The organism is Saccharopolyspora sp. ID03-671, from assembly GCF_045278815.1.
Lineage (GTDB): Bacteria > Actinomycetota > Actinomycetes > Mycobacteriales > Pseudonocardiaceae > Saccharopolyspora > Saccharopolyspora ipomoeae.
The window spans coordinates 1884804-1942474 of the sequence record NZ_CP134054.1 but is presented as its reverse complement, the minus strand read 5'-3'; the positions used below and the strand labels follow the sequence as shown (position 1 = coordinate 1942474).

The following is a 57671-nucleotide window of genomic DNA, read 5'->3' as shown; positions in this document are numbered from 1 at the left end:
CGCGCGATGATCGCCGGAAAGAGGGCGTGCGGGGCGACCGCGGGGGTTTGGGCACAATTGCATTCCTCGTCGCGTGCGGCGGGATTTCCATTCTCCGGTGCGCGATCGTCGCGATTGTTCACCTCGCGGTGAAAGAGCGGGTTCGGACGGCCGATCACGTCAGGCCGTCCCGAGCGGCCGCACCTCTCGTCGGCGCGGTCGCGGCGGTCCGGACGGCAGGCCTCGTCGAGCGGGACGAACCGGGCTCGCATCCCGGCGCGCTCGTGGTGGAGCCGCGGAGCACCACCCGGATCCGGCTCCGGGCTTCAGCGGCGGGTCGACGGGCGGTTGCGGGCTGAATTGATCGAGCGGGTTCAATTCGTTACCGCGATGGAATGAACCGTTTGGCCGCTGCGCGCAATCGCGAATATAAGGATCCCTGCTCGTCGCTCGGTAAAATGGGAATTCTGTGAAGTCTGGGATTTACACGCGCTCAGATGAGCGCGAATGGCTACGCGGCTCATTTGAGCAATTGCTCTGAGTGTTCGGTCTTGTCCGGCTCAGAACGGCGGGATCTCGGTGACTAAATACTCTCCCCGGGTGCCAGTGGCGCGGATCACGCGTGTATGGATGCGCTGTTCTCAGCATGATGAGATTGACCCGAACGGTTCAACGTGAGGAGCCCGTTCGGGCCGCACCACTCCGATCGTCGCAGGTCGTGGGCGGTTCAAATTTTTTTCTGAGAGAGGCGCACGAACTGCTGGTGTCGGCAACCACAACATTAGGGAGCGGACTCTCCGCCGCGTTGACCTCATAAGAGCGCGCTTCATACGATCGGAGGTGTCTCCGTGCGGAGACAAACAGATCTTCCCGGCAGTCGGGATTCCTCAGGATTCGAGAGAGGTACACCGTCAATGCCCCCTGTTGCCGCCGATTCTCGCCTCTTCGACAACGCGTGTGGCGATGAATTGAGAAATGATATCGCCGACGCGGACGTGTTCCAGTCGCTGCTCGAGCGATCAGGGCTCCACTTGGCGAGTTTGGATCTGCAGATGCGGATCACCCAAGCCAACGACGCCTTTGTCGATCAATTCGGTCGCTCGCGCGAGTCGGTCGTGGGACGGAACTTCTGCGAGCTGCTGCACCCCGGCGTGCGGGAGCCGATCAGCCGGAACTTCGAGCGCCTGCTCGACGGCCGCAGCCAGCGGTTCTCCGAGTACTTCGTGGGCGTCGGCGCTGATCAGACCGCCTTCACCGGCGACATCACCGGGGTCGCCGTGCGCGGTGCCGCCTCCGGTGAGCTGACCCAGTTCGTGGTGCTGCTGTCCCCGGAGAAGCTGAACAAGGCCAACGTGGTCGTCGCCGACCGCAAGAGGGTCCTGTCCGAGCTCAACGCCCGCATCCTCGAAGGCATCGCCACCGGGGAGTCGACCGTGCGACTGGCCTCCCGACTGTTCCTGAGCCGGCAGGGTGTTGAGTACCACGTGGGTGCGATGCTCAAGAAGCTCAAAGCGCCCAACCGAGCCGCGCTGGTGTCCCGTGCCTACAGCCTCGGGTTGCTCAGCGTCGGAAGCTGGCCTCCCCGGGTTCCGCGCGACTACGTGAAGTAGGGGAGTTCCCGGTCACTTCTCGGTAGCGGAGTGCGGCGGGAACGGCTGCGACGGTCCGATGTGGACGGGCGGCCCGGTCCGCGGACCACGATCTCCGCTACCGCAGGGAAACCAGGGATTCGGCTGGTTTCCGAAAATGATCAATGGTTGCGCTCCCAGGCGGGCCGGTGGTGGACTGCGCAGGGTCTACCGGCGGACGAACCCCGCGAGCGCGGCTGGGAAATCCCTGGTCGGAACGTGTAAGTCGGGGTGAGTTGGGTTGCGGGGTGACCAACAGCGCATCGCCGAGCCGATCCAGCCCTGGGTTGGTCGCTCTCGTGAGTGCGCCGTGCTCGCGGAGGCGTTCGCGGACGCCCGGGCGAGTCGTGCGCGCTGCGTCGTCGTCCGGGGGCCGAGCGGAGTCGGCAAGAGCCGTCTGCTGAGAGAATTCCGGCGGCGCGAGCAGCTGAGGGCCTGCGCCGTCCTGCAGGTGCGCTGCCCGGACACACCCCGTCCACCGCGCTACGACGGGGTGCGGCGGATCTTCGAACCACTGGAGCTCGGCGCCGACGACGTCGCCGACTCCGCGGTACCCGCGCTGTTCCCCGACCTGCCGGTGGCCCGCAACTCCAGCGACTACGCCACGCTGTCCGCCCTGCACACCCTGGCCGCGAACCTGATGGCCACCCGTCCGCTGGTGCTCATCGTTGACGACGCCCACCACTGCGACGCCGCGTCGCTGCGCTGGCTGGACTTCCTGCTGCGCCGCGCCGCCGACCTGCCGCTGCTGGTCGTGCTCGGCTACCGGTGCGACGAGCTCGTCGGCCCCGCCCGGGCCACCATGTCCGATCTCGTCGCCCAGCGGGCCACCACCGTGATCGAACCGGCCCCGCTGAGTCGCGACGACGTCGCCGAGGTCGTGACGGCGACGCTGCCCGTCGCACCGGAAAGCGATTTCGTCGACACCTGCGCCCGCACCTCCGGTGGGAACCCCGCGCTGCTGCACCGGCTGATCGACGCCCTGGTCAAGGCCGGGGTCCGGCCCGACGAGACGGGTGAGCTCTCGGCCGAGCAGATCGGGCGGGGCGTGCTGGCGGCCTCCGTGCGGAGCCGGTTGGCCGGGCTGCCCCGGCGCATCGCCCGGGTCGCCGCGGCCGTGGCCGTGCTCGGGCACGGGGCGGGCGTGGAAACCGTCGCGGCGATGGCGGAGGTGACCCGCTGGCAGGTCACCGAGGCGCTCGAGGTGCTGCGGAGGCGCGATGTCGTGGCCGAGTCCGGTGTGGACCTCGCCCACGACGGGATGCGGGCCGCGGTGCTCGACGTCGTCCCGGTGTCCGAAGAGGACAGGCTGCGCGCCGCCCGCATCCTCAACGACACCGGTCGGCCCGCCATCGAGGTCGCCGAGCACCTGGTGCAGCTGGCCGAGCTGAACCAGCCGTGGATGGCGGGCGTGCTGCGCGACGCCGCCGCGCTCACCGAGCAGCAGGGCGCTCCTGAGATCGCCGTGCGGTACCTGCGGCGGGTGCTCGACGTCGAGACCTCCGAGCCGCAGCGAATCCGGGTGCGCGCCGACCTCGGCCGGGTGCTCGCGCAGCTCGACCCGTACGCGGCGCTGCCGATTCTGCGGAAACTGCTCGACCAGGTCACCGACCCCACGGTCTACGTGTCGTTCGTGCTGAACTTCGCGATGACCGCCGTGACCGCCCAGCGCCACCCCGAGGCGGTCCGGGCACTGGGCGAGGTGCTGGCGATGCTGACCCGCAAGGCCCGCCACGACGCCTCGGCCGCGTTGCGCGAGCTGTGCCTGTCGGTCGAATCGATGCTGCTGATCATCGGCAGCGGTGAGAAGTCGACCTTCGGACTCGTGCAGGACCGCATCGCCGAGCGCCCGCTGCTCTCCGGCGGTACCCCGGCCGAGCGCCGCATGCTCGCCGCGACCGCGTTCGTGCAGTCGTTGCGCGGGGAACCGTCGGCGCAGGTCGTGCAGCACGCGCGCACCGCCCTGAACTTCCAGGCCAGCGACGCCGACCCGTGGACCGAGCGGTGCGCGCTGTTCGCCCTGCACCTGGCCGACGCCACCGAGGACCTGCTGCCCGCGGCGCAGCGCGCGGTGGAGCTGGTCGAGAGCATGGGGGCGCGCTGGGACTACTCCTACTCGCTGTCCTGCTACGCCCGGGTGCTGCTGCACTTCGGCGACGTGCGAGGTGCGGCGGAGGAGGCGCGAACCGCGGCCGACATCTGCGCGCAGACCGTGTGCGCCGACTCGACCGCCGCGCAGTACACGGCCTGGGCCAGCGCGCTGGTGGAGCTCGGCGACGTCGATCAGGCCGACGAGGTGCTCGGACGCATCGAGCGGGACTGGTTCGACGAGGCCACCCTCGAATGGCACTACTTCCTGCACGCCCGGGCGCGCGTGCACTGGATTCGGGGGGAGTTCACGGCGGCCGCGGAAGTGCTGCTGGGCTGCGGCCGGAGCATGACCGGTGCGGGCATCACCAACCCGGTGTTCGTGCCGTGGCGCACCGATGCGGCCATCCTGCTGGCCGGTCTCGGACGTCGCTCGGAAGCCGCGGACCTGCTCGATCAGGACGAGGAGGCGGCCCAGCGCTGGGGCACCGCGCGGGCGCTCGGTCGGCACCTGATGACCTGCGGTGTGGTCGTCGAGGATCCGGTGCGCGCGGTGAACTCGCTGACCGAGGCCGTGGAGGTGCTCTCCGGCTCGCCGGCCTGGCTGGACGAGGCCCGCGCCCACTTCCGGCTCGGCGAGGTGCTGCTGCGCACCGAGGACGAGCGGGGCGCCCGCAAGCACCTGCGGCGCTGCATCGACCTGGCCACCCTGTGCGGGGCCAAGCCCATCGCCGACCACGCCCGCACGCTGGTGGTGACCGCGGGCGGCCGGGTCGGGCAGCCGCTGCGCTCGCCGGTTGACCTGCTCACCGGCAGCGAACGCCGGGTGGCGACGATGGCGGCCGCCGGTGCCAGCAACCGGGCGATTGCCGAGGCGCTGTTCGTCACGCTGCGCACGGTGGAAACCCACCTCACCAACGCCTACCGCAAGCTGCGGGTGTCCAAGCGCGCGGACTTGGCCGCGGCGCTCGGCGGCGCGCGGACCCGACGCCGGCACCGCGACGACGAGGTCGAAGCGGAACCGCTCGCCGGAAGACCATGACGACGATCGAGGGGGCGATGCAGATGACCGGAACGCGCGGTGCGGCACCGGACCTGGACCGGTCGGCGTCGAGCGCAGGGGCGACCGCGAGCGCAGCGGGGGAGCCGTGGGCGCTGTGGGAGCGCCAGCACGAGCTCGACACCGTCGACGCGGCGCTGGCCGCCACCCGGGCGGGAAGCGGATCGTTGCTGGTCATCAGCGGCCCGCTGGGCATCGGGAAGTCGGAGCTGCTCAGCGCCTGCGCGCCCCGGGCCCGTCGCAGCGGGCTGCGCGTGCTGCGGGCCTCGTGCGCGCCGCAGGAGAGGGACTTCGAGCTAGGCGTGGTGCGCCAGCTGCTGGACCCGGCTGCTGTTGATCCGGTACCGGCAGCGGTGCCGTCGCACATCGCGGGGTTGAGCGCCGATAGCCCGCTGCTGATCCTGGTCGACGACCTGCACGCCGCCGACAGCGCCTCGCTGACCTGCCTGGACGAGCTCAGCGGACGGGTCGCGAGCATGCCGGTCACGCTCGCGGTGACCGTGCTCGACGGTGATCCCGGGGCCGAGCTACCGCAGGTCCGGCGGATCAGCGACGCCGCCACCCAGGTCCTGAGACCCGGGCTGCTGTCGGCGGCCGCGGTGCGCGCGCTGGTGCGCGGCGAGCTCGGGGAGCGCGTCGGCGAGGACCTGGTGACCGCGTGCCGGGACGGCTCGGCCGGCAACCCGCTGTTCCTCATGTCGATGCTCTCGGAGGCCAGGACCGCCGGTCTGCCCGCGATCGAGGCCGCGCCGCGTCCCGCCGGTCTGCGGGAGCGGCTCGTGTCGTGCCTGCGCGAGCAGCCCCCGGCGGTGCACCGGCTGCTCCAGACCGCGGCGGTGCTCGGCGAGAGCGCCGACACCGAGCTCGTGGGCCGCGTCGCCGGTCTCTCGGAGTGCCAGCACGTCGACGCCGTGCGGGTGGTGCGCCAGCTGGGCCTGCTCAACTCCGAGTCGTGCCTCGGGACCGCGAGGCAGGTCGTGCGCGCGGCCGTCGAGGAGCTCGCGGCGGGCGAGGGGCGCGAAGAAGTCCACCTGCGCGCCGCGAGGTGGTTGCACCACCAGGGGCACTCGCCGCGCGAAGTGGCCCGCTACCTCGTCGAGGTCGCCGGACCGGTCGACGAATGGGCGCTGCGGGTGCTGCGCGACGCTGCTGAAGACGAACTGGACTGCGGCGCACCGGAGACCGCGGCGGCCTACCTGCGCCGGGCGCTGCTCGACAGCGCGCCCGACGGGGAGCAGCGCGCCGGCCTGCTCGTCGAACTTGCCACCGCGGAGCGGGCTTTCGACCCGTCGGCATCGGTGCGGCACGTGTCGCAGTCGGTGTCGATGCTCGACTCCAGCCACGAGCGCGCCGCAGCGCTCTCGCGCCTGTCGCCGATGATGCTGGCCACCTCGCCCGCGCCGATCACCGAGATGATCCGCGAGGTCGTCCAGGACTTCGGGGAGGAGCAGGACCTGTCGTCGTTGGACCGGGTGCTGCGCATGGAGGCGCGTCGGCGCTACCTCATGATCGAGGACCCGCTGGGCCTGGCCGACAACGTGCGCCGGTTGCGCTCGCTCGGCGCGAACCCGCCGCTGGACAGCGCGGCGCAGCGCGAACTCCTGGCGGTGCTGCTCTACGCGGCCACCGTCGCCTCCGAGATCGGTGCGTCCGAGGTGGCCCGGCTGGCCAACCGCGTCCTGGAGCGCGAACCGGCCCACACCACCCACGTCCACACCGGACTGCCGCTGCTGGCGAACGCGCTCGTCGCCGCCGACGCCCCGGGCAAGCTCTCGGCGTGGCTGGACCGGGCTCGCGAGCGGCAGCAGCGCAACGGCGACCTCGTCGCACGCACGCTGCTGTGCACCGAGAGGGGCTTGGTGCTGATGTCCACCGGTCGGCTCGACCAGGCGCTGTCGGTGACCCGGGAGGCCATCGAGCTCGGCGGGTTGGGCTGGGAGCACGGCAATTCCGCAACCCTGCTCACCGTGGCGTTCCTGGCGCTGGAGACCGCCGACCACGACCTGGCGGGTCGCGTGCTGGAAGGCGGTGCGGCGTCGAAGAACAACGTGTGCGTCACCGCGGCGCTGCGGCTGCTCAAGGGCTCGGTGGCCACCGAGCGCGGCGAGGTCGGTCCGGAGCTGCAGAGCATCCTGGACCTGGGGCAGCAGCTCGACCACTGGGGCATGCGCAATCCGGCGCTGTGCCCGTGGCGCGGGATGGCCGCGATGATGCACCACCGGCTCGGCAACGTCGACGAGGCGAACGAGCTCGTGGAGCAGGAGTACGAGCTGGCGCAGCAGTGGGGCGCCCCGGTCGCCATTGGGCGGGCGCTGCGCACCCACGCCGTGCTCAGCGACGGCGGCAAGGAGCTCCGGCTGCTGCGGGAGGCGATCTCGGTGCTCGGCCGGTCCGCCAACCGCGTGGAGCTCGCCCGCGCGCACCTGCTGTACGGGCGGCGGCTGCGCGCCACCGGCCGCTCGGGCGCCGAGAAGCACTTCGAGGAGGCGCGCAGCCTCGCCATCGAGTGCGGGGTGCAGCGGATGATCGACCGCACCAACGCCGAACTGGGCGGGCAGGCCGCTGCGATGCCGGCCAGGGCTCCGCTGCTGACGCCGTCGGAGCACCAGGTGGCGATGCTGGCGCGCACCGGCCGCACCAACGACGAGATCGCCCGCGAGGCCCGCATCACCTCGCGCACGGTGGAGAAGCACCTGACCAAGATCTACCGGAAGCTGGGCGTCGCGGGCCGCGCGGAACTGGCGGACGTGCTCCCGGCGGGGTCGGTCGGGTGACTCCCGCCGGTCTCAGCGCCCGAGCAGCGCGCGGACGCTGGACCAGCGGCGCCAGGCGACCAGGGCGAGCAGCGCGCCCAGCACGACCGTCACCACCGCGATCGGCGGCGCGGTCAGCAGGTTCGTCACCGTCGCCCCGATCATGACGCCGACCAGACCCAGCGCGGCCGGGCCGGTGAACCGCGGCACGAGCAGCCCGATCGCACCGGCGATCTCCACGACCCCGGTGACGTAGCGCAGCCACTGGCCGACGCCGACGGCCTCGAATGTGGCCACCATCGTCGGGTCGCCGAGGAACTTCGGCACCGCGGCCATCACGAACACCACCGCGAGCAGCGCCTGCAGCACCCACAGCACGATGGTGCCGGCAGTGCCGATGCTGCCCCGGTTTCCGGGATTCTCGGTTCGGGTCTCAGCCATGTTCGCCAGCCCTCCGCGCCGCGGCGAGCTCGGTCTCGATCTCGCGGTTGACCTCGGCCTGGTGCTCGGTGAGGAAGAAGTGCCCGCCGGTGAACTCGCGGAGCCGGAACGCGCCTTCGGTGTGCTTCTCCCAGGCCTCGGCCTCGGCGCGGGTGGTCTTCGGGTCCTGGTCGCCGGTGAGCACGACGATCGGCGCGCGCAGCGCCTTGCTCTCCTCGCAGCGGTAGGACTCGATGGCGCGGTAGTCGTTGCGGATCGCCGGCAGCGCCATCCGCAGCAGCTCCTCGTCGCCGAAGATCGCCATGTCGGTCCCGTTGAGCTTCTTCAGCTCGGCGATGACGCCCTCGTCGTCGCGCTTGTGCACCTCCTCGTCGCGCACCGTCGCCGGACCCCGGCGGCCGGAGGCGATCACGGAGCGCGGTGCGCGGGTGCCGCGCTGTTCCAGCCGGTGCGCGGTCTCGAAGGCCAGCGCCGCGCCCATGCTGTGCCCGAAGAAGACGGTGGGCTTGTCGCTGAGCGCGGCGATCTCGTCGGCCAGGAGGTCGGCGAGGGACTCGATGTCCTCGACGAACGGCTCCTTCCGCCGGTCCTGGCGCCCCGGGTACTGCAGCGACACCACGTCGGTGTCGGGGGCGAAGCGCGGTGCCAGCGGGTGGAAGAAGCTCGCCGATCCGCCCGCGTGCGGGAAGCACACGAGCCGCGCCGTGCTCGCCGCCGACGGCCGGTACCGCCGGATCCACGCGGTGGTGACGTCGTCCTCGATGGTGTTCGCCTGGTTCGACTGATTCGCCTGGTTCAACTCGGTCGCCGATCCTTCCGGTCGTGGCCTCGTCCACCCGCCATCCAACCCGACCCGGTACTCGCGAATCCCTAGTTTCCCAGGGAGATCAGGACACCGGGCTCAGGCCGTGTACAGCCGGGCGTAGTGGCCACCGGCCTCGAGGAGCTCGTGGTGGGTGCCGCGCTCGACGACCCGGCCGGAGTCCATGACCAGGATCAGGTCGGCGTGGCGGATGGTCGACAGCCGGTGGGCGATGACGAAGCTGGTGCGCCCGGCGCGCAGCGAGGCCATCGCCTGCTGGATGAGGACCTCGGTGCGGGAGTCAACGGAGCTGGTGGCCTCGTCGAGCAGCAGGATCGACGGACCGGCGAGGAACGCCCGGGCCAGCGTGATGAGCTGGCGCTCACCCGCGCTGACGGCCGACGACTCGTCGTCGAGGACGGTGTCGTAGCCGTCGGGCAGCGAGCGCACGAAGCGGTCGACGCACATCGCCCGGGCCGCGTCGACGACCTCCTGGCGGGTCGCGCCGGGCCGTCCGTAGGCGATGTTGTCGGCGATGGTGCCGGAGAACAGCCAGGAGTCCTGCGAGACCAGGCCGATCTGGGACCGCAGGTCCTCGCGGGTCATGGTGGCGACGTCGACGTCGTCGAGCAGGATCTTGCCCTCGTCGACCTCGTAGAACCGCAGCAGGAGGTTGCCCAGGGTCGACTTGCCCGCCCCGGTCGGGCCGACGATCGCGATGAGCTGCCCCGGCACGGCGGTCAGCGTCAGGTCCTCGATCAGCGGCGCGTGCGCCTCGTAGCGGAAGTCGACCCGCTGGAACTCCACCCGCCCGCGCACCCGGCCCGGCCGCACCGGTCGGGGTGGCGCGGGCCGCTGCTCGGGTTCGTCGAGGACCTCGAAGATCCGCCGGGCGGAGGCCATGCCGGACTGGAGCTGGGCGGAGAAGTTCGCCATGTCGATGATGGGCTGGGTGAACATGCTGGAGTACTGCATGAACGACTGCACGCTGCCGATCGACATCGAGCCGCCGGCCACCTGCAGGGCCCCGACCACGGCGACCATCACGTAGTTGAGGTCGGTGACGAACCGGGTGACCGGCCCGATCATCCCGGACAGCGTCTGCGCTTTCGACGATGCGTCGGAGAGGCCGTCGTTGTGCACGTCGAAGACGCGCTCGACGAACTCGCGGCGGCCGAAGGCCAGCACGGTCGAGTGCCCGGTGTAGATCTCCTCGACGTAGCCGTTGAGGTGCCGGTGCGCTGCCACCGCTCGGCGAAGCGCGGTCGCGCCCGCCTGCTGATCCGCAGCGCCACGGCGGCGGCGACGAGCACGCTCACCAGCACCAGGCCCGCGAGCATCGGCGAGAGCCACACCATCACCGTCATCACGCCGACCACCGCGAACACCGAGTTGACCATGTGCCCGAGAGTCTGCTGCAGCGTGCGCTGGAGGTTGTCGACGTCGTTGGTGACCCGGCTGAGGACCTCGCCCCGCGAGTGGCGGTCGAAGTAGCCCAGCGGCAGCCGGGTCAGCTTCGCGCTCACCCGGTCCCGCAGCGCGAACATGGTGCGCTGCGCGATGAACGCGACGAGACGCCCCTGCCCGAGCATGCACAGCCCGCTGGCCACGTAGAGCGCGAGGATGACCAGCAGCAGCTGGAACAGCGCTTGGAAGTCCACGCCGTGGCCGGGGACGATGTCGGCGGTGCTGAGGACGTTCGCCAGCGTGTCCTCACCGCGGGCGCGCATCCCGGCGATCACGTCCTCCTTGGACGCTCCCAGCGGGAGCCCCCGGCTGACCACGCCCGCGAAGGCCATGTCGGTGGCGTTGCCGACGAGCTTCGGCCCGGCGAGGTTGAACGCCGTCGCCGCGGTGCCCAGCACCGCCACCAGCACCAGGCGGAACCGGTGCGGCCGCAGCAGGCCGAGCAGCCGCGCCACGTTCGACGACGGCCCGCTAGCCGCGCTGACCATGCAGGACTCCTCGGATGACTCGGCCGTCGCGGGGCGGGACCTCCTGCGGGAGCGCCTGGGAGTGCGCGATCTCCTGGTAGGTCCGGTTGCGGTGCAGCAGTTCGGCGTGCGTGCCGGTGCCCACCACGCGGCCCTGGTCGAGGACGACGATGCGGTCGGCGTTCTGCACGGCGCTGATCCGCTGCGCGACGACGATCATGGTCGCGTTCGGGACGCCGCGCCCCAGCGCTTCGCGCAGCCGCGCCTCGGTGGTGCGGTCCAGTGCGGAGAAGCTGTCGTCGAGCAGGTAGATCTCGGGGCGCAGCACCAGGGCTCGGGCGATCGCGAGGCGTTGTCGCTGTCCGCCGGAGAGGTTCGAGCCGCCTTGGGTGACGCGTGCGCTGAGCATGCCGGGCAGCCGCTCCACGAAGTCCCGCGCCTGGGCGATCTCGAGGGCGTGCCACAGCTCGCGGTCGCGGGCGATGGGTCTGCCGTAGCAGAGGTTCGAGGCGATGGTGCCGCTGAACATCTGCGGTTCCTGCGGCACGATGCCGATCACCGAGTGCAGCGCTTCCGGGTCGTACTCGCGCACGTCGATGCCGTTGACGTGGACGCTGCCGCTGGTGGTGTCGTAGAGCCGCAGCGCGAGGTTGAGCAGCGTCGTCTTGCCGCTGCCGGTGCTGCCGACGATCGCCACGGTCTGGCCGGGTTCGGCGACGAGCTCGACGTCGTGGAGCACGGGTGCCGACGCGCCGGGGTACCGGAACCCGGCGGCCCGGATCCGCAGCTGCCCGTGCAGCCGGGAACCGCGGACCGGGTGCACGGGCACTGGCACGCTAGTCCCGGTGTCGAGGACCTCCTGGACGCGGCGCACCGACACCGCGGCGCGCGGCAGGTCGGCGAACACGACGGTGGCCATGATGATCGCGGTGATGATCAGCGTCACGTAGCCCAGCAGCGCCGAGATCGACCCCAGCTGGGCCTGGCCCGCGTCGATGCGCTGGGTGGCGAACCAGATGATCGGCAGCGTCGCGGTGTTCATCAGCATCATGACCACCACCGGGATCGTGGCCATCATGCGCCCGACCTTCATCCCGACGCCGAACAGCTCGGTGTTGGCCTCGCCGAACCGGGCGCGCTCGTGGTCGTCGCGGACGAAGGCGCGGATGATGCGGATGCCGGAGATCTGCTCGCGCAGCAACCGGTTGATGCTCTCCACGCCCCGCTGCATCCGCCCGTAGGTGGGGCTGATGCGCACCAGGATCACCGTCAGCCCGACCACCAGGACCACCACGAGCGCGACGATGATCAGCGACAGCGACACGTCCTGCACCAGCGCCATCACCACGCCGCCGACGCAGGTGATGGTCGCGGCGACGGCGATGTCGAGCAGGGTGACCACCAGCGCCTGGACCTGCTGGACGTCGTTGGTGGTGCGGGTGATCAGCGACGGGGCGCCGAACCGGGCGACCTCGCGGGCCGAGACGCCCATGACCCGGCGGAACACCCGCGAGCGCAGGTCGCGGCCGAGCGCGGCCGCCACCCGCGCGCCCAGCGCCGCCGCCCCGATCGCGGCGAGGATCTGCAGCAGCGCCACCCCGATCATCGCGGTGCCGAGCGTGCGGATGGCGTCGATGTCGCCGCGCACCACGCCGCGGTCGACGACCAGCGAGTAGAACGTCGGCTGCAGCAGCGTGGCCATCGTCTGAACGACCTGCAGCACCAGCAGGACCAGCAGAGCGCGCCGGTACGGCCGGAGATGGGTCTTCAAGAAGGAGATCAGCAATCGGCACTCTCCGATGGCGGTCAGCGGGCCTCGCGCCAGGAGACCTCACCCCGGTGCCGGGGAATCCCTAGATTTCGCGGCGCTCGCGCCGATCCCCGAGCAGCCAAGCGAGAACTAGGGGTTTCTGAGCCATTGCTGCACAACACTTCCCGGCGGGTCGATCCTCCTGCGTGATCGCGTCCTGGCCCGGTGGGCCGTGACAACGGGCGTCGTCGAGATGGGTTTGGTGGAGATGGACAACGAGCAGAAGCTCCGGGACTACCTGCGGCGGGCCAGCGCGGACCTCCAGCGGACCCGGCGGCGGTTGCGCGACGTGGAGGCCGCGGCGCAGGAACCCATCGCCGTCGTCGGTATCGGCTGCCGCTACCCGGGCGGGATCACCGGCCCGGAGGACCTGTGGCGCATGGTGTCCTCCGGCGAGCACGGCGTGGGGGAGTTCCCCGACGACCGCGGCTGGGACCCGGAACTGCTCGCGATGTCGTCCACCGACCAGGGCGGTTTCCTGCGCGGCGCAGGTGATTTCGACGCCGACTTCTTCGGCATCTCGCCGCGCGAGGCGCTGGGCATGAACCCGCAGCAGCGGGTGGTGCTCGAGGTGACCTGGGAGGCGCTGGAACGCGCCGGGATCGACCCGCACACCATCAAGGGCACCGAGACCGCGGTGTTCATCGGCGCGATGAACCAGGACTACCAGGTCGCGCCCGGCGAGGGCGCCGAGGGCGCGGCGCTGCTGGGCAGTTCGCAGAGCGTCATCTCCGGCCGCATCGCCTACGCGCTGGGTCTGGTCGGCCCGGCGGTCACGTTGGACACGGCGTGCTCGTCGTCGCTGGCGGCGATGCACATGGCCGCGCACGCGCTGCGCCACGGCGAGTGCTCGATGGCGCTGGCCGGTGGTGTGACGGTGATGTCGAACCCGGCGACGTTCATCGAGTTCAGCCGCCAGGGCGGGTTGTCCTCGGACGGCCGCTGCCGCTCGTTCGCCGACGCCGCGGACGGCACCGGCTGGGCCGAGGGCGCCGGCGTGCTGGTGCTGGAGCGGTTGTCCGACGCGCAGCGCAACGGCCACGAGGTCCTGGCGGTGATGCGGGGTTCGGCGGTGAACCAGGACGGCGCGTCCAACGGGCTCACCGCGCCCAACGGTCCGTCGCAGCAGCGGGTGATCCAGCAGGCGCTGGTCAACGCGCGGCTGACCGCCGACCAGATCGATGCCGTGGAGGCGCACGGCACGGGCACGACGCTGGGCGATCCGGTGGAGGCGCAGGCGCTGCTGGCCACCTACGGGCGCCAGCGCGACGCGGACCGGCCGCTGCTGCTGGGCTCGGTGAAGTCCAACATCAGCCACACGCAGGCCGCCGCCGGTGTGGCCGGCGTGATCAAGATGATCATGGCTATGCGGCACGGGATCGTGCCGAGCACGCTGGGCGTCGACGAGCCGTCGTCGCACGTGGACTGGTCCGCGGGCGCGGTGCGGCTGGTCACCGAGAACACGCCGTGGCCGGAGACCGGCGAGCCGCGTCGTGCGGCGGTGTCGTCGTTCGGGCTCAGCGGCACCAACGCGCACACCATCATCGAGCAGGCTCCCGAGCCCGAGGAGCAGGGCGGGAACGGGCCGGAAACCCCGTCGGTGCCGGACGTTCCGGTGGTCCCGGTTCTGGTGTCCGGCCGCAGCCCCGCTGCGCTCCAGGAGCAGGCCGCGCGACTGGACACTGTGGATGAAGATCTGCTGGACCTCGGATTCTCCACGGCGACGACCCGGTCCAGTTTCGAGCAGCGGGCGGTCGTACTCGTTGATAACACTGAGAGTTTCACCGCTGCGCTCGACGAGCTGGCTCGCGGCGAGGCCGGGTCCCGGGTGGTGCGGGGCGTCGCGCAGGGACGCGGCAAGCTGGCGCAGCTGTTCACCGGCCAGGGCGCGCAGCACCCGGGGATGGGCCGCGAGCTGCACGCCCGGTTCCCGGTGTTCGCCGAAGCCCTGGACGAGGTCCTCGACCAGCTCGACCCCGCCATCCGCGAGGTCATGTGGGGCACCGACGCCGACCGGCTGGCGCGCACCGAGTTCGCCCAGCCCGCGCTGTTCGCCGTCGAGGTCGCGCTGCACCGGCTAGTCGAATCCTGGGGGATCAAGCCCGATTTCGTCGCGGGCCACTCGATCGGCGAGATCGCCGCCGCGCACGTCGCGGGCGTGTTCTCGCTGGCCGACGCCGCGAAGCTCGTCACCGCGCGCGGCAGGCTCATCCAGGCGCTGCCCCCGGGCGGCGCGATGCTGGCCGTGACCGCGACCGAAGCCGAGATCCAGCCCCACCTGGACGCGGTCCCGGCCGACGCCGCGTCGATCGCCGCGATCAACAGCCCGCGCTCGCTGGTCGTGTCCGGCACCGAGGACGCCGTAGCCGCCGTCGAGGCCGCCTGCGCCGCCGAGAACCGCAAGACCAGCCGCCTGCACGTCTCGCACGCCTTCCACTCCCCGCTGGTCGAACCCGCGCTCGACGAGTTCCGCGCCGTCCTCGAAGGACTCTCGATCGAGGCGCCGAGCATCCCGCTGGTGTCCACGGTGACCGGTGAGCAGGTGCGGCTGGAGCAGGTCACCTCCGTCGACTACTGGGTGGACCAGGTCCGTCGTGCCGTGCGCTTCGCCGACGGCGTGGCCTGGATGCACGACCACGGCGTCACGACCTTCCTCGAACTGGGCCCCGACGGGGTCCTGTCGGCGATGGTGCAGGAGTGCGTGGACTCCGCCGCCGTGCCCGCGCTGCGCTCCGGCCGTCCCGAGGTCGAGACGATCACCGCCGCGCTGGCGTCCGCGCACGTGCGCGGCATCGCCGTGGACTGGGCCGCGTACTACGCCGGGACCGGCGCGCGTCGCGTCGACCTGCCCACCTACGCCTTCCAGCGCAAGCGGTTCTGGCCGAAGAGCGGCGGTTTCGGCTTCGCCGACCCGCGGCTGGCCGGGCTCGGCACCGCGCACCACCCGCTGCTGTCGGCGGCGGTGTCGCTGGCCGACTCCGATGGGGTGCTGCTCACCGGCAGGCTCTCGCGGCAATCGCACCCGTGGCTGGTGGACCACGTGGTCGACGGCGCGGTGCTGCTGCCGGGCACGGCGTTCGTCGAGCTGGCGATCCGCGCCGGTGACGAGGTCGGCTGCGATCGCGTCGACGAGCTCACGCTCACCGCGCCGCTGGTGCTGCCCGAGCGCGGGGCGGCGCAGGTGCAGCTGTGGATCGGCAAGCCCGACGCCGCCGGGCAGCGCTCGGTGACGATCTACTCGCGGCCGGAGTCCGAGGACGAGCAGCCGTGGACGCAGCACGCGAGCGGCACGCTCGCGGCGGGCGAGACTGGGGCGGGGGCGACTGGGACGGGGATGAGTGGGGCCTCGTTCGACGCCGAGACCTGGCCGCCCGCCGACGCCGCAGCGCTCGACGTCGACGGCTGCTACGAGCGCTTCGCCGAGCGCGGTTTCGCCTACGGCCCGGCGTTCCAGGGCTTGCGCGCCGCGTGGCGCGGAGCCGACGGCGAGGTGTTCGCCGAGGTCGAGCTGCCCGAGGACGTCGAGCTGTCGGAGTTCGGCCTGCACCCGGCGCTGCTGGACTCGGCGCTGCACGCCGCCCAGGTCGCGGGCCTCGGCGAGTCCGGTGTCCCGTTCTCCTGGGAAGGCGTGTCGCTGCACGCCTCCGGTGCCACGACGTTGCGCGTGCGCCTGACCCTGGGCGACGACGGCGCCCTGGCCATCGCGGCCGCCGACGGTGCGGGCGCGCTGGTCGCCACGGTGGGCTCCCTGATCATCCGCCCTGCCGCAGGCGCGCCTCCCGCGGGCGCGCAGGACCGCGACTCCCTGTTCAGGATCGACCTGGTCACGGTCGCGGACCGGTCCCCGGAGGCCGCAGGTGTCGCGGTGCTGGGTGAGGACGTCTTCGGGCTGAGCAAAGGATCTCCCGGCGGGGCCGACGTGGTCGTGGTGCCGGTCGTGGGCGGCGACGACGTCGCGGCCTCGGCGCACGAGGCCGCCGCGCGGGCGCTGGAGATCGTCCAGGAGCACCGGGCCGAGCGGGTCGTGTTCGTGGCGCGCACCGGAGACCTCGCGGCGTCCACCGTGCGAGGGCTGGTCGGCTCGGCGCAGGCCGAGCACCCCGGCGCTTTCGGGTTCGTGGAGCTCGACGGCACCGAGGAGTCGCGGGCAGTCCTGCCGCGAGTGCTGCTGTCCGAGGAACCGCAGCTGGTGCTGCGCGAGGGCGAGATCCGCGCGCCCCGGCTGGCGCGTGCCGAGTCGGTCCCGACCAGTGCTCCGACCAGTGCTCCGACCTGGCAAGGCACCGTTCTCATCACCGGTGGGACCGGGGGCCTGGGCGGGGTTCTCGCCCGGCACCTGGTCACCGAGCACGGGGTGCGGGACCTGCTGCTGGTGAGCCGTCGCGGCCTGGCCGGCGAGCTCGTCGACGAGCTCGCCGGGCTGGGCGCCCGGGTGCAGGTCGCCGCCTGCGACGTCGCTGACCGGGACGCGCTGGCCGCGCTGCTCGACCAGCACGAGATCGGCGCCGTGGTGCACGCCGCCGGCGTGCTCGACGACGGCGTCGTCGACGCGCTCACCCCCGAACGCCTGCACGCCGTGCTGCGGCCGAAGGTCGACGCCGCGTGGAACCTGCACGAGCTCACCCGCGACGAGGCGCTGTCGGCGTTCGTCCTGTTCTCCTCGGCCGCCGGTGCTTTCGGCAACGCCGGTCAGGGCAACTACGCCGCGGCCAACGTCTTCCTCGACGCGCTCGCCGAGCACCGCCACGCCCAGGGCCTGCCCGCCGTGTCGCTGGCGTGGGGCGCCTGGCAGCAGGACGGCATGCTCTCCGACGCCGAGGCCGAGCGCATGGCCCGCGTCGGCATGCCGCCGCTGCCCGTGGACGACGGCCTGCGGCTGTTCGACACCGCGATCGCCGGGGACCGGCCCGTGGTGGTCCCCGCCAAGCTGGACCTGGCCACGATGCGCGGCCGCGGCGAGGTTCCCGCGCTGCTGCGCGGCCTCGTGCGCACCCGCACCCGTCGTCGCGCCGCCGGATCGCAGACCGCCGACACGCTCGTCCAGCGGCTGTCCGGCATGTCCGAGGACGACCGCGGCAGCGCCGTGCTGGACCTCGTGCGCGGCCGCGTGGCTGCCGTGCTCGGGCACGCGAGCGCCGACGACGTCGATGCCGAGCGGCAGTTCCAGGACCTGGGTTTCGACTCGCTGACCGCCGTCGAGCTGCGCAACCAGCTCACCGCCGTCACCGGGCTGCGACTGCCCGCGACGATGGTGTTCGACTACCCGACGCCCGCCGCGCTGGCCGCGCACCTGCTCGGCGAGCTGCTCGACGAGCAGGTCGAGGCCCGCCCCGGCACCGTCGCCCGCGCCGCCACCGAGGACGACCCGATCGTGCTGGTCGGCATGGGCTGCCGGTACCCGGGCGGGGTCGGCTCGCCGGACGAGCTGTGGCGGCTCGTCGACGAGGGCGGCGACGCGGTCTCCGGGCTGCCCACCAACCGCGGCTGGGACCTGGAACGGCTGTACCACCCGGACCCGGACCACCCGGGCACCTCCTACGCGCGGTTCGGCGGGTTCCTGCACGACGCGGGCGAGTTCGACGCCGGGTTCTTCGGCATGTCCCCGCGCGAGGCGCTGGCCACCGACGCGCAGCAGCGGTTGTTGCTCGAAACCACCTGGGAGGCCATCGAGCACGCCGGGATCGACCCGCGTTCGCTGCGCGGCACGCCGACCGGTGTCTTCGCCGGCGTCATGTACAGCGACTACGGTGCGGGCCTGGGCGGGGAGGCCGAGGGCTTCCAGGGCAGCGGCACCTCGCCGAGCGTCGTCTCCGGCCGCGTCTCCTACGCGCTGGGCCTGGAGGGTCCGGCGGTGACGGTCGACACCGCGTGCTCGTCGTCGCTGGTCGCGATGCACTGGGCGATGCAGGCGCTGCGCTCCGGCGAGTGCTCGCTGGCGCTGGCCGGTGGTGTGACGGTGATGTCGACGCCGACCGCGCTCATCGAGTTCTCCCGGCAGCGCGGCTTGTCCCCGGACGGCCGCTGCAAGGCCTTCTCCGACTCCGCCGACGGCGTCGGCTGGTCCGAGGGCGTCGGCGTCGTGGTGCTGGAGCGGCTCTCCGACGCCCGCCGCAACGGCCACCGGGTCCTCGGCGTGGTTCGGGGCAGCGCGGTCAACCAGGACGGGGCCTCCAACGGCCTGATGGCGCCGAACGGTCCCGCGCAGCAGCGCGTGATCCGCGCCGCGCTGGCCGGCGCGAACCTCGAACCGTCCGATGTGGACGTCGTCGAGGCGCACGGAACCGGTACCTCGCTGGGCGACCCGATCGAGGCGCAGGCGCTGCTGGCGACCTACGGCCAGGACCGGGACGAGGCCCTGCTGCTCGGTTCGGTCAAGTCGAACATGGGCCACACGCAGGCCGCCGCCGGTGTCGCCGGGGTCATCAAGATGGTGCAGGCGATGCGCCACGGCGTGCTGCCCAAGACCTTGCACGTCGACGCCCCGTCGTCGCGGGTGGACTGGTCCGAGGGCGCGGTGGAGATCCTCGCCGAGCGCGCGGAGTGGCCTCGGAGCGACCGCCCGCGCCGGGCCGGGATCTCGTCGTTCGGCATCAGCGGCACCAACGCGCACCTGATCATCGAGCAGCCGCCGGAAGAGCCGGAGAAGCCCGCGCCGGACGAACTCGGCGCCGTTCCGGTGCTGCTGTCGGCGCGGACCCGCCACGGGGTGCGCGCGCAGGCCGCGCGGCTGCGCGCCCACCTGGATTCCCAGGACACCGCGCTGACCGATCTGGGCTTCTCGCTGGCCACCTCGCGCACGGCGTTCGAGCAGCGCGCCGCCATCGTCGCCGCCGACCGCGAGGTGCTGCTGCGCGCGCTGGACGCGCTGGCCGCCGACCGCTCCGATCCGGCCGTGGTCACCGGCGATGCCGAACCCGGCCGCACGGCGTTCCTGTTCTCCGGCCAGGGCTCGCAGCGCTTGGGCATGGGCCGCGAGCTGCACGCCCGGTTCCCGGTGTTCGCCGAATCCTTCGACGAGGTCCTCGACCGGCTCCACCCGGGTGTCCGCGAGGTCGTGTGGGGCGAGGACGCGGACCTGCTGAACGAGACCGGCCACGCCCAGCCCGCGCTGTTCGCGATCGAGGTCGCGCTGTTCCGCCTGGTCGAATCCTTCGGCGTGCGGCCGCGCTCCCTGGCCGGGCACTCGGTCGGTGAGATCGCCGCGGCGCACGTCGCGGGTGTGCTGTCGTTGGAGGACGCGTGCCGGATGGTGTCGGCGCGCGCCTCGCTGATGCAGGCGCTGCCGGAGGGTGGCGCGATGGTCTCGGTGCAGGCCGGTGAGGCCGAGGTGGCCCCGCATCTGACCGAGGGCGTGTCGGTCGCGGCGGTCAACGGCCCGGAAGCGGTGGTCATCGCGGGTGTTGAGGCTGAGGTGCTGGAGCTGGCGCGGCGCTGGAAGTCCAAGCGGCTCAGGGTGTCCCACGCGTTCCACTCGCCGCTGATGGATCCGGTGCTGGATGATTTCCGGGCCGTCGTGGAGGGTTTGGAGTTCCACGAGCCGCAGATCCCGCTGGTGGTCTCCGGTGATGTGACCTCGCCGGAGTACTGGGTGCGGCATGTGCGGGAGACCGTGCGCTTCGCCGACAACGTGGCTTCGCTGCGCGAGGACGGGGTCACGACGTTCCTGGAGATCGGCCCGGGTGGCGCGCTGTCGGCGCTGGTCGAGGACTGCGTGCCGGTGCTGCGCGCCGACCGCGACGAGCCGGCGTCGCTGCTCACCGCGCTGGCCCGCGCGCACGTGCGCGGGGTGCGGGTCGACTGGGCCGCGCACTTCGCCGGAACCGGTGCGCGTCGCGTCGACCTGCCCACCTACGCCTTCCAGCACGAGCACTACTGGCCGGTCCACACCGGCGGCCCCGCCCTGACCGGCGGGCTCAGCCAGTCCGATCCGAGCGACACGCGGCTGTGGGCCGCGGTCGAGCGCGGTGACGCCGCCGAGCTGGCGGCCGTGCTGGGCCTGGACCTCGACGACCGCTCGCAGCTGGACGCGCTGATGCCGGCGCTGTCGTCGTGGCGGAAGGGCAACCAGGACAAGGCGCTGCTCGACACCTGGCGCTACCGGGTGCTGTGGGCCCCGCTGCGCGCGGCGGACGCCCCCGCGCTGGAAGGGCATTGGCTGCTGCTGGCCTCCTCGGCCGCCCAGGAGGGGCTGGTCGGGCCGGTGCGCGAGGCGCTCACCTCGGCCGGCGCCGAGGTGTCGGTGGTGCTGCTCGACGAGACCTGCCTGGATCCGGAGGTGCTGGCCGAGCGGCTCACCGACTGCGCCGGAGCGGTGTCGCTGCTCGCCCTCGACGAGACCCGTTGCGCCGAGAACCCCGCGCTGTCGGTCGGTCTCGGCCTCACCCTCGCGCTGACCCAGACCCTCGACGCTCCGCTGTGGACGATCACGCGGGGTGCGGTGAGCACCGGCCCCGCCGATGAGATCGCGTCGGTCGCGCAGGCCGCGATCTGGGGCTTCGGCCGGGTCGCCGCCCTGGAGCACCCCGAGCGGTGGGCGGGCGTGATCGACCTGCCCGAGGTCGTCGACGAGCGCGCCGCCCAGCGCCTGGTCGCCGTCGTCGCCGGTCTCGGCCGCGACCGCACCGAGGACCAGGTGGCGGTCCGCCCGAGCGGCCTGCTCGGCAGGCGCCTGGCGCGACGCACCGTCGACGCGCTGCCGTCCCGCGACTCCTACGCCGGGCGCGGCACCGTCCTGATCACCGGCGGCACCGGCGCGCTCGGCGCCGAAACCGCCCGCTGGCTCGCCCGCAGCGGCGTCGAGCGCCTGGTGCTCACCAGCCGCCGGGGTGCCGAGGCGCCCGGAGCCGCCGAGCTGCGCGCCGAACTGGAAGCCCTCGGCCCGCGCGTGGACGTCGTGGCCTGCGACATCGCCGACCACGTCGCCGTGTCGGAACTGCTCGCTGACCTCGACGACCCCGATCTCCCCGAGCTGACCGGTGTGGTGCACGCGGCCGGGGTCGGTCAGGCCGCTCCGCTGGCGCAGACCTCGTACACCGAGTTCGCCGACGTGCTCTCGGCGAAGGTCCTCGGCGCGCTGCACCTGCACCACCTGCTCGGCTACCGCGACCTGGACCTGTTCGTGCTGTTCGGTTCGATCGCCGGGGTCTGGGGCAGCGGCGGGCAGAGCGCCTACGCCGCCGGGAACGCGCTGCTGGACGCCCTCGCCGAGCAGCGCCGGGCGAGCGGCCTCACCGCGACCTCCGTGTCGTGGGGCCCGTGGGCCGAATCCGGGATGGCCACCCACGAGGCGGTGGCCGACGACCTGTCGCGCCGCGGCCTGACCCCGCTGCCGCCGCAGCAGGCGATCACCGAGCTCAACCGCGCCGCCGTGCAGGGCGACACCACCGTCACCGTCGCCGACGTCGGCTGGGAGCAGTTCCACCCGGTCTTCACCGCGATGCGGCCCAGCGCGCTGCTCGCCGACCTGCCGGACGTGCGCGCGCTGGCCGATACCGCCGAGACCGGCGGGTCGGCCGGCGACTCCGACCTGGCCCGGCGACTGCGCGAGATGGCCTCGGGCGACCGGGAGCGCCACGTCCTCGACCTGGTGCGCGCCGAGGCCGCCGCGGTGCTCGGGCACGGCTCCGCCGAGGAGGTGGGGGAGCAGCGCGCCTTCCGCGACATCGGCTTCGACTCGCTGACCGCCGTGGAGCTGCGCAAGAAGCTCGCCACCGCGACCGGCCTGTCGCTGCCCGCGACGCTGGTGTTCGACCACCCGACCCCGAAGGTGCTCGCCGAGCACCTGGTGGCCGAGCTCATCGGGAGCGCGGCCGACGACCTGGCGCGGCGGCCGCAGCTGGACGGTTCCACCGACGAACCGATCGCGATCATCGGCATGAGCTGCCGCTTCCCCGGCGGCGCCGGCACTCCCGAGGAGTTCTGGGAGCTCATCAAGAACGGCACCGACGCGATCACGGAGTTCCCGAACGACCGGGGCTTCGACATCGCGGCCCTGCACGATCCGGACCCCGACCACCCCGGCACCACCTACACCACCGCGGGCGGCTACCTCGACGACGCCGCCGAGTTCGACCCGGGCTTCTTCGGCATCTCCCCGCGCGAAGCCCTCGGCATGGACCCGCAGCAGCGGCTGCTGCTGGAGTCCACGTGGGAGGCCGTCGAACGCGCCGGCATCGACCCGGCCGCGCTGCGCGGCACCAGCACGGGCGCGTTCATCGGCTCCAGCTACATCGAGTACGGCGGCGGGGACGGTGCCTCCGAGGGCTACCAGGTCACCGGCAGCAGCCCGAGCGTGCTGTCCGGCCGCGTGTCCTACCTGTTCGGCCTGGAGGGGCCCGCCGTCACCGTCGACACCGCCTGCTCGTCGTCGCTGGTGGCGCTGCACCTGGCCTGCCAATCGCTGCGCAGCGGCGAGAGCAGCTTCGCGCTGGCGGGCGGCGTCACGGTGATGCCCAACCCCAAGCCCCTCATCGCCTTCAGCCAGCAGCGCGCGCTGGCCGCCGACGGCCGCTGCAAGGCCTTCTCCGACTCGGCCGACGGCATGATCCTCTCCGAGGGCATCGGCGTGCTGCTGGTGGAGCGGCTCTCCGACGCCGAGCGCAACGGGCACCCGGTGCTGGCCGTGGTGCGCGGTTCGGCGATCAACCAGGACGGCGCCTCCAACGGCCTGTCCGCGCCGAACGGTCCCTCGCAGCGGCGGGTCATCGCGCAGGCGCTGGCCAACGCGGGCGTCGAACCGTCCGATGTGGACGTCGTTGAGGCGCACGGCACCGGCACCGCGCTCGGCGACCCGATCGAGGCGCAGGCGCTGCTGGCGACCTACGGGCAGCACCGCGACGCCGACCGCCCGCTGCTGGTCGGGTCGGTGAAGTCGAACATCGGCCACGCGCAGTCCGCCGCGGGCGTGGCCGGCGTGATCAAGATGGTGATGGCGCTGCAGGAGGGCGTGCTGCCGCGCACGCTGCACTGCGACACGCCGTCCTCCCACGTCGACTGGGATTCCGGCGCGGTGTCGCTGCTGCACGACGACCAGCGGTGGCCGGAGACCGGGCGGGCGCGGCGCTGCGCCGTGTCGTCGTTCGGGATCAGCGGGACCAACGCCCACGTGGTGCTGGAGGGTGCGGGGGAAGTTTTCATGAAAACTTCCCCCACCACCCACCCCCAGAACGAGACCCCGGAGACCTCGGAGACCTCGGAGACACCGGAGACCCCGGAGACCCCGGAGACACCGGTCCCGTGGACGATCTCGGCGAAGACGCCGCGTGCGCTGGACGCCCAGATCGAGCGGGTGCGGCGGGTCGAGGCCGATTCGGCTGATGTCGGGTACTCGCTGACGCTGCGGTCGCAGCTGGAGCAGCGGGCCGTGCTGCTCGACGGGGTCGAGGTCGCGCGCGGTGTCGCCGACGTCGACTCCAAGGTGACGTTCGTCTTCCCCGGTCAGGGCGCGCAGTGGGTCGGCATGGGCGCGCAGCTGCTCGACGAGTCGCCCGCGTTCGCCGACCGCTTCTACGAGTGCGCCGCCGCGCTCGCCCCGTTCACCGACTTCTCGCTGGTCGACGTGGTGCGCAACGGCGAATCGCTGGACCGGGTGGACGTCGTGCAGCCCGCGACCTGGGCCGTGATGGTGTCGCTGGCCGAGGTGTGGCGCGCCCACGGCGTCGAACCGGACGCGGTCATCGGCCACTCGCAGGGCGAGATCGCCGCCGCCTGCGTGGCCGGTGCGCTCTCGCTGCAGGACGCCGCGCGCGTCGTCGCGCTGCGCAGCAAGGCCATCGCGGGCGCTCTGGCCGGGCGCGGCGGCATCGCCTCCGTCGCGCTGCCCGCCGCCGAGGTCGAACCCCGCCTGGCCGCCTGGGACGGTCGCGTGTCGCTGGCCGCCACCAACGGCCCGCGCTCGGTGGCGATCTCGGGCGACCTGGACGCGCTCGACGAGCTGTGCGCGACGCTGGTCGAGGAGGGCGTGCGGGTCCGCCGCATCGAGGTGGACTACGCCTCGCACTCCCGGCACGTCGAGGACCTGCACGACGAGCTGCTGCGCGAGCTGGCCCCGATCCGCCCGCAGCGGCCGGACGTGCCGTTCTTCTCCACGGTCACCGGCGAACGCCTCGACGGCGCCGACACCGACGCCGAGTACTGGTACCGCAACCTGCGCCGGACGGTGCGGTTCACCGAGACCGTCGACGCGCTGCTGGAGACGGGGCACCGGGCGTTCGTCGAGGTCTCCGCGCACCCGGTGCTCACGCCGGGCGTGCAGGACGCGATCGACGACGCCGAGGTCCGCGCGGTCGCCTGCGGCACGCTGCGCCGCGACGCGGGCGGCACCGACCGGGTGCTGACCTCGCTGGCGGAGGCGTTCGTGCGCGGTGTCGCGGTCGACTTCTCGCCGCACTTCGAGGGCGCCCGGCGGGTGGACCTGCCGACCTACCCGTTCCAGCGGGAGCGGTTCTGGATCGAGCCCGCGGTGCCCGGCCAGACCGGGGGCGGGGTGAGCGACCCGGCCGACGCCGAGTTCTGGGCCGCCGTCGAGCAGTCCGACCTCGCCGCACTGACCTCCAGCCTGCACGTCGACGAGGGATCACTGGCCGCCGTGCTGCCCGCGCTGCACTCGTGGCGCGAACGCAGCCGCGAGAAGTCCACAACGGACTCCTGGCGCTACCGCGTCACCTGGAAACCGCTGCGCGGGCTGCAGGACGCGACGCTCAACGCGACCTGGCTGCTGGTCGCCGCCGAGAACAGCCCGGTGAACAGCCCGGAGAACAGCCCGGCGAGCGGCGCCGCTGACGACGTGCGCTCCGCGCTGACCGAGAACGGCGCCGACGTGCGGAACCTGGTCCTCGACGAGACCTGCGCGGACCGCGCGGTGCTGGCCGAGCGGCTCGGCGAGCTCGACGGGATCGAACTCGCCGGTGTCGTGTCGGTGCTGCCCTCGGCCGAGGAACCGGCCGAGACCACGGCCGAGCTGCCGCTGGGCCTGGTGCTCACGGTCGCGCTGATCCAGGCCCTCGGTGACGCCGGGATCGACGCGCCGCTGTGGAACATCACCCGCGACGCCGTCGCCACCGGGCGCGCCGATGCGGTGGCGCACCCGACGCAGGCGCTGGCGCTGGGCCTGGGCTGGTCGGCCGCGCTGGAGCACCCGCAGCGCTGGGGCGGGTCGATCGACCTGCCCGTCGAGCTCGACCCGCGCGCCGCCCGCCGGTTCGCCGCCGCGCTCGCCCGGCCCGGCGACGAGGACCAGATCGCCGTGCGCGCCAACGGAGTCCTCGCCCGCCGCGTCGTCCACGCCCCGGCCCGCACCGGCCGAACCGACCTGGCCGACCGGGCCGACCAGTGGACGCCGCGCGGCACCACGCTGATCACCGGCGGCACCGGCACCCTCGGCCCGCACGTCGCCCGCTGGCTGGCGCACCTGGGCGCCGAGCACCTCGTGCTCACCAGCCGCAGCGGCCCGGACGCGCCCGGCGCCGCCGAACTCGCCGCCGAACTGCGCGAACTCGGCACCCCGACCACGGTCGTGGCCTGCGACGTCGCCGACCGCGACGCCGTGGCCGGGCTGCTCGACGACCTGCGCGCCGACGGTCACCAGCTGCGCGCGGTCGTGCACGCTGCCGCCACCATCGGCCTCTACCCGATCGAGGACGCCACCGTCGAGGTCCTCGACGAGGTGCTGCGCGCCAAGGTCCACGGCGCCCGCAACCTCGACGAGCTCGTCGAGCACGACCTCGACGCGTTCGTGCTGTTCTCGTCGGTGTCGGGCATGTGGGGCAGCGGCGACCACGCCGCCTACGTCGCGGGCAACGCCTACCTCAACTCGCTGGCCTGCCACCGCCGCGCCCGCGGCCTGCGCGCCACCGCGATCTCCTGGGGCATCTGGTCGGACGACCTGGGCCTCGGCCGCGTCGACCCGGAGCAGATCCGGCGCAGCGGCCTGGAGTTCATGAAGGCCGAGCTGGCGCTGGGCTCGCTGCAGCGGGCGATCGAGGAGGACGAGACCGAGCTGGCCCTCGCCCACGTCGCCTGGGACCGCTACCAGCCGGTGTTCACCGCGGCCCGGCCGACGACGCTGTTCGACGAGATCCCCGAGGTCCGCGAGCTCACCGCCGCCGAGCGGACCCGGGCCGCCGACGGCGGCGCCGCGGCCGAGCTGCGCGCGCTGCCCGCGGTCGAGCGCAGGCAGGCCGTGCTGCAGCTGGTGCGCGCCGAGGCCGCGAAGGTCCTCGGCCACAGCAGTCCCGACGCGCTGCCGGAGGACCGCGCGTTCCGCGAGGTCGGCTTCGACTCGATCACCGCCGTCGACCTGCGCAACCGGCTGGCCACCGCCACCGGTCTGCGGCTGGCCACGACGATGGTCTTCGACCACCCGAGCGCGCTGGCGCTTACCGAGCACCTGCTGGCGCAGATCGGCGGCGGCGAGACCCGCCGCGACACACCGGTGGTCGCCTCGGTCACCGACGACGAACCGATCGCCATCGTCGGCATGGCCTGCCGCTACCCCGGGGGCGTGAGCTCACCGGAAGACCTGTGGCGGCTGGTCTCCGACGGTGTCGACGCCATCTCCGGGTTCCCCACCGACCGCGGCTGGGAAGGTCTCCTGCACGACCCGGACCCGGGCCGGGCCGGCAGCACCTACTCGGTGCAGGGCGGATTCCTGCACGACGCGGCCGAGTTCGACCCCGGTTTCTTCGGCATCAGCCCGCGCGAGGCGCTGTCGATGGACCCGCAGCAGCGGCTGCTGCTGGAGACCGCGTGGGAGGCCATCGAGCGCGCGGGCATCGACCCGCACCGGCTGCGCCGCAGCCTCACCGGCGCGTTCATCGGCGCCAGCTACCAGGACTACTCGGCCGGGCGCGGCGGCGCGTCGCCGGACGAGGGCCACATGATCACCGGCGCGCTCTCCAGCGTCCTGTCCGGCCGGATCAGCTACCTGTTCGGGCTGGAGGGCCCGGCGGTCACGCTCGACACCGCGTGCTCGTCGTCGCTGATGGCGCTGCACCTGGCCTGCCAGTCGCTGCGCGGCGGCGAGAGCTCGCTGGCCCTGGCCGGTGGTGTGAGCATCATGTCGACCCCGGGCGCGTTCGTCGGCTTCAGCAGGCAGCGCGCGCTGGCCGTCGACGGCCGCTGCAAGGCCTACTCCGAGGACGCCGACGGCATGACCCTGGCCGAGGGCGTGGGCCTGGTGCTGCTGGAGCGGCTCTCCGACGCGAAGCGCAACGGTCACCCGGTGCTGGCGGTGGTGCGCGGCAGCGCCGTCAACCAGGACGGCGAGTCCAACGGGCTCACCGCCCCCAACGGTCTCGCGCAGCAGCGCGTCATCCGCCAGGCCCTGGCCAACGCCCGCCTGGAGGCGTCCGATGTGGACGCCGTGGAGGGGCACGGGACCGGCACGGCGCTCGGCGACCCGATCGAGGCCGACGCGCTGCTCGCCACCTACGGCCGGGACCGGCCGCGTCCGCTGCTGCTCGGGTCGATCAAGTCCAACATCGGCCACACCCAGATGGCCTCGGGCGTGGCCGGCGTCATCAAGGTGGTGCAGGCGCTGCAGCGCGGCGTGCTGCCCCGGACGCTGCACGTCGAGCAGCCGTCGACGAAGGTCGACTGGGTTCCCGGCGCCATCGAGCTCCTCGCCGAGGAGACCGCGTGGCCCGAGGTGGACCGCCCGCGCCGGGCGGCGGTGTCGTCGTTCGGCCTGTCCGGTACCAACGCCCACGCCATCCTGGAGCAGGCCCCGGAGACGCCTGCACCCGACGACGAGCCGGTCGGCGGGACCGTGCCGGTGCTGGTCGCGGCGCGTGCCGACGGTGCGCTGCGCGAGCAGGCCGCGCGCCTGCTCGCGCTGCTCGACGAGCGTCCCGACCTGCACCTGACGGACCTCGCGGCGGGGCTGGCCACGGGGCGATCGACGTTCGAGCACCGCGCCGCGGTGATCGCGGCCGACCGCGACGAGGCGGTGGCCGGGCTGACCGCGCTGCGCGACGACCTCCCCGACCCGGGCTTGGTGCGCGGAATCGCGACGCGCGGCCGCACGGCGTTGATGTTCTCCGGTCAGGGTTCGCAGCGCTCGGGCATGGGGCGCGAGCTCTACGAGCGGTTCCCGGTGTTCGCCGACGCCTTCGACGAGGTGTGCGCGCACCTCGACGGCGAGCTGCCGCGCCCGCTGCGCGAGGTCGTGTGGGGCGAGGACGCGGACCTGCTCGACCGCACCGGGTTCGCCCAGCCCGCGCTGTTCGCGATCGAGGTGTCCCTGTTCCGGCTGGTGGAGTCGCTGGGCGTGACGCCGGACCAGCTGGTCGGCCACTCGGTCGGTGAGATCGCCGCGGCGCACGTGGCGGGTGTGTTGTCGTTGGAGGACGCGTGCCGGATGGTGTCGGCGCGTGCTTCGCTGATGCAGGCGTTGCCGGAGGGTGGCGCGATGGTCTCGGTGCAGGCCGGTGAGGCCGAGGTGGCCCCGCATCTGACCGAGGGCGTGTCGGTCGCGGCGGTCAACGGTCCGGAAGCGGTGGTCATCGCGGGTGTTGAGGCTGAGGTGCTGGAGCTGGCGCGGCGCTGGAAGTCCAAGCGGCTCAGGGTGTCCCACGCGTTTCACTCGCCGCTGATGGATCCGGTGCTGGATGATTTCCGGGCCGTCGTGGAGGGTTTGGAGTTCCACGAGCCGCAGATCCCGCTGGTGGTCTCCGGTGATGTGACCTCGCCGGAGTACTGGGTGCGGCATGTGCGGGAGACCGTGCGCTTCGCCGACAACGTGGCGCAGCTGGCCGAACGCGACGTGCGCGCGGCGCTGGAGATCGGCCCCGACGGCACGTTGTGCGCGCTGGCCCGGGAGGTCCTTGGCGACGACGCGGTGCTGGCGCCGTCGCTGCGGGCCGACCGCGACGACGTTCCCGCGCTGCTCGGCTCGCTGGCCCGCGTGCACGTGCGCGGCACCGCCGTGGACTGGGCGGCGCTGTTCGCCGGCAGCGGCGCGCGGCCCGTCGACCTGCCCACCTACCCGTTCCAGCACGAGCGCTTCTGGCCCGACACCACTCCGGCCGAGCCCGAGACCTCGGGTTCGGTGCCGCTCGACGAGCAGTTCTGGGACGCCGTCGAGCGCGAGGACTTCGCGGCCCTCGCCGAGTGGCGGCGCAGCCATCAGCTGTCCACGGTGGACTCCTGGCGCTACCGCGTCAGCTGGCGTCCCGTCACCTCCTCGGCCGCGCTCACCGGCCGCTGGCTCGTGCTCCACGCCCCCGGACAGGACGAGTCCGAGCTGGTCGACGGGCTCGGTGCCGAGGTCACGCGCCTGGAAGTCGACGACCCGTCCGCGCTCGCGGATTCCCTGCGGGACCTGGACGTTCCGGTCGACGGGGTGCTGTCGCTGCTCGCCCTCGACGCCGACCTGCACGCGGGTCTCGCCGACACCACCATCGCCGTGCAGGCGCTGGCGGGCAGCGGCATCGACGCCCGGCTGTGGGTCGCGACCCGCAACGCGGTGTCGGTGACCGACGGCGTGCCGAACCCCGATCAGGCCGCCGTGTGGGGTCTCGGCCGGGTCGTCGCGCTGGAGCACCCCCAGCTCTGGGGCGGTCTGGTCGACCTGCCCGAGCGGCTCGACCGCAACGCGGTCCGCCGCCTCGCCGGAGTCCTCGCCGGGGGCGGGGAGGACCAGGTCGCGGTGCGGCCCTCCGGCGTCCACGGCCGCAGGCTGGTCCGGGCCGGAGCAACCCAGGACAGCACCGGTCGCGAGTTCTCGCCCGGAACGGTGCTGGTCACCGGCGGCACCGGCGCGCTCGGCGCGCACGTCGCCCGCTGGCTGGCCGACGCCGGAGCCGAGCACCTGCTGCTGGTGGGCACGCGCGGCGCGGACGCGCCCGGTGCCGCCGCGCTCGCCGAGGAGCTGGGGGAGCGGGTCACCATCGCCGCGTGCGACGCGGCCGACCGCGACGCCCTGGCGGCGCTGCTCGCCGAGCACCGCGTCACCTCGGTGTTCCACGCGGCCGGTGTCGTCGACGACGGCCTGGTCGACTCGTTCACCCCGGAGAGCTTCAACCGCGTGCTGCGCGCCAAGGCGATCGCGGCCCGCAACCTGCACGAGCTGACCTCCGACCTCGACGCGTTCGTGCTGTTCTCCTCCACCGCGGGCGTCATCGGTGCCGCCGGTCAGGGCAACTACGCCGCCGCCAACGCGTACCTGGACGCCTTCGCCGAGATGCGCCGGGCGCGGGGACTCCCGGCCACCTCGGTCGCGTGGGGCCCGTGGGCCGGGTCGGGCATGGCCGTCGACGAAGGCGTCGAGGACCGGTTGCGGCGCGGCGGGTTCAGCCCGATGGCGCCCGAGCTGGCGATCTCCGCGCTGCGTCAGGCCGTCGAGCGCGGCGACACCGCGATCGCGGTCGCCGACATCGACTGGGCGCGGTTCCTGCCGGGCCTGACCCAGCTGCGCCCCGCGCCGCTGGTCGGCGAGCTGGCGGAGGCGCGGGCCGAGGCCGCTCCGGAGCAGCGCAGCGAGCCGCTGCGGGAGCTGGCGAGGCTGCCGGAGGCCGAGCGCCGCCGCGCGGTGCTCGACCTGCTGCTCGCCAACATCGCCGGGGTCCTCGGGCACTCCCGGGCCTCCGAGATCGACGCCGACCGCGCGTTCCGCGACCTCGGTTTCGATTCGCTGACGACGCTGGAGCTGCGCAACCAGCTGTCGGCGGCCACCGGTCTGACGTTGCCGGCCTCCCTGCTGTTCGACTACCCGACACCGGTCGACCTGGCCGAGTTCCTTCTGGCGCAGGCCGTGGGCCCAGCGGCGGTCGGGTCTGCCCCGGTCGGGTCTGGGGAGGTCGCGCCGGTGGAGGTCGCGCGGGCCGGCACCGACGAGCCGATCGCGATCGTCGGCATCGGCTGCCGCTTCCCGGGCGGCATCGGCTCGCCGGAGGAGCTGTGGCGGCTGGTCGCCGACGGTGCCGACACCGTCGGCCCGTTCCCCACCGACCGCGGCTGGGACCTCGACGCGCTCGGCGCAGGGGCGTCGGCCGCGCGGGAGGCGAGCTTCCTGCGCGACGTCGCCGATTTCGACGCCGCGTTCTTCGGCATCTCGCCGCGCGAGGCGCTGGCGATGGACCCGCAGCAGCGTCTCGTGCTCGAAACCGCTTGGGAGGCGCTGGAACGCGCGGGCCTGGACCCGGCCGCGCTGCGCGGCAGCGAGACCGGTGTGTTCGTCGGCACCAACGGCCAGGACTACGAGCACGTGCTGCGGCGCTCGCTCAACGCCGACGTGCTCGGCTACCTGGCCACCGGCAACACCGCCAGCGTCATGTCCGGCCGCCTCGCCTACGCGCTGGGCCTGGAGGGCCCGGCGGTCACCGTCGACACCGCGTGCTCCTCGTCGATCGTGGCCATGCACTGGGCGAGCACCGCGCTGCGCAACGGCGAGTGCTCGCTGGCGCTGGCCGGTGGCGTGTCGGTGATGTCCAGCCCCGACTCGTTCGTCGAGTTCACCGCCCAGGACGGGCTCGCGGCCGACGGCCGCTGCAAGGCCTTCGCCGAGGCCGCCGACGGCACCGCCTGGTCCGAGGGAGTGGGCGTGCTGGTGCTGGAGCGGCTGTCCGACGCGCGCCGCAACGGCCACGAGGTGTGGGGCGTGCTGCGGGGTTCGGCGGTGAACTCCGACGGCGCCTCCAACGGCCTCACCGCGCCGAACGGCCCGTCGCAGCAGCGCGTGATCCGCAGCGCGCTCGCGGACGCCGGACTGTCCACTGCGGACATCGACGTGATCGAGGCGCACGGCACCGGAACCACTCTCGGCGACCCGATCGAGGCCCAAGCGCTGCTGTCGACCTTCGCAGACCGGGACCGGCCGCTGTGGCTGGGGTCGGTGAAGTCCAACATCGGGCACGCGCAGGCGGCCGCCGGCGTCGCCGGTGTCATCAAGATGGTGATGGCGATGCGCGAGGGCCTCTTGCCGAAGACGGCGCACGTCGACGAGCCCACCACGCACATCGACTGGGACTCCGGTTCGCTACGACTGCTCACCGAACCGGTCGCGTGGCCGGACGTGGGACGGCCGCGACGCGCGGGTGTCTCGGCCTTCGGCCTGTCCGGCACCAACGCCCACGTCGTCCTGGAAGCCCCCGTCGAGCAGCCGGTTCCCGACGAGCACCCGGTTCCCGACGAGCAGCGGCGGCCGGTCGCGGCCCCGTTGCTGGTCAGCGGCAAGACCGCGGCGGCGCTCGACGCGCAGGTCGAGCGGGTCCGCGCAGCCGAGGGTGACCCGCTGGACGTCGCGTTCTCTCTGGCCACGACCCGCTCGGCCTTCGCCCACCGCGCAGCCCTGATGCCCACGGCCACGGGCCTCGTCGAGCTCGCCCGGGACGCGGTCTCCCGCACCAACGGCTCCACGGCGTTCCTGTTCTCAGGCCAGGGCTCCCAGCGCCTGGGCATGGGCCGGGACCTCCACGAGCACTACCCGGTCTTCGCGGAAGCCTTCGACGAGGTCCTCTCCCACCTCGACCCCGACCTCCGGGACGTGATGTGGGGCGAGGACGAAGAAGCCCTGAACCAGACGGGCAACGCCCAACCGGCTCTGTTCGCGATCGAGGTGGCTCTGTATCGCCTGATCGAGTCTTTCGGCATCACTCCGGCGAAATTGGTCGGTCACTCGATAGGTGAGGTGGCCGCGGCCCATGTGTCGGGCGTGTTGTCCCTGGAGGACGCCTGCACCCTGATCACGGCCAGAGCTTCGTTGATGCAGGCCCTGCCCCCGGGCGGGGTCATGGTCGCGGTGCGCGCGAGCGAGTCCGAGGTGCTTCCGTTCCTGTCGGGTGATTCGTCTGGTGTCGAGAACTCCCATATTCAGGGGGACGAAAACAGCGGTTTTCGACGCGACGAAAACCGCGGTTTTCGAACGGGTGACAGTGGCGATTCTCGGCCGGGGGCGGTGTCTCTTGCGGCGGTGAACGGGCCGAACTCCGTGGTGCTGGCTGGTGATGAGGACGCTGTTCTTGAGGTTGCCGGGAAGTGGGAGTTCAAGCGGCTCAGCGTGTCTCATGCTTTTCACTCGGCCTTGATGGAGCCGATGTTGGGGGAGTTCCGTGATGTCCTGGCGGGGTTGACGTTTCGCGAGCCTCTGATTCCGGTGGTTGTTTCCGGGGAGGTGACCGATCCCGAGTTCTGGGTTCGGCACGTGCGGGAGACCGTGCGGTTCGCCGACAACGTGGAGCGGTGCGGGGCTTCGCGGTTCGTCGAGATCGGGCCCGATGGGCCGTTGTCGGCGTTGGTCGAGGGCAGCGTGCCCGTGCTGCGGCGAGGTCGTGATGAGCAGGAGAGCGTCGCCGCCGCGCTCGGGCGGATGTTCGTGGCCGGGATCGGCGTGGACTGGTCGGCGTTCTTCGCCGGAACCGGGGCGCGGCGGGTTCACCTGCCCACCTACGCCTTCCAGCGCCAGCGGTACTGGCCGGAGACCGTGCCGGGCAGCGTCGTCGAGCGAGCCGAACCGGACTGGCGCTACGCGATCGACTGGACCCCGGTCTCGGCAGCCGCGACGCGCGCGGCCAGTGGCTCGTGCTCGTGCCCGGCGACGACCCGTGGGCGGCCAATGCGGCCGACGTGCTCGGCGTCGACGCGGTCCGCGCCGAGAACGTCAGCGCGGCGGACACCGGAGTCGAGTACGCGGGAGTCGTGTCGCTGCGCGACCAGCGGCCGATCGAGCTGCTCGACGCGCTCGCCGAGGCCGGGATCACCGCGCCGCTGTGGTGCGTGACGCGCGGTGCCGTCGCCGTCGGCGACGAACCGCTGCGCCACCCCGAGCAGGCCGACGTCTGGGGCGAAGGCCAGGTCGCAGCCCTGGAACACCCCGAGAGCTGGGGTGGCCTGATCGACCTGCCCGAGATCGTCGCCGACTGGTTCACCGCCTGCCCCGCCGACGAGTCCGAGATCGCGATCCGCACCGACGGCACCCGCGCCCGCCGCCTGGTGCGCGCGAGCACCGACGGCGAGCCCTGGACGCCCCGGGGCACCGTCCTCGTCGTCGGCGGCACCGGCCCGATGGGTGCGCTCGTCGCCCGCTGGCTCGCCGACAACGGCGCCGAGCACCTCGTGCTCACCGGCGAGACCGAGCTGCCTGACCTGCAGGCCACGGTCGTGGCCTGCGACCCGGCCGACCGCGACGCGCTCGCCGCGCTCCTCGGCACCGTCGGCGACGACCTCACCGCCGTCGTTCACGCCGACGCCCCCGAGCACGCGCTCACCGGTCTCGGCCACCTCGACGAGCTGCTGGCCGACCGCGACCTGGACGCGTTCCTGGTGCTCGGCTCCATCGCCGGCACCTGGGGCGTGCGCGGTGGCGCGCAGCAGGCCGCCCACGACGCGCGGCTGGCCGCGTTCGCGCGGCAGCGCCACGACCGAGGCCGCCCGACGCGCTTCGTCGCGTGGGGACCGTGGGCGGAGACGACGGATCCGAGCATGACCTCCCACCTGCGCCTCAGCGGCCTGCCCGCGGTGCCCGCGCAGCGCGCGCTCGCCGCGCTCGGCCGCGTCGTCGCAGGCCAGGAGCCTGCCGTTGCCGTCGCGGACGTGCACTGGGAGACGTTCGCCCCGGCATTGGCCGAGCGGGCGGTGCTGTTCTCCGGCGTCCCCGAGGCCCGCGTCGACGAGCCCGCGGGCGAACCGGAGCTGCGGCGCGCACTGCTCGCCATGCCCGAGGGACGGCGCCGAAGCACCGCGCTGGCCCTCGTGCGCGAGCGCGCCGCGGCGGTGCTCGGCCACGGCGACGCGGAGGCCGTCGAGGACGACGCGCCGTTCCGCGACCTCGGTTTCGACTCGCTCACCGCCGTCGACCTGCGCAACCAGCTCGACCGCGCCACGGGGCTCTCCCTGTCGGCGACGCTGGTCTTCGACCACCCGACGCCCGTCGAGCTCGCCGAGCACCTGCTCGCCGAACTGCTCGGCGCGAGCGACGGACCGGTCCAGCAGGTCACCAGGCAGGCGACCGACGAACCGATCGCGATCGTCGGCATGAGCTGCCGCTACCCGGGCGGAGTGCGCTCGCCCGAGGACCTGTGGCAGCTGCTGGTCGACGAGGTCGACGCCGTCGGCGAGATGCCCACCGACCGCGGATGGGACCTCGGCGCGCTCTTCGACGAGGGCCGCAGCGCCACCCGCTGCGGCGGGTTCTTGCACGACGTCGCCGATTTCGACCCGGACTTCTTCGCGATCTCGCCGCGCGAGGCCCTGGTGATGGACCCGCAGCAGCGGCTCGTGCTGGAAGCGGCGTGGGAATCGCTGGAACGCGCGGGCATCGACCCGGGCCGGTTGCGCGGCACCGACACCGGCGTGTTCGTCGGCGGCGGCAGCGGCGAGTACCGGGCCCCGGCCGAGATCACCGGAATGGAGTGGCAGACCGCCCAGTCGGCGAGCCTGCTCTCCGGCCGGGTCGCCTATACCTTCGGGCTGCAGGGCCCGACGGTGTCGGTGGACACCGCCTGCTCGTCGTCGCTGGTGTCGCTGCACCTGGCGGCGCAGGCGCTGCGCTCCGGCGAGTGCTCGATGGCGCTGGCCGGTGGTGTCACCGTGATGGCCACGCCGGTCGGGTTCGTCGAGTTCAGCGCCCAGGGCGCGCTGTCGGGCGACGGCCGCTGCAAGGCCTTCTCCGACGACGCCGACGGCACCGGCTGGGCCGAGGGCGTCGGAGTCCTGGTGCTGGAACGGCTTTCGGACGCCGAGCGCAACGGGCACCAGGTCCTCGCGGTGGTGCGCGGCTCGGCCATCAACTCCGACGGCGCCTCCAACGGCCTCACCGCTCCCAGCGGCCCCGCTCAGCAGCGGGTGATCCGCCAGGCGCTCGCCTCGGCCGGACTCGCACCGTCCGATGTGGACGCGGTGGAGGCGCACGGGACCGGCACCGAGCTCGGCGACCCGATCGAGGCCCAGGGCCTGCTGGCCACCTACGGGCGGGACCGCGAGCGGCCGCTGTGGCTGGGCGCGGTGAAGTCCAACATCGGCCACACCCAGGCCGCCTCGGGCGTCGCCGGGATCATGAAGATGGTCATGGCGATGCGGCACGGCGAACTGCCCAAGACGCTGCACGCCGACACCCCGTCGTCGCACGTCGACTGGGAGTCCGGCGAGCTGCGGCTGCTCACCGAGCGAACCGCCTGGCCGGAGGCGCCGCACCCGCGCCGCGCCGGTGTCTCGTCGTTCGGCGCCAGCGGCACCAACGCGCACGTGATCATCGAGCAGTACGAGGGCGGCACCGAGGTCGCCGAACCGACCGTGCCCGTGTCGGAGGTGCTGGTCCCGGTGTCGGGGCGCACCCCGGCCGCGCTCCGCGACCAGGCTCGACGGCTCCTCGACCGCGTCGGCTCCGGGCACGCGCTCACCGACGTGGCGTTCTCGGCCGCGACGACCCGCGCGGCGTTCGAGCAGCGCGCCGCCGTCCTGGCCGCCGGCCACGAGGAGCTGGTCGACGGGCTCACGGCCCTGGCCGAGGACCGCACCAGCCGCCGGGTGTGGCGGGGCGAAGCCGCCCGCAACCGCAAGCTCGCGTTCCTGTTCTCCGGCCAGGGCGCCCAGCGCCTCGGCATGGGACGCGGCCTCCACGAGCGGTTCCCGGTGTTCGCCCGCGCGCTGGACGAGGTGCTGGAGCACCTCGACCCGAAGCTGCGCGACGTGATGTGGGGCGACGACGCGGGCCTGCTCGACCAGACCGGCTACGCCCAGCCCGCGCTGTTCGCGGTCGAGGTCGCCCTGTTCCGGCTCGTCGAATCGCTCGGCATCGAGCCCGACCACCTCGTCGGCCACTCCATCGGTGAGATCGCCGCGGCGCACGTCGCGGGGGTCCTGTCGCTGACCGACGCGGCCGCGCTGGTCAGCGCCCGCGCCTCGCTGATGCAGGCGCTGCCGGAGGGCGGCGCGATGGCCTCGGTGCAGGCCGGCGAGGAGGACGTGGCCGAGCTGCTGACCGAGGGCGTGTCGATCGCCGCGGTCAACGGGGCCTCCTCGGTCGTGCTGGCCGGCGCGGAGGACGAGGTCCTGGAGCTCGCCGGGAACTGGGAGTTCAAGCGGCTCAAGGTCTCCCACGCGTTCCACTCGCCGCTGATGGAACCGATGCTCGACGACTTCCGGGAAGTCGTGCGGGGCTTGACCTTCCGCGAACCGCAGATCCCGATGGCCACCAGCGGTGACGTGACCTCGCCCGAGCACTGGGTGCGGCACGTGCGCGACACCGTGCGCTTCGCCGACAACGTCGACGCCTCCGGTGCGACGAGCTTCGTCGAGATCGGGCCCGACTCGCCGCTGTCGACGCTGGTCGGCAACAGCGTTCCGGTGCTGCGGCGGGACCGCGACGAGCAGGCTTGGTTCACCCAGGCGCTCGGTCGGCTGTTCGTGACCGGCGCGAGCCCCGACTGGTCGGCGTTCTTCGACGGCACCGGGGCGCACCGGATCGACCTGCCCACCTACGCCTTCCAGCACCAGCGCTACTGGCCCGACACCCTCCCGGCTCCGGCGACCGCCGCAAGGCCCGACACCGACGACCAGGCGTTCTGGGACGCCGTGGAGCGCCAGGACTTCCCGTCGCTGGAGAACGTCCTGCAGGTCGACGGCACCGCGCTGTCGGAGGTGCTGCCCGCGCTGCTCGACTGGCGCAAGCAGCACCAGGACCTCGCCGAGGTCGACAGCTGGCGGCACCGGATCGCCTGGCGCCCGCTCGGCGGTTCGCACACCGGCGAGCTCACCGGCACTTGGCTGGCGGTCGTCCCGCGCGAGCACGACCAGCACGTCACCGCCGCCGTCGAAGCGCTCGGCGCGAGCACCGTCGTGGTCGAGGTCGACGCACCCGACCGCGACGCCCTCGCCGACGCACTCCGCGAGCAGGGCAGCGGAATCGACGGGGTCGCCTCGTTCCTGGCGCACACCGCGCCGGGCAGCGGATCGGCACCGGACGGCGTGCTGCTCACCGCCGCGCTCGTCCAGGCGCTCGGCGACGCCGGGATCACCGCACCGCTGTGGTGCGCGACCCGCCGCGGCGTGTCCACCGACCGCACCGATCACGTCGAGGACGTGACGCAGGCCGGGGTGTGGGGCCTCGGCCGGGTCGCGGCCCTGGAGCACCCGGAGCGCTGGGGCGGTCTCATCGACCTGCCCGACGAGCTCGACGACCGGGCCGCGACCCTGTTCCGCGCGGTGCTCGCCGGACTCGACGGCGAGGACCAGGTGGCCGTGCGCGCCGGAGGGGTGTTCGCCCGCAGGCTCGTGCAGGCGCCCGCGCCCGCACCGGCCGCCACGTGGGACCCCACCGGCACGGTGCTCATCACCGGCGGCACCGGCGCGCTCGGCGGCCACGTCGCCCGCTCGCTGGCCCGCGGGGGTGCCGAGCACCTGGTGCTGGCCAGCAGGCGCGGCCCCGACGCGCCCGGAGCCGACGCTCTGCGGCGCGAGCTGGAGGAGATCGGCGTCGGCGTCACCGTCGCGGCCTGCGACGTCGCCGACCGGGCGGAGCTGCAGGCGCTGCTGGCCGCGGTGCCGGGCACGCTCACCGGCGTCGTGCACACCGCGGGCGTCATCGACGACGGCGTGCTGGACCGGATGACACCGGAACGTTTCGCCGACGTCTTCCGCTCCAAGGTCGACTCGGCGCTGCTGCTCGACGAGCTGACCTCCGGCCTCGACGCGTTCGTGCTGTTCTCCTCGGCGTCCTCGGCCGTCGGCAGCCCCGGCCAGGCCAACTACGCGGCGGCGAACTCCGCGCTCGACGCCCTGGCCGAACGCCGCAGGTCCCGAGGCGCTCCGGCGACCTCGATCGCCTGGGGAGCCTGGGGCGGCGGGGGCATGGCGGGCTCCGCCGAGGCCGAGCAGAGCGCGCAGCGCGCCGGGATCAAGCCGATGGCGCCGGAACTGGCCTGCACCGCGCTGCGCCAGCTGGCCGCCGAACCGGAACCGACCGCGGTCGTCGCCGCCGTCGAAACCGGCCGCTCCGGCCGACCGGCCCGCCCGAACCCGCTGCTGCGCGAGCTCATCGGCGACGACGTCACCGACAGCGCGACGCCGTCCGAACCCGCGCTGCGCGAGCAGCTCACCGGGCTCGCACCCGACCAGCGCCTCGACGCGGTGCTGGAGCTGGTGCGCACGCTCGCGGCCGCCGTCCTGGGCCAGCCCGACGTCGAGGTGGTGCGCGCCGACCGGCCGTTCCGCGACCTCGGGTTCGACTCGCTGGCGGTGGTGGAGCTGCGCAACCAGCTCGGCGCGGCCACCGGCCTGAGCCTGGCCTCGACGCTGGTGTTCGACCACCCGACCCCGGCCGACCTCGCCGAGCACGTCCTCGGCGAGCTGCTGCCCGAGGCCGGGGCCCAGGACGACGCCGGGGCCCACGACGACGAGGAAGCCGAGATCCGGCGGCTGCTCGGCAGGGTCCCGCTCTCGCAGCTGCGGGAGATCGGCGTGCTGGAACCGCTGCTGCAGCTGATCGGTCGCGACGACGCCGAGCCCTCCCACGACGACGGCATCGACGCGATGTCCGTCGATGACCTGGTGCAAGCCGCACTCGACGGCCAGGACTGAAGGAGCTGACCATGAACGACTCCAGCGACAAGGTCGTCGAGGCGCTGCGCGCGGCGGTCAAGGAGACCGACCGCCTGCGGCGGCAGAACCGGCAGCTGGTGGCCGCCGCCACCGAGCCGATCGCCATCGTCGGCATGGCCTGCCGCTACCCGGGCGGCGTGGACTCGCCGGAGGACCTGTGGGAGCTGGTCGCCGCCGGTCGTGACGCGACCTCCGAGCTGCCCACCGACCGGGGCTGGGACGTGGGCGCGCTCGGTGACGCCGGGGTCGACGAGCGCGGCACCCGGGTCAGCGTGCGCGGCGGGTTCCTGCCCGGCATCGCCGACTTCGACCCCGGTTTCTTCGGGATCTCACCGCGCGAGGCGCTGACGATGGATCCGCAGCAGCGGTTGCTTCTGGAGACCTCGTGGCAGGCCGTCGAGAGCGCCGGCATCGACCCGTCGTCGTTGCGCGGCAGCCGCACCGGCGTGTTCGTCGGCGGCACGAACGGGCAGGACTACCAGCACCTGCTGATCCGCTCGGTGTCGGACGCGACCGGTGACATCGGGACCGGCATCGCCGCCAGCGCCGAGTCCGGCCGCATCTCCTACGAGCTGGGCCTGGAGGGACCGACCGCGACGGTCGACACCGCGTGCTCGTCGTCGCTGGTGTCGCTGCACTTCGCGGTGCACGCGCTGCGCGCGGGCGAGTGCGGGCTGGCGTTGGCCGGTGGTGTGAACGTGATGTGCACGCCGGGATCGCTGGTGGAGTTCAGCCGCCAGGGCGGGCTGGCTCCCGACGGGCGCTGCAAGGCGTTCTCCGACGACGCCGACGGCACCGGTTGGTCCGAGGGCGTCGGCATGCTGCTGCTGGAGCGGCTCTCCGACGCCGAGCGCAACGGGCACGAGATCCTGGCGGTGGTGCGGGGTTCGGCGGTGAACTCCGACGGCGCCTCCAACGGGTTCACGGCGCCGAACGGCCGGGCGCAGCAGCGCATCATCCGCCAGACCCTCGACCAGGCCGGGCTCGAACTGTCCGATGTGGACGTCGTGGAGGCGCACGGCACCGGGACCCCGCTGGGCGACCCGATCGAGGCCCGCAGCCTGCTCGCCACCTACGGCCAGGACCGCGAGAACCCGCTGCTGGTGGGCACGATCAAGTCCAACCTCGGGCACACCCAGGCCGCCGCCGGGGTCGCCGGGGTGATCAAGATGGTGATGGCGATGCGGCACGGCACGGTGCCGCGGACGTTGCACGTGTCGGAGCCGTCCTCGCACGTCGACTGGTCGGCGGGCGCCGCCGAGCTGGTGACCTCGCCGGTCCCGTGGCCGTCGAGCGACCGCCCGGCCCGCGCCGGCGTGTCGTCGTTCGGCGTGAGCGGCACCAACGCCCACGTCATCCTCGAAGCTCCGACCCCCGCCGAGCTCCCCGCCGCCGTCGAGCCGACGGGACCGGTCCCGTGGCCGGTCAGCGCGAAGTCCGAGGCATCGCTGGACGAGCAGCTCGCGCGGTTGCGGGCCCTCGACGGCAACCCCCTGGACATCGGTCACTCGCTGGCGACCGGCCGCGCCACGTTCGAGCACCGCGCGGTCCTGCTCGACGGCGAGGAGATCGCCCGCGGCGAGGCCACCCGCCGCACCCCGGCGTTCCTGTTCACCGGCCAGGGCTCCCAGCGCCTGGGCATGGGCCGGGACCTCCACGCGCGTTTCCCGGTGTTCGCGGAGGCTCTCGACGAGGTCCTGAACCACCTCGATCCGCAGCTTCGCGACATCATGTGGGGCGACGATCAGGAAGCCCTGAGCCAGACGGGCAACGCCCAACCGGCCCTGTTCGCGATCGAGGTGGCTCTGTATCGCCTGATCGAGTCCTTCGGCATCACCCCGGCAAAACTCGTCGGCCACTCGATCGGTGAGGTGGCCGCGGCCCACGTGGCGGGCGTGTTGTCCCTGGAGGACGCCTGCACTCTGATCTCGGCCCGTGCCCGCTTGATGCAGGCCCTGCCCCCGGGCGGGGTGATGGTGGCGGTCCGGGCGAGTGAGTCGGAGGTGTTGCCGTTCCTGTCGGGTGATTCGTCTGGTGTCGGAAACTCCCATATTCAGGGTGTCGAAAACAGCGGTTTTCGTCGCGATGAAAACAGCGGTTTTCGATCGGGTGACAGTGGTGGTTCTCGGTCGGGGGTGGTGTCTCTTGCGGCGGTGAACGGGCCGAACTCCGTGGTGCTGGCCGGGGATGAGGACGCTGTTCTTGAGGTTGCCGGGAAGTGGGAGTTCAAGCGGCTCAGCGTGTCTCATGCGTTCCACTCGGCCTTGATGGAGCCGATGCTGGAGGAGTTCCGTGATGTCCTGGCGGGGTTGACTTTCCGTGAACCTCTGATTCCGGTGGTTGTTTCTGGGGAGGTGACCGATCCCGAGTTCTGGGTTCGGCACGTGCGGGAGACCGTGCGGTTCGCCGACAACGTCGCCGCCGCGGGTGACGTGACGTTCCTGGAGCTCGGGCCGGACGGCGTGCTGTCCGCGCTGGTCGGTGATGGGGTGCCCGCGCTGCGCGCAGAGCGGGACGAGGAGACCGCGTTCCTCACCGCGCTGGCGCGGTTGCACGTCACCGGTGTCGACGTCGACTGGTCGCCGGTGCACGCCGGTGGTCGCCGAGTCGCGCTGCCGACCTACGCGTTCGAGCGCCAGCGGTTCTGGCCGTCGGTGTCGGTCAGCGCGGGCGACCCGACCGGGCTCGGGCTGTCGGCCGCCGACCACCCGCTGCTCGGTGCGGCGATGACCGTCGCGGGCTCCGACGAGCTGATCCTGACCGGCACGGTGTCGCCGGACGCGCACCCGTGGCTGGCCGACCACCTCGTCGACGAGCGGGCGCTGCTGCCGACCTCGGTCGTTCTGGAGCTGGCGTCCTGCGCGGCCGACCGCGTCGGCTGCGAGCGGATCGAGGAGCTCACCCGGGTCGCCCCGCTGGTGCTGCCGGACGACGCGCCGCTGCAGGTGCAGCTGCGCGTGGGCGAACCGGACGAGTCCGGTCGCCGCGAGCTGCGCGTGCACGCCCGTCCCGACGAGGAGTCCGAGTGGCTGCTGCACGCCACCGGAACCCTCGGCGCCACCGCGGGCGCGGCGGAGTTCGACCTGTCGGCGTGGCCGCCGCGCGGAGCCACGGTCGTCGACATCGACGGCTTCTACGACGAGCCCGGCGAGGTGCTGCGCGGCCCGGCGTTCCGCGGCCTGCGCGCCGCCTGGTGCGGCCACGACGCGGTCTTCGCCGAGGTCGCGCTGCCGGAGGAGCTCTCCGGTGCCGAGGCGTTCGGCCTGCACCCGGCCCTGCTCGACGCCGCCCTGCACGCCGCGACGGTCCTCGGCGCCCAGGGCGTGCCCGCGGACTGGGCGGACGTGACGCTGCACGCCACCGGCGCTTCGGTGCTGCACGTGCGCCTGACCAGCGATTCCGGCGGTGTGAGCGTCGAAGCCGCCGACGTCACCGGAGCCCCGGTGCTCTCGGCGCGGGCCGTGCTCGCCCCGGTCCCGGAACCGGCGGCGGACTCCCACCCGCGCTCGCTGTACGAGCTGGACTGGGTCCCGCAGGACGTCGAGCCCGCCGGTTTCGACGACTGGTCCCTGCTCGCCGACCACGAGCTCGACCTCGGGTTCCCCGGCCCGAGGACCGCGGTGGCCACCCTGCCGGTCGATGCCGTGCCCGAATCCGGTTCGGTGGTGGCGGTGCCGCTGGTGGGCGGAGTCGAACCGCAGCGCGCGCACGACCTCACCGCCCGCGTCCTGAGCCTGCTGCAGGAACGCGTCGCCGAACCGGGCTCGGCCGAGCCCGCGATGGTGTTCCTCACCCGCGGCGCCGTGTCCGGCGACGACCCGGCCGCGGCCGCCGCGTGGGGACTCGTGCGCGCGGCGCAGACCGAGCACCCCGGCCGGTTCCTGCTGGTCGACCTCGACGACGCCGACGAGTCCGCGGCCCTGCTGCCGGGTCTGCCCGCGCTGCTGGAAGCGGGCGAGACGCAGGTGATCGTCCGCGACGGGCAGGCCCGCGTCGGACGCCTCGCGCGGGCCTCGCTGAACGAGAACCCCCACGGCGCTTGGGATCCCGACGGGACGGTGCTCATCACCGGCGGCACCGGCGGGCTCGGTGCCGCGCTGGCGCGGCACCTCGTCGCCGAGCGGGGCGTGCGCGAGCTGCTGCTGGTGAGCCGACGCGGCCCCGACGCCCCGGGAGCCGCTGAGCTCCGCGAGGAGCTGGCCGGGCTCGGAGCCGAGGTGACCGTGGCGGCCTGCGACGTCACCGACCGCACCGCGCTCGCTTCGCTGCTGGACTCGGTGCGGCTGACCGCCGTGATCCACACCGCCGGTGTCCTCGACGACGGTGTGATCGGCTCGCTCGACGCCGAGCGGCTCAGCACCGTGCTGCGCCCGAAGGTCGACGCCGCCTGGAACCTGCACGAGCTCACCCAGGACCACGACCTGGCCGCGTTCGTCGTCTACTCCTCGGTGGCCGGCGTGATGGGCTCGGCCGGGCAGGGCAACTACGCCGCCGCCAACAGCTACCTGGACGCGCTCGCCGCGCACCGGCGCGGCCTCGGGCTGCCCGCGCTGTCGCTGGCCTGGGGCGCTTGGGAAGCCGGTGCGGGCATGACCTCCACGCTGGCCGACCTGCGCGGGATGCCGACCCTGTCGGTGGAGCGCGGTCTGGCGCTGTTCGACGCCGCCATCGCCTCCGACGCGCAGCTGCTGGTGCCGCTGGCGACCGGTGCCCCGCCAGCCGGGGGAGAGGTCCCGGCGATCCTGCGCGGTCTCGTGCGGCCGGGTCGGCGGACCGCCGCCAGCGGACGCGGCGCCGCCGAGGCGCACGCGCTGGCCGGGCTGCGCGGCGCGGACCGGCTGCGCCACGTCACCGACGTCGTGCGCACCGAGGCCGCGGCCGTGCTCGGGCACTCCTCCGGCGCGGACGTGCGCGCCGACAAGGAGTTCCGCGCCCTGGGTTTCGACTCGCTGACCGCGATCGAGCTCCGCAACCGGCTCGCCGCCGCGACCGGCCTGACGCTGCCCGCCACCCTCACCTTCGACCACCCGACTCCGGGCGAGCTCGCCGAGCACCTGCTCGCCGAAATCCTCGGCGAGCAGCCCGATCTCGACCCGACCCCGCAGCACGGCGACACCGGCGACGACCCGATCGTCATCGTCGGCATGAGCTGCCGCTTCCCGGGCGGGGTGCGCTCGCCCGAGGACTTCTGGCGGTTGCTCGCCGACGGCACCGACGCCATCTCCGGGTTCCCGGACGACCGCGGCTGGGAGCAGGACCCGCTGGCCTCCGGTGCCACCTCCGAAGGCGGATTCCTCGACGGCGCAGCCGATTTCGACCCCGGGTTCTTCGGGATCTCGCCGCGCGAGGCGGTGGCGATGGACCCGCAGCAGCGCCAGCTGCTGGAGGTCGCGTGGGAGGCCGTCGAGCGCACCGGCATCGACGCCGCCGGGCTGCGCGGCAGCGACACCGGCGTGTTCATCGGCACCAACGGCCAGGACTACACCAACCTCGTGCTCCGCTCCCGCGAGGAGATCATGGGGCACTCCAGCACCGGTCTGGCCGCCGCCGTCATCTCCGGGCGCCTGTCCTACGCCTTCGGGCTCGAAGGACCGGCGCTGACCGTCGACACCGCCTGCTCGTCATCGCTGGTGGCGCTGCACCTGGCGGCCCGGTCGCTGCGCGCGGGCGAGTCGTCGCTGGCGCTGGTCGGCGGTGTCACGGTGATGTCCACGCCGATGAACTTCGCCGGTTTCAACGCCCAGGGCGGGCTGGCGGCCGACGCCCGCTGCCGGGCGTTCTCGGACGACACCGGCGGTACCGGCTGGTCCGAGGGCGTGGGCGTGCTGGTCGTGGAGCGGCGCTCCGACGCCGAGCGCCGGGGTCACCGGATCCTCGCCACGGTGCGCGGTACGGCGGTCAACCAGGACGGCGCTTCGAACGGGCTCACCGCGCCCAACGGACCCGCGCAGCAGCGCGTCATCCGCCAGGCCCTGGCCAACGCCGGGCTCGAACCGTCCGATGTGGACGCGGTGGAGGCGCACGGCACCGGGACGACCTTGGGTGACCCGATCGAGGCGCAGGCGCTCATCGCCACCTACGGGCGCGAGCGGGAGCACCCGCTGCTGCTCGGCGCGGTGAAGTCGAACCTCGGGCACACGCAGGCCGCGGCCGGTGTCGCCGGGGTGATCAAGATGGTGCTGGCGATGCAGCACGGGATGGTCCCGAAGACGCTGCACGTCTCCGAACCGTCCTCGCACGTCGACTGGTCCGCCGGCGCGGTCGAGCTCGCCACCGAGGCCCGGCCGTGGGTGGAGCTGGACCGCCCGCGCCGAGGCGGCGTGTCCTCCTTCGGCCTGTCCGGCACCAACGCGCACGTCATCCTGGAGTCGGTCAGCGAACCCGAGGTCCCCGAAGCTCCCGAGCAGCAGCCCGACGGACCGGTCCCGCTGCTGGTCAGCACCAGGTCCGAGGCCGCGCTGGACGCCCAGGTCGAGCGGGTCCGCGCGGTCGAGGGCAACCCGCTGGACATCGGCCGCTCGCTGTTCGCGCACCGCAGCACCTTCGAGCACCGGGCGGTCCTGCTCGATGGTTTGGAGATCGCCAGGGGAGTGGCCACCGAGCAGACCCCGGCGTTCCTGTTCTCAGGCCAGGGTTCCCAGCGCCTCGGCATGGGCCGCGAGCTCTACGAAGCCTTCCCGGTCTTCGCCGAAGCCCTGGACGAGGTCCTGAGCCACCTCGCCCCCGCGATCCGCGAAGCCATGTGGGGAGAGAACCCCGAAACCCTCGACGACACGGGCAATGCCCAACCGGCCCTGTTCGCGATCGAGGTGGCTCTGTATCGCCTGATCGAGTCCTTCGGCATCACCCCGGACCACGTCGCGGGTCACTCGATCGGTGAGGTGGCCGCGGCCCACGTGGCGGGCGTGTTGTCCCTCGAAGACGCCTGCACCCTGATCACGGCCAGAGCTTTGTTGATGCAGGCCCTGCCGTCGGGTGGGGTGATGGTGGCGGTTCGCGCGAGTGAGTCTGAGGTGCTTCCGTTTCTGTCGGGTGGTTCTGCTGGTGTCGGAAACTCCCATATTCATGGTGTCGAATACAGCGGTTTTCGTCGCGATGAAAACAGCGGTTTTCGATCGGGTGACAGTGGTGGTTTTCGGCCGGGGGTGGTGTCTCTTGCGGCGGTGAACGGTCCGAACTCCGTGGTGCTGGCCGGGGATGAGGACGCTGTTCTTGAGGTTGCCGGGAAGTGGGAGTTCAAGCGGCTCAGCGTGTCTCATGCTTTCCACTCGGCTCTGATGGAGCCGATGATGGACGAGTTCCGGGAAGTCGTGGCGGGGTTGACGTTCCGGGAGCCCCGTGTCCCGGTGCAGGCTTCCGGGGATGTCACCTCGGCTGAGCACTGGGTGCGGCACGTGCGGGAGACCGTGCGGTTCTCGGACGGCGTCGAAGCGTTGCGGGAGGCCGGGGCGACCTCGTTCCTGGAGGTCGGGCCCGGGGGCGTGCTCGCGGCGCTGGTCGACGGCGCGATCCCGGCGCTGCGCAAGGACCGAGATGAGCGGACCGCGCTGCTGACCGCGCTGGCGCGGTTGCACGTGAGCGGTGTCCCCGTCGACTGGTCGCCGGTGTTCGCGGGCGGCCGGTCCGTCGACCTGCCGACCTACGCGTTCCAGCACGAGCGCTTCTGGCCAGAGCTCGCCGACCCCGCGGCGACCGGCGCAGACCCCGCCGACGAGGCGTTCTGGTCGGCCGTGCAGCGCGAGGACCTGGCGTCGATCGCGGAGACCCTGGACCTCGACGACGAAACCGTCGCGGCCGTCGTGCCCGCCCTGTCGGCCTGGCGGAGCCGCCGCCAAGCGCGCACCGCCGTGGACTCCTGGCGGCATCGCGAGACCTGGCGGCCGCTCACCGGCCTCACGACCCGCGAACCCGGAACACACCTGGTCGTGGTGCCCCGGCACCTCGCCGACGACCCGCGCGCGACGGCCGTGCTCGCCGCGCTCGACACCACCGTCACCTGCGAGGTCGACGCCACCGACCGCGCCCACCTCGCCGAGCGGATCACCGCCGCGCACACCGAGGTCACGGGCGTCGTGTCGCTGCTGGCGCTCGACGACCCCGGCGACCCGACCCCCGTCCTCGGCACCGCCGCACTGGTGCAGGCCCTCGGCGACGCCGGGGTCACCGCGCCGCTGTGGACGCTGACCAGCGGCGCCGTGTCCGTCGGCCGCTCGGACGCGGTCACCAGCCCGTGGCAGGCCGGCGTCTGGGGACTCGGCCGCGTCGCGGCGCTCGAACACCCGCACCGCTGGGGCGGGCTCGTCGACCTGCCCGAGCAGCCCCTCGACGAGCGCACCGCCGCGCGCCTGGCCTCGGTCCTCGACGGCGAGTCCGGGGAGGACCAGGTCGCCGTCCGGGCGGCGGGCGTCTTCGGCCGCCGGATCGCGCAGGCGCCCGGGGGCGAGCTCGCCGAGTGGGAACCGTCGGGCACCGTCGTCATCACCGGCGGCACCGGCGCGCTCGGCGGCCGCGTCGCCCGCGACGTCGCCCGGCGCGGCGCGCAGCACGTCGTGCTGCTGAGCCGACGCGGCCCCGACGCGCCGGGTGCCGCCGAGCTCGGCGAGGAGCTGCGCGAGTCCGGTGCCGAGGTGTCGATCGTCGCGTGCGATGCCGCCGACCGGGACACGCTGGGCGAGGTCCTGTCCGGGCTGGGTGAGATCACCGCGGTGGTGCACGCCGCGGGTGTGCTCGATGACGGGTTCCTGGAAAGTCTCACCCCCGAGCGGTTCGCCGAGGTCTTCCGCGCCAAGATCGAGTCCGCGCTGCTGCTCGACGAGCTCACCCGCGACCGCGACCTGACGGCGTTCGTGCTGTTCTCCTCGGTCACCGGCGCCGTCGGCAGCCCGTCGCAGAGCGCCTACGCCGCGGCGAACGCGGTGCTGGACGCCATCGCGCACCGCAGGCACGCCGCCGGGCTGCCCGCGACCTCGATCGCCTGGGGAGCCTGGGCGGGTGAGGGGATGGCGGCCGGGGCCGGCGCTGCCGAGGAGATCCGCCAGCTCGGTGCCGCCTCGCTCGACCCCGAGCTCGCGCTGTCGGCGCTGCGCCGCGCGGTCGCCGAGGAGATCCCCGCGCCGGTCGTCGCCGACCTCAACCAGCCGCGCGTGCTCGGCGCGCTGCTGAGCCTGCGCCGCAGCCCCGTGCTGGCCGAGCTGCCCGAGGCACGCGACGTGCTGGCCCGGCTGGAATCGGCCTCCGACGTCGAGGAGCGCGGCGTCGAGCTGCGCAGGCAGCTGCGCGACACGCACCCCGGCGACCGCGGCGAGGTGCTGCTGGACCTGGTGCTCACCCACGCCGCCACCGCGCTCGGGCACGCGGACGAGGACGCGATCAGCGCCGACAAGGCGTTCCGCGACCTGGGTTTCGACTCGCTCACGGCCGTCGAGCTGCGCAACCGGCTCATCGAGGCCACCGGACTGGGCCTGCCGACCGGGCTCGTCTTCGACCACCCCACCCCGCGCGGTCTCGCCGACCACCTCGTCGCCGAACTCCTCGACGACGAAGCCGCCGCGCCGGTCCAGGTGAGCGAGGCCGCGCCGCTGAGCGCGGACGACCACATCGCCATCGTCGGCATGGCCTGCCACTACTCCGGCGGCGTCGACTCGCCCGAGGACCTGTGGCGGATGCTGGTGGAGGGCCGGGACGCGATCGGCGACTTCCCGACCGACCGCGGCTGGGACCTGGCGGGCATGACCAGCTCCACCGGCAAGGGCGGATTCCTCACCGGCGTCGCCGATTTCGACCCGGAGTTCTTCGGCATCCCGCCGCGCGAGGCGCTGGCGATGGACCCGCAGCAGCGGCTCCTGCTGGAGACCTCCTGGGAGGCGTTCGAGCGCGCCGGGGTGGATCCGTCGTCGCTGCGCGGCAGCCGGACCGGCGTGTTCGTCGGCACCAACGGGCAGGACTACCAGCAGATCGTGATGGCGGCCAACGAGGACCTGCAGGGCCACGCCAGCACCGGCCTGGCCGCCAGCGTCCTGTCCGGCCGCCTGTCCTACGTGCTGGGCCTGGAAGGACCGGCGGTCACCGTCGACACCGCCTGCTCGTCCGCGCTGGTGTCGCTGCACATGGCTGCGCGGGCGCTGTCCGGCGGCGAGTGCTCGTTGGCGCTGGCCGGGGGCGTGAGCGTGCTGGCGACGCCCACCAGCTTCGGCGGCTTCTCGCTGCAGGGCGGCATCGCCGAGGACGGGCGCTGCAAGGCGTTCTCCGACGACGCCGACGGCACCGGCTGGTCCGAAGGTGTCGGGATGCTGGTGCTGGAGCGGCTTTCCGACGCCGAGCGCCACGGGCACCAGGTGCTGGCCGTGGTGCGCGGCTCGGCGGTCAACCAGGACGGGGCCTCGAACGGGCTCACCGCGCCCAACGGTCCTTCGCAGCAGCGCGTCATCCGCGAAGCCCTGGCGAGCGCCCGGCTGGAACCGTCCGATGTGGACGTCGTCGAGGCGCACGGAACCGGAACCACGCTGGGCGACCCGATCGAGGCCGAAGCGCTGGTCGCCGCCTACGACCACGACCGGCGGCACCCGCTGCTGATCGGGTCGGTGAAGTCGAACCTCGGTCACTCGCAGGCCGCCGCCGGCGCCTCGGGCGTGATCAAGGTCGTGATGGCGATGCGCAACGGGCTCGTTCCCAAGACGCTGCACGTCACCGAGCCGTCCTCGCGCATCGACTGGTCCGGCGGGATCGAGCTGCTCACCGAGCCCGCGGCCTGGCCGGTCGAGGACCGGCCGCGCCGCGCGGGCGTGTCGTCGTTCGGCATGAGCGGCACCAACGCCCACATCATCCTCGAATCCGTCGAGTCCCCCGAACCGCCGGTGCGCGGGGAGGTGGGCCCGACGCCGTGGCTGGTCAGCGCTCGGACCGAGGAGGCGCTCGACGAGCAGGTCGAGCGGATCCGCCAGGTCGACGGCGACCCGCTCGACGTCGGCTACACGCTGGCGACCGGCCGCGCGACCTTCGCGCACCGCGCGGTGCTGCTCGACGGCACCGAGATCGCGCGCGGCGTCGCCGCCGACGGATCGCTGGCGATGCTGTTCTCCGGCCAGGGCTCCCAGCGCTCGGGCATGGGCCGCGAGCTCTACGACCGCTTCCCGGTGTTCGCCGACGCCCTCGACGCGGCCCTGCTGCACCTCGACCCGCAGCTCCGCGAGGTCATGTGGGGCGACGACCCGGAGGCCCTCGACCAGACGGGCTGGACCCAACCAGCCCTGTTCGCCATCGAGGTCGCCCTCTACCGCCTCCTCGAATCCTTCGGGGTCCGTCCCCGCTACCTCGCGGGCCACTCGATCGGGGAGGTCGCCGCGGCCCACGTGGCGGGCGTCCTGACCTTGGAAGACGCGTGCACCCTGATCACGGCCCGCGCCCGCCTGATGCAGGCGCTCCCGACCGGTGGCGCGATGGTCGCGGTCCGCGCCGGCGAGTCCGAGGTCGCGCCGTACCTGACGGACGGCTCGTCCGAGCTCGCGGAAGCGGATTGCTCCCGTATTCCGTCGCCTGCGGACGGGAGTGGTCCGGGTGGCGTGGTGTCGCTGGCGGCGGTGAACGGGCCGAACTCGGTGGTTCTGGCCGGGGACGAGGACGCTGTTCTCGAGGTCGCGTCGAAGTGGGAGTTCAAGCGGCTCAAGGTTTCTCATGCCTTCCACTCGGCTCTCATGGAGCCGGTGCTGGAGGAGTTCCGGGAGGCGATCCGCGGGATCGGGTTCCAGGAGCCCCGGATTCCGGTGTTCGCGTCCGGGGACGTGACGAGCCCCGAGTTCTGGGTGCGGCACGTGCGGGAGGCCGTGCGGTTCTCCGACAACGTCGAGGCGCTGCGGGAGGCCGGGGTGAGCCGGTTCCTGGAGGTCGGGCCGGACGGGGTCCTGGCGGCGATGGTCGCCGGGGCGCACCCGGTGCTGCGCGGGGGCCGGGGCGAGGAGGTCGCCGCGATCACCGCGCTGGCCCGGCTGCACGCCGACGGCGTGCGGGTCGACTGGGACGCCTGGTTCGCCGGGAGCGGGGCTCGGTTGGTGGACCTGCCGACCTACCCGTTCCAGCACAAGCGGTTGTGGCCCAAGACCTCCGGGACCGGGCGCGGCGACGCGCGGGCGTTCGGGCTCACCCGCGGCGGGCACCCGCTGCTCACCGCCGCCGTCAACGTGGCCGGGACCGAGCAGCTGGTGCTGTCCGGCCGGTTGTCGGTGTCGACGAACCCGTGGCTGGCCGATCACGTCGTCGGCGGCGCGGTGCTGTTCCCCGGCACCGGGTTCCTCGACTTCGCGCTGCGCGCGGGTGACATGGTCGACTGCGACCGGGTGGACGGGCTGAGCATCGTCGTGCCGCTGGTGCTCGGCGAGCGCGACGCAGTCGACGTGCAGGTGCGGGTGCAGGACCCCGACGACAGCGGTCGCCGCGCGGTGAGCATCCACGCCCGGCCCGCCAACACCGAGGAGTGGACGCAGCACGCGAGCGGCACGCTCGTCTCCGGCGCCCACACCGCCGAGCTCGACACCACCGAGTGGCCCCCGGCCGGGGCCGAGGAGATCGACCTCGACGGCTTCTACACCACCCTGCACGAGGGCGGCCTGTCCTACGGCCCGGTTTTCCAGGGCCTGGAGGCGGCCTGGCGGTGCGGCGAGGACGTCTTCGTCGAGGTCGCGCTGCCCGAGACCATCGACGACGCGGGCTCGTTCGGCGTGCACCCGGCCCTGCTGGACTCCGCGCTGCACGCGATCGCGTTCCTCGACGACGCGGGCCAGGGCCTCCCGTTCGCGTGGGACGGCGTGTCGCTGCACGCCATCGGTGCCTCGCGGCTGCGGGTGCGGCTGTCCCGCTCGGGCCGGTCGGGAGTGTCGGTGGCCGCGGTCGACGTCGAGGGCAAGCCGGTGATGTCGGTGTCCTCGCTGGTCGTGCGCACTCCCTCGACCGACCGGCCGGCCGCCGTGAAACCCGTCGAGGACCCGCTGTACCGGGTCGAGTGGGTGCCGGTCGAGGTCGACGACTCGGTGGAGGGCCCGTCGGTCGACCTGGTCGAGATCACCGGCGGCATGAACCCCGAGTCCGCGCACGACGAGACCAAGCGCGTGCTCGACATGCTCCAGCAGGCCCGCAAGCCCGTCGTGTTCGTCACCCGGGGTGCGGTGTCCATCGACGGCGAACCGATCACCGACCTCGGCGCGGCTTCGGTGTGGGGCCTGGTGCGCTCCGCGCAGGCCGAGCAGCCGGGCCGGTTCCAGCTGATCGACCTCGACCCCGACGCGGACGTCACCCCCGGCATGTTCGGCACCCGCGAGCCGCAGCTCGTGGTCCGCGGCGGCGAGGCCTTCGCGGGGCGGCTGGCCCGGATGGCCACCGACGGCGGCCTGGTGCCCCCGACCGGCGGCCCCTGGCGGCTCGACATCGCCCACCGCGGCAGCCTCGACGACCTCGAACTCACCCCCTACCCGGAGGTGCTGGAACCGCTGGTCGGACGCCAGGTCCGGGTCGGGATCCGGGGCGCGGGCATGAACTTCCGCGACGTCCTCAACGCCCTGGGCATGTACCCGGGCGAGGCCGGTCTGCTGGGCAACGAGGCCGCCGGTGTCGTGGTCGAGACCGGCCCGGCCGTGGCGGACCTGCGGGTCGGCGACCGGGTGTTCGGCATGCTGCCGGGCGGTTTCGGCCCGCTGGGCGTGGTCGACGAGCGGCACCTCGCGCGGGTGCCCGACGCCTGGACCTTCGAGGTCGCGGCGTCCGTGCCGCTGGTGTTCCTCACCGCCTACCACGCGCTGGTCGACCTGGCCGCCGTGCAACCGGGCGAGAAGGTGCTGGTCCACGCCGGTGCCGGTGGTGTGGGCATGGCCGCGATCCAGCTCGCCCAGCACCTCGGCGCGGAGGTCTTCGCCACCGCCGGCGAGGGCAAGCAGGACGTGCTGCGCGGCTTCGGCATCCCCGATGACCACATCGCCTCCTCCCGCACCGTGGAGTTCGAGCAGCGCTTCGGCCAGGGCGTCGACGTGGTGCTCAACGCCCTGTCCGGCGAGTTCATCGACGCGTCGCTGCGGCTGCTCGGAGACGGCGGCCGGTTCCTGGAGATGGGCAAGACGGACCTGCGCGACCAGGACGAGCTGCCCGGCATCCGCTACCTGCCGTTCGACCTGGGCTGGGTGGAGCCCGACCGCATCCAGCAGATGCTCCACGAGCTGCTGGAGCTGTTCGACCGGGGCGTGCTGGAACCGCTGCCGATCAAGTCCTGGGACGTGCGGCGGGCCCGCGAGGCGTTCCGGTTCATGAGCCGCGCCAAGCACATCGGCAAGATCGTGCTCACGGTTCCGGAGGGCTGGGACCCCGACGGCACGGTCCTCATCACCGGCGGCACCGGTGGTCTGGGCGCCGAGCTCGCCCGGCACCTCGTGGTCACCCGCGGCGTGCGGCACCTGCTGCTGCTCAGCCGCCGGGGCCCGGACGCGCCGGGCGCGGCGGAGCTGCGCGACGAGCTCTCCGAGCACGGCGCGACCGTGGCCATCGAGGCCTGCGACCTGGCCGACCGCGACTCGCTCGCCCGCGTTCTGTCCGAAGTGCACCGCCCGCTGACCGCGGTGGTGCACGCCTCCGGCGTGCTCGACGACGGCGCGATCGGCTCGCTCACCCACGAGCGGCTGGAGAAGGTCCTCAAGCCCAAGGCCGACGCCGCCTGGCACCTGCACGAGCTCACCCGCGACCAGGACCTGGCCGCGTTCATCCTGTACTCGTCGGTGTCGGGTCTGCTCGGCACACCGGGCCAGGGCAACTACGCGGCCGGCAACAGCTTCCTCGACGCGCTGGCCGCGCACCGGCGCGACCTGGGGCTGCCCGCGATGTCGCTGGCGTGGAGCGCGTGGGCCTCGTCGCTCGGCATGACCAGCACGATGGACGCCCGGCAGCTGCAGCGCCTGGAGCAGTCGGCGCTGCCACCGCTGCCGGTCGAGATCGGCCTGTGGCTGTTCGACCTGGCCACCGGCGTCGACTCGCCGCTGGTGGTGCCCGCGCAGATCAAGACCGGAGCGCTGACCGGCATGCTGCCGCCGATGCTGCAGGGCCTGGTGCGCGGCAGCCGCCGCGTCGCCGCGTCCGGCACCGACGGCGCCGCGGCCGCTTCGCAGCTGCAGAGCGTTCCGCCGGCGCAGCGCGAGCGGGCGCTCGTGGACCTCGTGTGCGGTGAGGCCGCCGCGGTCCTGGGGCACTCGTCGTCCGACTCCATCGACGAGGAGCGCGAGTTCCGGCAGCTCGGCTTCGACTCGCTGACCTCGGTCGAACTGGGGAACCGGCTGGGCACGGCGACGGGCCTGACGCTGCCCGCCACGCTGGTCTTCGACTACCCGACGCCGGTGGAGATGGCCGAGTTCCTGCTCGGCGAGCTCTTCGGCTCCGAACCCGAGGTTCCCGACGAGCCGCTCACCGGCCTCGAGGTCCGCGACGACCCGATCGCCATCGTCGGGCTCAGCTGCCGCTTCCCGGGCGGTGCCGACACGCCGGAGGCGCTGTGGGAGCTGCTGGCCGAGGGGCGTGACGCGATCGGCCCGTTCCCGACCGACCGGGGCTGGGACCTCGCCTCGCTCGCCGGTGACGGGCCGGGCAGCAGCGCCACCGACTGCGGCGGGTTCATCTCCGGCATCGCCGACTTCGACCCGGCGTTCTTCGGCATCTCGCCGCGCGAAGCCGTGTCGATGGACCCGCACCAGCGGCTGACGCTGGAGCTGTCGTGGGAGGCGCTGGAACGCGCCGGCATCGACCCGGTGTCGCTGCGCGGCAGCCGCACCGGCGTGTTCGTCGGCGCCAGCGGCCAGGACTACGCGCACCTCGTGCTCGGTTCGGAGCTGAGCATGGCCGGGTACTCGGGCACCGGGACCTCGCCGAGCATCATCTCCGGTCGCCTGTCCTACGTGCTCGGGCTCGAAGGCCCGGCGATGACCATCGACACCGCGTGCTCGTCGGCGCTGGTCGCGCTGCACGTGGCGATGCAGGCGCTGCGCAACGGCGAGTGCTCGCTGGCGCTGGCCGGGGGCGTGCAGCTGATGTCGACGCCGGGCGCGTTCATGGAGTTCACCCAGCAGGGCGGGCTCGCGTTCGACGGCCGCTGCAAGCCGTTCTCCGACACCGCCGACGGCACCGCCTGGTCGGAGGGCATCGGTGTGCTGGTGGTCGAGCGCCTGTCCGACGCGCAGCGCAACGGCCACGAGGTGCTGGCGGTGCTGCGGGGCAGCGCGGTCAACCAGGACGGCGCGTCCAACGGCCTGACCGCGCCGAACGGCCCGTCGCAGCAGCGGGTGATCCGGCAGGCGCTCGCCGGCGCCGGGCTGGAACCGTCCGATGTGGACGCCGTCGAAGCGCACGGCACCGGAACGACTCTGGGCGACCCGATCGAGGCCCAAGCGCTGCTGGCGACCTACGGCCAGGACCGGGAGCGGCCGCTGCTGCTGGGGTCGGTGAAGTCCAACCTCGGCCACACGCAGGCCGCGGCCGGTGCCGCCGGTGTGATCAAGATGGTGATGGCGCTGCGCCACGGCGTGCTGCCGCGGACGCTGCACGTCACCGAGCCGTCCTCGCACGTCGACTGGTCGGCGGGCGACATCGAGCTGCTCACCGGTGTGACCGAGTGGCCTGCGGCGGAGCGGCCCGCGCGCGCCGGGGTGTCGTCGTTCGGCATCAGCGGCACCAACGCGCACGTGATCCTCGAACGCGCCCCCGAGGTCGAGGCGGTCACCGAGGAGCGGCGGGCGATCGCCGCGCCCTGGGTGGTGTCGGCCAAGACCCCCGAAGCCCTCGACGACCAGCTCGAACGCCTCCGGAGCGTCGAGCACGACCCGGTCGACGTGGGCGCGTCGCTGCTGCGGCGCTCGACGTTCGAGCACCGGGCGGTGCTGCTGGACGGACGCGAGATCGCCAGGGGAGAGGCCCGGCGCCGCTCGGTGGCGGTGCTGTTCTCCGGTCAGGGCTCGCAGCGGCTCGGCATGGGCCGCGAGCTCCACGAGCGGTTCCCGGTCTTCGCCGACGCCCTCGACGCCGTGCTGGCCGAGCTCGACGACGGGCTGCGCGAGGTCATCTGGGGTGCCGACGCCGAAGCCCTCAACAGCACCGGACGCACCCAGCCCGCGCTGTTCGCCGTCGAGGTCGCGCTCTACCGGCTCGTCGAATCCTTGGGCGTGACACCGGGATTCGTCGGCGGCCACTCCATCGGCGAGATCGCCGCGGCGCACGTCGCCGGGGTGCTGTCGCTGACCGACGCCTGCCGGCTGGTCTCGGCGCGGGCCCGCCTGATGCAGGCGCTGCCCGCCGGAGGCGCGATGGTCGCCGTGCAGGCCACCGAGGACGAGGTGGCGCCGCACCTGAGCGACGAGGTCGCGATCGGCGCGATCAACGCCGCCGACTCGGTGGTGCTCTCCGGTGCCGAGGCCGCCGTGCCGGCGGTCGCCGAGCGCTTCGCCGAGCAGGGCCGCCGGACCCGGCGGCTGCCGGTTTCGCACGCGTTCCACTCGCCGCTGGTCGAACCGATGCTGGAGGAGTTCCGCACCGCGGTCGCCGACCTGACCTTCCACGAACCGGAGATCCCGGTCGTGTCCAACCTCAGCGGCCGCCTCGCCTCACCCGAGGAGCTGGCCTCGCCCGAGTACTGG

The 57671-nt window shown here is 73.2% G+C and carries 9 protein-coding genes and 2 pseudogenes (1 of these 11 only partly in view); 6 read left to right on the top strand and 5 right to left on the bottom strand.

Translation table 11 applies throughout. From position 1 onward, the window contains the following. Window positions 1-893 precede the first annotated feature (893 nt). The 3 genes from REH65_RS08560 to REH65_RS08550 all read left to right on the top strand — a co-directional run bounded on the left by REH65_RS08560 (window position 894) and on the right by REH65_RS08550 (window position 7529). Window positions 894-1589 (top strand): LuxR C-terminal-related transcriptional regulator, encoded by a 696-nt coding sequence (locus tag REH65_RS08560; RefSeq protein WP_406692019.1) that lies wholly within the window; start codon window positions 894-896, stop codon window positions 1587-1589. A 259-nt stretch (window positions 1590-1848) separates the two neighbouring features. Beyond that, on the top strand, window positions 1849-4737 hold the full coding sequence (locus REH65_RS08555) for an ATP-binding protein (RefSeq protein WP_406692018.1): 2889 nt from the start codon (window positions 1849-1851) through the stop codon (window positions 4735-4737). Continuing rightward, window positions 4734-7529, top strand: a complete 2796-nt coding sequence (locus REH65_RS08550; RefSeq protein WP_406692017.1) for an AAA family ATPase — start codon at window positions 4734-4736, stop codon at window positions 7527-7529. Before REH65_RS08555 ends, REH65_RS08550 begins: the two co-directional genes overlap by 4 nt. 12 nt (window positions 7530-7541) lie before the next feature. Here REH65_RS08550 and REH65_RS08545 read toward each other — a convergent pair whose 3' ends face one another. The 5 genes and pseudogenes from REH65_RS08545 to REH65_RS08525 form a co-directional block, all read right to left on the bottom strand. Further along, window positions 7542-7949, bottom strand: a complete 408-nt coding sequence (locus tag REH65_RS08545; RefSeq protein ID WP_406692016.1) for a DoxX family protein — start codon at window positions 7947-7949, stop codon at window positions 7542-7544. Then, complete coding sequence (locus REH65_RS08540; RefSeq protein ID WP_406692015.1) at window positions 7942-8748, bottom strand: thioesterase II family protein; 807 nt, start codon at window positions 8746-8748, stop codon at window positions 7942-7944. The genes REH65_RS08545 and REH65_RS08540 overlap by 8 nt, the downstream gene beginning before the upstream one ends. A gap of 102 nt (window positions 8749-8850) precedes the next feature. Continuing rightward, window positions 8851-9654: an ABC transporter ATP-binding protein gene (locus tag REH65_RS08535; RefSeq protein WP_406693125.1), complete on the bottom strand. Its 804-nt coding sequence runs from the start codon at window positions 9652-9654 to the stop codon at window positions 8851-8853. Window positions 9655-9756: 102 nt separating this feature from the next. Then, window positions 9757-10706: pseudogene (locus REH65_RS08530) on the bottom strand (ABC transporter ATP-binding protein); the annotation flags it as partial. Next, entirely contained in the window at window positions 10690-12471 is a 1782-nt protein-coding gene (locus REH65_RS08525; protein WP_406692014.1) for an ABC transporter ATP-binding protein, read from the bottom strand. The pseudogene REH65_RS08530 and the gene REH65_RS08525, both read right to left, overlap by 17 nt. Window positions 12472-12688: 217 nt before the next feature. Between REH65_RS08525 and REH65_RS08520 the strand changes: the two genes are divergently transcribed. The 3 genes and pseudogenes from REH65_RS08520 to REH65_RS08510 all read left to right on the top strand — a co-directional run. After that, window positions 12689-34210 (top strand): type I polyketide synthase, encoded by a 21522-nt coding sequence (locus tag REH65_RS08520; RefSeq protein WP_406693124.1) that lies wholly within the window; start codon window positions 12689-12691, stop codon window positions 34208-34210. Window positions 34211-34506: 296 nt separating this feature from the next. Continuing rightward, window positions 34507-40005: pseudogene (locus tag REH65_RS08515) on the top strand (type I polyketide synthase); the annotation flags it as partial. Between the two features lie 11 nt (window positions 40006-40016). Then, a protein-coding gene (locus REH65_RS08510; protein ID WP_406692013.1) for an SDR family NAD(P)-dependent oxidoreductase crosses the window boundary here: on the top strand, window positions 40017-57671 show its 5' portion. 2175 nt of this gene lie beyond the right edge of the window; only the first 17655 of its 19830 coding nucleotides appear in the window; it begins with the start codon at window positions 40017-40019; its stop codon lies off the right edge, out of view.

Bases quoted from the DNA above. Each gene is read 5' to 3' on its own strand.
- REH65_RS08560 (WP_406692019.1), top strand. From the start codon at position 894: ATGCCCCCTGTTGCCGCCGATTCTCGCCTCTTCGACAACGCGTGTGGC.
- REH65_RS08520 (WP_406693124.1), top strand. From the start codon at position 12,689: ATGGGTTTGGTGGAGATGGACAACGAGCAGAAGCTCCGGGACTACCTG.
- REH65_RS08550 (WP_406692017.1), top strand. From the start codon at position 4,734: ATGACGACGATCGAGGGGGCGATGCAGATGACCGGAACGCGCGGTGCG.
- REH65_RS08535 (WP_406693125.1), bottom strand. From the start codon at position 9,654: ATGGCCTCCGCCCGGCGGATCTTCGAGGTCCTCGACGAACCCGAGCAG.
- REH65_RS08545 (WP_406692016.1), bottom strand. From the start codon at position 7,949: ATGGCTGAGACCCGAACCGAGAATCCCGGAAACCGGGGCAGCATCGGC.